Source organism: Terrabacter sp. Soil811 (assembly GCF_001429655.1).
Taxonomy (GTDB): Bacteria; Actinomycetota; Actinomycetes; order Actinomycetales; family Dermatophilaceae; genus Terrabacter.
Window position 1 is genome coordinate 907200 of sequence record NZ_LMSX01000001.1, and the last position, 55893, is coordinate 963092.

55 protein-coding genes and 4 tRNA genes (2 of these 59 running past the window's edge) are annotated in these 55893 nt (G+C 71.3%); 39 read left to right on the forward strand and 20 right to left on the reverse strand.

Annotated features, from left to right (window positions below):
• Positions 1-160: the end of a hypothetical protein gene (locus tag ASH01_RS04225; RefSeq protein WP_235509521.1), read on the forward strand. 692 nt of this gene lie to the left of the window's left edge; only the last 160 of its 852 coding nucleotides appear in the window; its start codon lies off the left edge, out of view; it ends in the stop codon at positions 158-160.
• On the opposite strand, the gene ASH01_RS04230 is transcribed toward ASH01_RS04225, so the two are convergent.
• From ASH01_RS04230 to ASH01_RS04240, 3 genes are read right to left on the reverse strand one after another with little or no spacing between them, the layout of a single operon-like run.
• Entirely contained in the window at positions 153-773 is a 621-nt protein-coding gene (locus ASH01_RS04230) for a LutC/YkgG family protein (protein ID WP_056771699.1), read from the reverse strand. The genes ASH01_RS04225 and ASH01_RS04230 overlap by 8 nt on opposite strands.
• Positions 770-2260 (reverse strand): lactate utilization protein B, encoded by a 1491-nt coding sequence (locus ASH01_RS04235; RefSeq protein WP_056771701.1) that lies wholly within the window; start codon positions 2258-2260, stop codon positions 770-772. The genes ASH01_RS04230 and ASH01_RS04235 overlap by 4 nt, the downstream gene beginning before the upstream one ends.
• On the reverse strand, positions 2257-3009 hold the full coding sequence (locus tag ASH01_RS04240; protein WP_056771704.1) for a (Fe-S)-binding protein: 753 nt from the start codon (positions 3007-3009) through the stop codon (positions 2257-2259). The genes ASH01_RS04235 and ASH01_RS04240 overlap by 4 nt, the downstream gene beginning before the upstream one ends.
• An 84-nt stretch (positions 3010-3093) precedes the next feature.
• Here ASH01_RS04240 and ASH01_RS04245 point away from each other — a divergent pair, with 84 nt between their 5' ends.
• Entirely contained in the window at positions 3094-3408 is a 315-nt protein-coding gene (locus ASH01_RS04245; RefSeq protein ID WP_156415408.1) for a pyridoxamine 5'-phosphate oxidase family protein, read from the forward strand.
• Between the two features lie 125 nt (positions 3409-3533).
• On the forward strand, positions 3534-4322 hold the full coding sequence (locus ASH01_RS04250; RefSeq protein ID WP_056771706.1) for a sigma-70 family RNA polymerase sigma factor: 789 nt from the start codon (positions 3534-3536) through the stop codon (positions 4320-4322).
• A 94-nt stretch (positions 4323-4416) separates the two neighbouring features.
• On the opposite strand, the gene ASH01_RS04255 is transcribed toward ASH01_RS04250, so the two are convergent.
• Complete coding sequence (locus ASH01_RS04255; protein ID WP_056771710.1) at positions 4417-4938, reverse strand: YbhB/YbcL family Raf kinase inhibitor-like protein; 522 nt, start codon at positions 4936-4938, stop codon at positions 4417-4419.
• Between the two features lie 155 nt (positions 4939-5093).
• Between ASH01_RS04255 and ASH01_RS04260 the strand changes: the two genes are divergently transcribed.
• The 4 genes from ASH01_RS04260 to ASH01_RS04275 all read left to right on the forward strand — a co-directional run bounded on the left by ASH01_RS04260 (position 5094) and on the right by ASH01_RS04275 (position 8225).
• The gene (locus ASH01_RS04260) at positions 5094-6011 is read left to right on the forward strand and encodes an LPXTG cell wall anchor domain-containing protein (protein WP_156415410.1); all 918 of its coding nucleotides are present in this window, start codon (positions 5094-5096) and stop codon (positions 6009-6011) included.
• Positions 6012-6133: 122 nt separating this feature from the next.
• Positions 6134-6760, forward strand: coding sequence for a hypothetical protein (locus ASH01_RS04265; protein ID WP_156415412.1), 627 nt, complete (start codon positions 6134-6136; stop codon positions 6758-6760).
• 125 nt (positions 6761-6885) lie between these two features.
• Positions 6886-6958: transfer RNA gene (locus tag ASH01_RS04270), tRNA-Lys, on the forward strand.
• A 73-nt stretch (positions 6959-7031) separates the two neighbouring features.
• The gene (locus ASH01_RS04275) at positions 7032-8225 is read left to right on the forward strand and encodes a thiolase family protein (RefSeq protein WP_056772687.1); all 1194 of its coding nucleotides are present in this window, start codon (positions 7032-7034) and stop codon (positions 8223-8225) included.
• Between the two features lie 205 nt (positions 8226-8430).
• Here the strand turns inward: ASH01_RS04275 and ASH01_RS04280 are convergent, their stop codons facing one another.
• Genes ASH01_RS04280 through ASH01_RS04320 form a run of 9 tightly spaced genes read right to left on the reverse strand, consistent with a single transcriptional unit; the run spans position 8431 to position 17414 of the window.
• Positions 8431-9174, reverse strand: a complete 744-nt coding sequence (locus tag ASH01_RS04280; RefSeq protein WP_082619385.1) for an SDR family NAD(P)-dependent oxidoreductase — start codon at positions 9172-9174, stop codon at positions 8431-8433.
• On the reverse strand, positions 9171-10412 hold the full coding sequence (locus ASH01_RS04285) for a sialidase family protein (protein ID WP_056771719.1): 1242 nt from the start codon (positions 10410-10412) through the stop codon (positions 9171-9173). Before ASH01_RS04285 ends, ASH01_RS04280 begins: the two co-directional genes overlap by 4 nt.
• Positions 10409-11212, reverse strand: coding sequence for an HpcH/HpaI aldolase family protein (locus tag ASH01_RS04290; RefSeq protein WP_235508502.1), 804 nt, complete (start codon positions 11210-11212; stop codon positions 10409-10411). The genes ASH01_RS04285 and ASH01_RS04290 overlap by 4 nt, the downstream gene beginning before the upstream one ends.
• A complete protein-coding gene (locus tag ASH01_RS04295; protein ID WP_056771726.1) occupies positions 11209-12201 on the reverse strand; it encodes an aldo/keto reductase in 993 nt (330 codons plus the stop codon). Before ASH01_RS04295 ends, ASH01_RS04290 begins: the two co-directional genes overlap by 4 nt.
• Positions 12198-13046, reverse strand: coding sequence for an ATP-binding cassette domain-containing protein (locus tag ASH01_RS04300; RefSeq protein WP_082619386.1), 849 nt, complete (start codon positions 13044-13046; stop codon positions 12198-12200). Before ASH01_RS04300 ends, ASH01_RS04295 begins: the two co-directional genes overlap by 4 nt.
• Entirely contained in the window at positions 13039-13878 is an 840-nt protein-coding gene (locus ASH01_RS04305; protein ID WP_056771729.1) for an ABC transporter ATP-binding protein, read from the reverse strand. Before ASH01_RS04305 ends, ASH01_RS04300 begins: the two co-directional genes overlap by 8 nt.
• The gene (locus ASH01_RS04310) at positions 13875-14828 is read right to left on the reverse strand and encodes an ABC transporter permease (RefSeq protein ID WP_056771732.1); all 954 of its coding nucleotides are present in this window, start codon (positions 14826-14828) and stop codon (positions 13875-13877) included. Before ASH01_RS04310 ends, ASH01_RS04305 begins: the two co-directional genes overlap by 4 nt.
• A complete protein-coding gene (locus ASH01_RS04315) occupies positions 14825-15757 on the reverse strand; it encodes an ABC transporter permease (RefSeq protein WP_056771735.1) in 933 nt (310 codons plus the stop codon). The genes ASH01_RS04310 and ASH01_RS04315 overlap by 4 nt, the downstream gene beginning before the upstream one ends.
• A gap of 28 nt (positions 15758-15785) precedes the next feature.
• On the reverse strand, positions 15786-17414 hold the full coding sequence (locus ASH01_RS04320) for an ABC transporter substrate-binding protein (RefSeq protein WP_056771736.1): 1629 nt from the start codon (positions 17412-17414) through the stop codon (positions 15786-15788).
• Between the two features lie 248 nt (positions 17415-17662).
• Here ASH01_RS04320 and ASH01_RS23315 point away from each other — a divergent pair, with 248 nt between their 5' ends.
• From ASH01_RS23315 to ASH01_RS04335, 3 genes are read left to right on the forward strand one after another with little or no spacing between them, the layout of a single operon-like run.
• Positions 17663-19063: a four-carbon acid sugar kinase family protein gene (locus ASH01_RS23315; protein WP_056771739.1), complete on the forward strand. Its 1401-nt coding sequence runs from the start codon at positions 17663-17665 to the stop codon at positions 19061-19063.
• Positions 19060-20067, forward strand: coding sequence for a 4-hydroxythreonine-4-phosphate dehydrogenase PdxA (pdxA, locus tag ASH01_RS23320; RefSeq protein ID WP_056771742.1), 1008 nt, complete (start codon positions 19060-19062; stop codon positions 20065-20067). The genes ASH01_RS23315 and pdxA overlap by 4 nt, the downstream gene beginning before the upstream one ends.
• Before the next feature lie 10 nt (positions 20068-20077).
• Entirely contained in the window at positions 20078-20866 is a 789-nt protein-coding gene (locus tag ASH01_RS04335; RefSeq protein WP_056772691.1) for a DeoR/GlpR family DNA-binding transcription regulator, read from the forward strand.
• Positions 20867-20929: 63 nt separating this feature from the next.
• On the opposite strand, the gene ASH01_RS04340 is transcribed toward ASH01_RS04335, so the two are convergent.
• Complete coding sequence (locus ASH01_RS04340; protein WP_056771746.1) at positions 20930-23335, reverse strand: phosphoketolase family protein; 2406 nt, start codon at positions 23333-23335, stop codon at positions 20930-20932.
• A gap of 191 nt (positions 23336-23526) precedes the next feature.
• The gene (locus tag ASH01_RS04345) at positions 23527-23721 is read right to left on the reverse strand and encodes a CsbD family protein (protein WP_056771749.1); all 195 of its coding nucleotides are present in this window, start codon (positions 23719-23721) and stop codon (positions 23527-23529) included.
• 135 nt (positions 23722-23856) lie between these two features.
• Between ASH01_RS04345 and ASH01_RS04350 the strand changes: the two genes are divergently transcribed.
• The 12 genes from ASH01_RS04350 (at position 23857) to ASH01_RS04405 (ending at position 31823) form a co-directional block, all read left to right on the forward strand.
• The gene (locus ASH01_RS04350; protein WP_200961747.1) at positions 23857-24888 is read left to right on the forward strand and encodes a cation diffusion facilitator family transporter; all 1032 of its coding nucleotides are present in this window, start codon (positions 23857-23859) and stop codon (positions 24886-24888) included.
• Positions 24885-25397, forward strand: coding sequence for a methylated-DNA--[protein]-cysteine S-methyltransferase (locus ASH01_RS04355; RefSeq protein WP_056771752.1), 513 nt, complete (start codon positions 24885-24887; stop codon positions 25395-25397). The genes ASH01_RS04350 and ASH01_RS04355 overlap by 4 nt, the downstream gene beginning before the upstream one ends.
• Positions 25398-25502: 105 nt before the next feature.
• Positions 25503-26003, forward strand: a complete 501-nt coding sequence (locus ASH01_RS04360) for an RNA polymerase sigma factor (protein ID WP_056771755.1) — start codon at positions 25503-25505, stop codon at positions 26001-26003.
• The gene (locus ASH01_RS04365) at positions 25996-26604 is read left to right on the forward strand and encodes a methylated-DNA--[protein]-cysteine S-methyltransferase (protein WP_056771756.1); all 609 of its coding nucleotides are present in this window, start codon (positions 25996-25998) and stop codon (positions 26602-26604) included. Before ASH01_RS04360 ends, ASH01_RS04365 begins: the two co-directional genes overlap by 8 nt.
• A 118-nt stretch (positions 26605-26722) precedes the next feature.
• A complete protein-coding gene (locus tag ASH01_RS04370) occupies positions 26723-27202 on the forward strand; it encodes a nitroreductase/quinone reductase family protein (RefSeq protein WP_056771758.1) in 480 nt (159 codons plus the stop codon).
• Between the two features lie 105 nt (positions 27203-27307).
• Positions 27308-27856, forward strand: a complete 549-nt coding sequence (locus tag ASH01_RS04375) for an NUDIX domain-containing protein (RefSeq protein ID WP_056771761.1) — start codon at positions 27308-27310, stop codon at positions 27854-27856.
• A 171-nt stretch (positions 27857-28027) separates the two neighbouring features.
• Complete coding sequence (locus ASH01_RS04380) at positions 28028-28531, forward strand: SigE family RNA polymerase sigma factor (protein WP_235508504.1); 504 nt, start codon at positions 28028-28030, stop codon at positions 28529-28531.
• Complete coding sequence (locus tag ASH01_RS04385; protein ID WP_056771765.1) at positions 28528-29412, forward strand: hypothetical protein; 885 nt, start codon at positions 28528-28530, stop codon at positions 29410-29412. The genes ASH01_RS04380 and ASH01_RS04385 overlap by 4 nt, the downstream gene beginning before the upstream one ends.
• Positions 29413-29450: 38 nt before the next feature.
• Positions 29451-30497 carry a PHP domain-containing protein gene (locus ASH01_RS04390; RefSeq protein ID WP_056771768.1) on the forward strand — a complete coding sequence of 349 codons (1047 nt, stop codon included), beginning with the start codon at positions 29451-29453 and terminating at the stop codon, positions 30495-30497.
• Positions 30498-30613: 116 nt separating this feature from the next.
• Positions 30614-30686 (forward strand) — tRNA-Glu (locus ASH01_RS04395).
• A 32-nt stretch (positions 30687-30718) separates the two neighbouring features.
• A tRNA-Asp gene (locus ASH01_RS04400) sits at positions 30719-30792 on the forward strand.
• A gap of 74 nt (positions 30793-30866) precedes the next feature.
• Positions 30867-31823: a D-2-hydroxyacid dehydrogenase family protein gene (locus ASH01_RS04405; protein WP_056771770.1), complete on the forward strand. Its 957-nt coding sequence runs from the start codon at positions 30867-30869 to the stop codon at positions 31821-31823.
• Between the two features lie 119 nt (positions 31824-31942).
• On the opposite strand, the gene ASH01_RS04410 is transcribed toward ASH01_RS04405, so the two are convergent.
• Positions 31943-33061: a PucR family transcriptional regulator gene (locus ASH01_RS04410; RefSeq protein WP_327191900.1), complete on the reverse strand. Its 1119-nt coding sequence runs from the start codon at positions 33059-33061 to the stop codon at positions 31943-31945.
• A gap of 171 nt (positions 33062-33232) precedes the next feature.
• On the opposite strand from ASH01_RS04410, the gene ASH01_RS04415 reads away from it, so the two are divergent.
• From ASH01_RS04415 to ASH01_RS04425, 3 genes are read left to right on the forward strand one after another with little or no spacing between them, the layout of a single operon-like run.
• The gene (locus ASH01_RS04415; RefSeq protein WP_056771774.1) at positions 33233-34303 is read left to right on the forward strand and encodes a ferredoxin reductase; all 1071 of its coding nucleotides are present in this window, start codon (positions 33233-33235) and stop codon (positions 34301-34303) included.
• A 13-nt stretch (positions 34304-34316) separates the two neighbouring features.
• Entirely contained in the window at positions 34317-35603 is a 1287-nt protein-coding gene (locus tag ASH01_RS04420) for a fatty acid desaturase family protein (protein ID WP_056771777.1), read from the forward strand.
• Entirely contained in the window at positions 35593-36303 is a 711-nt protein-coding gene (locus ASH01_RS04425; RefSeq protein ID WP_235508505.1) for an HAD family hydrolase, read from the forward strand. The genes ASH01_RS04420 and ASH01_RS04425 overlap by 11 nt, the downstream gene beginning before the upstream one ends.
• 143 nt (positions 36304-36446) lie before the next feature.
• Here ASH01_RS04425 and ASH01_RS04430 read toward each other — a convergent pair whose 3' ends face one another.
• Positions 36447-37883: a GuaB1 family IMP dehydrogenase-related protein gene (locus ASH01_RS04430; protein ID WP_056771780.1), complete on the reverse strand. Its 1437-nt coding sequence runs from the start codon at positions 37881-37883 to the stop codon at positions 36447-36449.
• 200 nt (positions 37884-38083) lie between these two features.
• On the opposite strand from ASH01_RS04430, the gene ASH01_RS04435 reads away from it, so the two are divergent.
• On the forward strand, positions 38084-40222 hold the full coding sequence (locus ASH01_RS04435; RefSeq protein ID WP_056771783.1) for an MMPL family transporter: 2139 nt from the start codon (positions 38084-38086) through the stop codon (positions 40220-40222).
• 100 nt (positions 40223-40322) lie between these two features.
• Here the strand turns inward: ASH01_RS04435 and ASH01_RS04440 are convergent, their stop codons facing one another.
• Positions 40323-40904, reverse strand: a complete 582-nt coding sequence (locus tag ASH01_RS04440; protein WP_056771788.1) for a dihydrofolate reductase family protein — start codon at positions 40902-40904, stop codon at positions 40323-40325.
• A gap of 190 nt (positions 40905-41094) precedes the next feature.
• Here ASH01_RS04440 and ASH01_RS04445 point away from each other — a divergent pair, with 190 nt between their 5' ends.
• Both ASH01_RS04445 and ASH01_RS04450 read left to right on the forward strand, forming a co-directional pair.
• On the forward strand, positions 41095-42117 hold the full coding sequence (locus ASH01_RS04445) for a M12 family metallopeptidase (protein WP_056771791.1): 1023 nt from the start codon (positions 41095-41097) through the stop codon (positions 42115-42117).
• A 159-nt stretch (positions 42118-42276) separates the two neighbouring features.
• A complete protein-coding gene (locus tag ASH01_RS04450; protein WP_043647959.1) occupies positions 42277-42798 on the forward strand; it encodes a hypothetical protein in 522 nt (173 codons plus the stop codon).
• A gap of 39 nt (positions 42799-42837) precedes the next feature.
• Here ASH01_RS04450 and ASH01_RS04455 read toward each other — a convergent pair whose 3' ends face one another.
• Positions 42838-43404: a YceI family protein gene (locus ASH01_RS04455; RefSeq protein ID WP_056771795.1), complete on the reverse strand. Its 567-nt coding sequence runs from the start codon at positions 43402-43404 to the stop codon at positions 42838-42840.
• A gap of 238 nt (positions 43405-43642) precedes the next feature.
• On the opposite strand from ASH01_RS04455, the gene ASH01_RS04460 reads away from it, so the two are divergent.
• A tRNA-Phe gene (locus ASH01_RS04460) sits at positions 43643-43719 on the forward strand.
• A 111-nt stretch (positions 43720-43830) separates the two neighbouring features.
• Positions 43831-44259, forward strand: coding sequence for a pyridoxamine 5'-phosphate oxidase family protein (locus ASH01_RS04465; protein ID WP_056771798.1), 429 nt, complete (start codon positions 43831-43833; stop codon positions 44257-44259).
• A gap of 55 nt (positions 44260-44314) precedes the next feature.
• On the opposite strand, the gene ASH01_RS04470 is transcribed toward ASH01_RS04465, so the two are convergent.
• Entirely contained in the window at positions 44315-45382 is a 1068-nt protein-coding gene (locus ASH01_RS04470) for an SDR family oxidoreductase (RefSeq protein ID WP_056771802.1), read from the reverse strand.
• A 389-nt stretch (positions 45383-45771) separates the two neighbouring features.
• On the opposite strand from ASH01_RS04470, the gene ASH01_RS04475 reads away from it, so the two are divergent.
• The 9 genes from ASH01_RS04475 to ASH01_RS04515 form a co-directional block, all read left to right on the forward strand.
• Positions 45772-46479 (forward strand): helix-turn-helix domain-containing protein, encoded by a 708-nt coding sequence (locus ASH01_RS04475; protein WP_056771805.1) that lies wholly within the window; start codon positions 45772-45774, stop codon positions 46477-46479.
• A gap of 110 nt (positions 46480-46589) precedes the next feature.
• A complete protein-coding gene (locus ASH01_RS04480) occupies positions 46590-47570 on the forward strand; it encodes a zinc-dependent alcohol dehydrogenase (RefSeq protein WP_056771808.1) in 981 nt (326 codons plus the stop codon).
• 14 nt (positions 47571-47584) lie between these two features.
• Positions 47585-48655, forward strand: coding sequence for a zinc-dependent alcohol dehydrogenase (locus ASH01_RS04485; protein WP_235509522.1), 1071 nt, complete (start codon positions 47585-47587; stop codon positions 48653-48655).
• Positions 48648-49535, forward strand: coding sequence for an NAD(P)-dependent oxidoreductase (locus tag ASH01_RS04490; RefSeq protein ID WP_056771811.1), 888 nt, complete (start codon positions 48648-48650; stop codon positions 49533-49535). Before ASH01_RS04485 ends, ASH01_RS04490 begins: the two co-directional genes overlap by 8 nt.
• Before the next feature lie 182 nt (positions 49536-49717).
• Positions 49718-50728: an ABC transporter permease gene (locus tag ASH01_RS04495; RefSeq protein WP_056772700.1), complete on the forward strand. Its 1011-nt coding sequence runs from the start codon at positions 49718-49720 to the stop codon at positions 50726-50728.
• Positions 50729-50783: 55 nt separating this feature from the next.
• Complete coding sequence (locus ASH01_RS04500; RefSeq protein ID WP_056771813.1) at positions 50784-51890, forward strand: substrate-binding domain-containing protein; 1107 nt, start codon at positions 50784-50786, stop codon at positions 51888-51890.
• A complete protein-coding gene (locus ASH01_RS04505) occupies positions 51887-54508 on the forward strand; it encodes an ATP-binding cassette domain-containing protein (RefSeq protein ID WP_082619390.1) in 2622 nt (873 codons plus the stop codon). Before ASH01_RS04500 ends, ASH01_RS04505 begins: the two co-directional genes overlap by 4 nt.
• A gap of 87 nt (positions 54509-54595) precedes the next feature.
• Entirely contained in the window at positions 54596-55672 is a 1077-nt protein-coding gene (locus ASH01_RS04510; RefSeq protein WP_056771816.1) for a 2,3-butanediol dehydrogenase, read from the forward strand.
• Between the two features lie 73 nt (positions 55673-55745).
• Positions 55746-55893: the 5' end (the start) of a M24 family metallopeptidase gene (locus ASH01_RS04515; protein ID WP_235509523.1), read on the forward strand. Its footprint extends 1283 nt past the window's final position; only the first 148 of its 1431 coding nucleotides appear in the window; its start codon is at positions 55746-55748; its stop codon lies beyond the right edge, outside the window.

Here is a 55893-nt window from a genome sequence, read left to right on the forward strand (position 1 = left end):
GGTCACCGACGACCGCCGCGCCCACGCCTCGCGGGCGCCCGTCCACGAGCGCTTCCGCGTCTACGTCGACGGCGAGGGCGTTCTCCGCACCGACCACGAGCTGAGGATGTGGTCGGCCACCGCGGTTCGCCTGCACTACAAGCTGACCCGCGTCAGCTGACACCGTCAGCCGGGAGCATGCCGTCCGCCCCGCTGACGAGGACGACGTGGAGGGTGCGCGGGCCATGGACGCCCTCGACGCGGCTCAGCTCGATGTCGCTCGTCGCCGAGGGCCCGCTGATCCACGTCGTCGGGCGTGACGGGTCGAGTCGCCTGAAGGCGGCCGGGACGTCGTCGACGACCTGGTCGGCGCGGACGACACAGACGTGGAGGTCGGGCACCAGCGTCAGCACCCGCCGCCCCTCCCCCGGCCCGTGCGAGAGGACGATCGTCCCCGTCGTCGCGATCGCGACGGTCGCCGTGGTGACCACGGCCGTCGTCGCGTCGAGGTCCGCCGCGCTGAGGGCCGCGTCCGGGACCGCGCCGGGGACGGCATACGGCATCCCGTCGGGGACGACGACGGTGGCGCCCTCGGGAAGGGCTGCCTCGATGGCGGCGTCGACACCGTCCGGGCCGCACCGCACGACGGTGGCGCGATAGTCGGCCACCCGCTCGGCGAAGAGGTCGACGTCACCGTCGCGCTCGGGCCGGTCGAGCGCCGGGACGTCGACGGGACGCCGCGCCGACGCGATGGCGTCGCGGACCGCACCGAGGATCTCGTCGCGGGCGCTCACCGCGTGCCGCCGTCGGTGCGCTTCCACCAGGCGCGGAACGACTCCGCGGGCGGCGCGGGCAGGTCGCGCGCGTCGGTCCATGCGGCGCCGGGGCCGGGCAGGCGACCGAGGAGCCGTCGGCCACCGGCGCGCCTGTCACGACGAGCGATCCGCGAGATCGCGTCGTGGGCTCGACCGGCCAGGCCCGAGGCACGCTCGGCTGCGGCGAGACGCTCCCCGGACCCGAAGGTTGCGGCGGCCGCGCGCATGGCAAGGGCTTCGGGCTTGGGGACCCCCGACCGGTGGGCGTCGACGACCTGGGCGCGCAGGTCGACGAGGACGCTGGGGATGTCGATCCGCACGGGGCACGCCTCGAAGCACGCACCGCAGAGCGACGAGGCATACGGCAGGGAGTCGGTCTGGTCGTCGTGGCCGACACCCTTGAGGAGCGGGTTGAGGATGGCGCCGATGGGGCCGGGGTAGACGGAGCCGTAGGCATGGCCGCCGGTGCGCTCGTAGACAGGGCACACGTTGAGGCAGGCGGAGCACCGGATGCAGCGCAGCGCCTGGCGGCCGACCTCGTCGGCGAGCGCGCGCGTGCGGCCGTTGTCGAGGAGGACGACGTGGACCTCCTGCGGCCCGTCGCCGGGCGTCACCCCGGACCACGTCGAGGTGTAGGGGTTCATCCGCTCCCCCGTCGACGAGCGCGGCAGCAGGGTGAGGAAGACGTCGAGGTCGGTCCACGTGGGGACGACCTTCTCGATGCCGACGACCGACACGAGCACCTCGGGGAGGGTCAGGCACATGCGGCCGTTGCCCTCGGACTCGACGACGACGAGGGTGCCCGAGTCGGCGACGGCGAAGTTGGCGCCGCTGACGCCGACCTTCGCGCGGAGGAACCTCTCGCGCAGGTGCAGGCGGGCCGCCTCGGCCAGGCGGGCCGGGTCGTCGGTGAGGTCAGCAGGGGCGGCCCGGCCGACGCGGCCCATCTCGCGCTCGAAGACGGCGCGGATCTCGGCTCGGTTGCGGTGGATGGCGGGCACGAGGATGTGGCTCGGGAGGTCGTCGCCCAGCTGGACGATGAGCTCGGCGAGGTCGGTCTCCCACGCCGAGATCCCTTGTGCCGCAAGGTACTCGTTGAGCTCGACCTCCTGCGTCGCCATCGACTTGACCTTGACGACCTCGTCGACCCCGTGGGCCCGGGCGACCTGCGCCACGACCTCGGACGCCTCCTCGGCGGTGCGTGCCCAGTGCACGATGGCGCCTCGTGCGGTGAGGGACTCCTCGAGCCGGACGAGGTGCTCGTCGAGGTGGAGCAGGACGTCGTCCTTGATCGCGGCGGCCCGGAGGCGCAGCGCCTCCCAGTCGTCGACCTCGGCGACGACGGCCGCGCGCTTGGCCCGGATCGTCGTCGTCGCATGGGCGAGGTTGGCCCGCAGCTGCGTGTTGGCGAGGGCGGCGCGAGCGGCGGTCGGGAACGGCGGCATACCGACGAAGGTGCGGCTCATCGGGCGCCCCCGTGCGTCGCGCCCTCCGTCGAGGCGAGCACCTCGGCGAGGTGCATGACGCGGACCCCGGCTCGTTGCCGCGTCAGCAGGCCACCGATGTGCATGAGGCACGAGCTGTCGCCGGCGACGAGGACCTCGGCTCCCGACTCACGCACGTGCCGAGCCTTGTCGGCGCCCATGGCGACGGAGGTGTCGGCGTTCTTGAGCGCGAAGGTGCCTCCGAAGCCGCAGCACTCCTCGGCCCGCGGGAGGTCGAGGAGTCGGAGGCCGCGCACCGCGCGCAGCAACCGCTCGGGGCGGTCACCGACGCCGAGCATCCGCAGCGAGTGGCACGTCGGGTGGTACGTGACGGAGTGCGGGAAGGAGGCGCCGACGTCGTCCACCCCGAGGTCGTCGACGAGGAACTCGGACAGCTCACGCACCCGCGGCGAGATCTCGGCGACGGCGGCCACGAGGCCCTCGTCGCCCGAACGGCGCGCGACGATGGAGTGCTGGTGGCGGGCAGAACCGGCGCAGGACCCGGACGGCGTGACGATCGCGTCGTAGCCCTCGAACGCCCGTACGAAGGTGCGCACGACCGGGACGGCCTCGTCGAGGTAGCCCGTGTTGACCATCGGCTGGCCGCAACAGGTCTGGGCCGCGGGGAACTCGACGTCGACGCCCAGCCGGCGCAGCAGCGTGACGACGGCCTTGCCGGCGTCCGGGAACATCGCGTCGTTGAGGCAGGTCACCATCAACGCCACACGCATACCCACACCCTCGCACAGCGCAGGTGGACGATGAGGTGAGTCGTCCGCGCCACCTGGGCGCGGACCCGGACGGTGGAGGTCGTCATGAGCGTCAAGGTGGAGCTGTCGGAGCTGGGCGAGGCAATGGGGCACCACGACTACGCGTTCCTCGTGTGTCTCGGCGAGGAGCGGCCGCACGTGCTCGGGGTGCGGCCACGTCTCGACGGCGACCGTCTGCTCGTCGACCGCATCGGCTCGACGGCCACGCGCCTCGTCGGCGAGCACCGCGGCGTCACGTTCGTCTTCCCGCCGCGGGAGGCCGGCGACCGGTCGCTCCTCGTCGACGGCACGGTCGCCGAGATCGGGGACGGAGAGCTCGTCGTGACGCCCGAGGGAGCCGTGCTCCACCGCCCCGCCTGAGGGTCTGCCCCGCCCGGTCCGGCCGGGCTGATCTGTTCAGCCCTTGTGCAATGTTGAGACTTTGTCTAAGGTTCCTCACGTCGGTCAAGCAAGCGCCGCCACCCACATCCCTGGATGGAGCAGACATGACCGACCCTTCGCGCGGTCCCCGCAAGGACGCCCGCACCCGTGACCTCATCACCACCGTCCGCACCTCGCACTCCGAGACCGAGAAGGCGCAGGCCCTCGAGACGGTGACCCGGCTGCACATGCCACTGGCCCGGTCCCTCGCCCACCGCTACGCCGGGAAGGGCCTCGACCGGGATGATCTCGAACAGGTCGCATTCCTCGCTCTGCTCAAGGCGATCCAGCGTTTCGACCTCTCCCAGGCGACCGAGTTCGGCGCCTACGCGACGCCCACCATCACCGGTGAGCTGCGCCGCCACTTCCGCGACCACGGCTGGCTCGTCCGGCCCCCGCGCGGCCTGCAGGAGCGGCGCCAGCTCGTCACCGACGCCCGCACGCGCCTCGAGCAGACGCTCGGCCACGAGCCCACCCAGGACGACCTCGCCACGGCTCTCGAGCTGACCCTCGAGCAGGTCAAGGAGGCGCAGGTCGCCTCGACAAACCTTCGGCCGGCCTCGCTCGACGCCACCACGACCGAGGGCGGCCGTCCGGTTCTCGACCTCGTCGACGCCCGCGCGGAGCACCACTCGGACCCGAGCCTTGACGACGGGATCGTCGTTCGGACAGCGCTCAAGCGGCTGCCCCCGCGCGACCAGGAGATCGTCGAGCTGCGCTTCGCCCACGACATGACGCAGGCCGAGATCGCCCAGACCATGGGCCTCAGCGCCATGCAGGTGAGCCGGCTGCTGCGTCGGGTCCTCGCCGAGCTGCGCGGCCACCTCGAGTCGGCAGAGCTCATGAGCGCCTGACGGGCGGACCTCCCGGTCCGGGAGTACGCAGCACGCAGCCCGCACCGCAGACGACGGCGGTGCGGGCTGCGCCGTCGTCCGGCGCCGCTGGGCGTCAGTGCTGGTAGGTGCCGTGGATGACGGCTCGGGCGAGCGTCTTGAAGGCGAGGTTGAACGAGACGACGGCCGGTGACGCCGAGTCGTCGACGCCGAGCGTGGGCTCCGAGACGGCGTGGACGACGAAGAAGTAGCGGTGCGGCATGTCTCCCTCGGGCGGGGCTGCGCCCATGAAGGCCGCCTCACCACCGTCGTTGCGCACGTGGAATGCCTTGCCCGGCAAGGCTGCCGACGCCGCACCCGTGTCGAGCGAGGTGACGTCGGCGGGCACGTCGACCAGCACCCAGTGCCAGAAGCCCGACGGGGTGGGGGCATCGGGGTCGAAGCACGTCACGACGTAGCTCTGCGTCCCTTCCGGCGCACCGCTCCACGACAGCTGCGGGGACGTGTTGCCCTCGGCGGCCACCTGCTCATCCTCGAGGGGCTGCCCGTCGGCGACGTCGGTGCTCGTCACCGTGAAGGAGGGCACCTGCGGCAGCAGGTCGTACGGGTTCGGGGCGACCGGTCGGTCCAGGCTCATGCGGTCCTCCTGCTCAGTCGTTGACGTCTGCACCATACCCACCGAGTCCGTATGCCGTCCCGTTCGGAGCGCGCACCCGTGACCGCCGCGGGCTGGCGCCATCTCACCCCGCGCGGGTGACGCCCGCGCCATAGGTCGTGCGCGGACAATCGGCCATGAGACGCATTCCTGCCCTGGTCAGCGCGTTGGCCACCCTCGTCGTGATCGCGGTTCTCGCCGCGTGCTCCGGCAGCGGGTCGGTGACCCTGCCGACGACGCTGCCGAGCATCAGCCGCTCGGCGCTGCCCTCCGCGAGCGAGCCGGCGGCCAGCGCGCCGGCAGAAGCGCCGACCTCCAGCGCGCCGGCCGTCACGCTCCCGGAGCTGCCGACCCGGACCGTCCCGGCCGAGACCCAGACCGTGACCCAGACGCAGACTCAGACCCAGACCCAGACCCAGACGCAGACGGAGACGAGGACCCAGACGGCCACGGTGACCCGGACCGAGACGGCCACGGTGACCGAGACACCGTCGGAGAGCGAGTCCCCCACGCCGACCCCGACCGAGGCCGCGCCGGCGGCGCCCACCTCGGAGCAGGGGACGACCTGGTGGCCGTGGCTGCTGCTGCTCCTCCTGCTCGGCGCCCTCGCCTGGTTCCTGATCCGGCGGCGCCAGGCACAGGCGGAGCTCCAGGCCTGGGACGACCGACTGGCTGCCGCGGAGAAGGAGGCGTCCTGGGTCGAGGACTCGCTCACCACCCAGGTCCTCGAGCGGCGGAGTGCCGCCGAGGCGCTGCCGATCTGGACGGCCGCCCAGCCCCGACTGCTGGAGATCGACGAAGCCTTCCACACCCTGGCCACGGAGGCGCCGGACGGAGCCCGCGCCGAACGAGCCACCGACATCCGGGGGCTCCTGCGGGGCCTCGTGGAGGCCGTCGGCGCCGACCTCGCGACCGCCCCCACCGCCGACCCCGACCAGTTCCGGGCCCGTCGCGCCAACATCGACTCCGCCAGACGCGAGCTGCGGGCAACCCTCGGCCCCGTCGAGAGTCCGGCCGCCGCAGCGGGACCGGACCGGCCCGACACCGGCGCCTGACGCGCTCCGACGGCGCTGGCGCCACGGAGTCGCGGAGCCGGCCCGGCGTGGAGGTCCCACGTCCGACGCGATCCCTCGTTACGCTGAAGGTCACGAATCGTGACAAAGCAGACAGGGGTCCGATGCGCGAGCAACGAGAAGCGCACAGCACCGACGCGGTGCGACGTGGGCCCACGCACCGGATGACGGGGCCGACGACTCCGCCGTCCGCGGGCGAGGCGGCGCCGCAGGCCGCGTCCGGCTTCCCGGTCTTCGCCGTGCGCGAGTGGGCCTCGCGGTACTACGAGCAGGAGCGGCTCGAGCGGGACGCGGCCTGGGGGCGCCTCGCCTGGCCCTTCGCGGTCGCGCTCGGGCTCGCGGCCGGGGCCGCCGTCGTGGCGTGGCGCTGGCCGGTCGGCGAGTCCGACCTCGGGCTGGGTCTGGCGGTCGTTCTGGCCGCCGCCGCCGTCGGCGTGACGATCGGCGGCCTGCTCCGGGTGAGGGCGATCCGCGCGCGACGCGCCGTGGCCGCGGCCCGACCGGCCACCGTCGAGAGCCTCCCCGAGAGCGCCCGCGCGGTGGTGCTCGACTCCCCGCGCCTGCGCTTCCGTCGGCCTGCCGACGGTCCCGGCTTCGCGGCCCTGCGTGACGACGTCGCCGCCGCCGCGCCCGTCGGGGAGTTCGCGGCCTCCGTGCTCGTGTGGTCCCTCGTGATGCGCGACCACGTCGACGGGACCCTCGAGGACTGGGTGCGCGGCCGCCACACCTGACTCCCGCGCCCGACCACCCGGGCCGGACGATCGCGCCTCGGCGGGTCGCGGGTTCGGCTGGGGTCGGGCGGTCGGGCATACTGACGGCGGGTTCGGAACGGTGCGGACGCGCCGAGTCGGACCACGGGCCTCTAGCTCAGTCGGTAGAGCATCGGACTTTTAATCCGCCGGTCGTCGGTTCGAGCCCGACGGGGCCCACGAGCGTGACGCCACGGCATACGACAGGCGTGCGCCCCCTGTGTGCCGTCCGCTCCGACAGGAAGTCACGACCGTGAACGACGCGTTCGTCTACGACGCCGTACGCACCCCGTTCGGCCGCTTCGGTGGCGCCCTCGCGGCGACCCGCCCCGACGACCTCGGGGCGCTCGTCGTGCGCGCGGTCGTCGACCGGTCCCCCGGCCTCACCGCCGACGCCGGTCTCGTCGACGAGGTCGTCTTCGGCAACGCGAACGGCGCCGGCGAGGAGAACCGCAACGTCGCGCGCATGGCGACCCTGCTCGCCGGCCTGCCGACGAGCGTCCCGGGCACGACGGTCAACCGCCTCTGCGGCTCGAGCCTCGACGCGGCGATCATCGCATCGCGGCAGATCGAGACGGGTGACGCCGACGTCGTGCTCGTCGGCGGCGTCGAGTCCATGACGCGAGCACCGTGGGTCATGCCGAAGACCGAGAAGCCCTATCCCGTGGGCAATCTCGAGCTCTCGTCGACGACGCTCGGCTGGCGCCTCGTCAACCCGAGGATGCCGTCGGAGTGGACGGTGTCGCTCGGTGAGGCCACCGAGCAGCTGCGCGAGCGGCACGGCGTGACCCGTGAGCGCCAGGACGCGTTCGCCGCGCGGTCGCACCGACTCGCGGACGGAGCGTGGACCGAGGGCTTCTACGACGACCTCGTCGTGCCGGTCCCCGGTGTCGAGCTCGCCCGCGACGAGTCGATCCGCGCCGACACGACGGCCGAGCGCCTCGCCGGGCTGCGCACCTCGTTCCGCACCGAGGGTGGCACCGTCACCGCCGGCAACGCCTCGCCGCTCAACGACGGCGCCTCCGCGGTGCTGCTCGGTAGTGCCGGCGCCCAGGAGCGCCTCGGGCTCGCCCCGATCGCACGCATCGCCGGTCGCGGCGCGAGCGCCCTCGACCCGCAGTACTTCGGCTTCGCGCCCGTCGAGGCCGCCGAGCGAGCCCTCTCCCGTGCCGGCATCACGTGGGCCGACGTGTCGGCCGTCGAGCTCAACGAGGCCTTCGCCGCGCAGTCGCTCGCCTGCGTCGACGCCTGGGACATCGACCCCGACATCGTCAACCGGCACGGCGGGGCCATCGCCATCGGCCACCCCCTGGGAGCCTCGGGCGGCCGCATCCTCGGCACACTGGCGCGCGACCTGCAGCGCTCCGGGGGTCGCTGGGGCGTCGCGTGCATCTGCATCGGCGTCGGTCAGGGACTCGCCGTCGTCCTCGAGAACGTCACCGCCTGAGCTCTCGCAGCCCCGGCCGGACCCACCAGCCGGACCCAGCCACGCGGCATATGCCCGGGGCGCGCGATCTGCGGACGCGCGGCGAGTGCGGCCTCTCCCCAGGAGTGCGCCCTCACCTCGGTGGTGCGGGTTGCAGCGCGCACCCCTGCGGGGAACGTGCACGCGTGCGCGACCCGCGGACGTCCGCCCCACGCGCCGGCGCGGCTCACGGCAGGGACGCGCCCCCGCACATGACGATGGTCTGACCCGTCACCATCGCGCCGGTCGGCTCGAGCAGGAAGCGGGTCAGGGCCGCGACCTCCGACGGCTCGACGAGCCGGCCGAGGGGCGGCACGACGGGTGGCACCGACGCCCGGTTGGGGTCGCCGAGCATCGCCGTCCGCGTCGGCCCCGGCGCGACGACGTTGACGGTGATCCGTCGCGGGGCGAGCTCCGACGCCCAGGCACGCGCCATGGCCGCGAGGGCGGCCTTCGTCGCGGCGTACTGGCTCTTGCCGGGGACCCCTGTCATGGTGCGGCTGCCGACGAGGACGACCCGGCCCCCGTCGCCGAGGACGCCGATGAGCCCGCCCACGACGAGCTCGGCGCCGCGCACGTGCACGGCCCACATGCGCTCTCCCTGCTCGGGCCGCAGGTCGCCGACGCCGGCGGAGTACTGCAGACCGGCGGCGTGGACGATGGCGTCCACGCCGCCGATCGCGGTCCCACGCACCGCGCGCACGGCCTCGTCGGCCGAGATCACGTCGGCCAGGTCGCACGGCACCCACGTGGCGGCGTCCGACAGCGCACCGCGCGAGCGGCTGAGCCCGAGGACGTGCCACCCGGCACCGACGAGGTCGTGGGCGATGGCGAGACCGATGCCCGAGCTGGCCCCCGTGACGACCGCGGTGCGTGTCGCGCACCCGTCGGGTGGGGTGGCGGCCGGCTCGGGCCGCGTCGGCGCTGTCACCGGGATGGGCCCCGGCGGAGGCGGTCGACGACGTCGGCGGGCAGGTGCACGTGCTTGATGGCACGCCGGTGGTAGGTGTAGGCCACGTGCAGGTCACCGTCCGGGCCCGGCAGCACCGAGGGATAGGACAGCTCGCGGTTGAGCCCGTCACGTGAGTTGTTGGACATGCAGTAGCCGTCGCCGGTCTCGAGGTCCACCTGCACGGGCCAGCTGCGCCCGTCGTCGGGACTGAGGCCCAGCGTCATGGGCGCCCTCGGTGCCCCCCAGAACGCCGTCCGTCGACCTGCGGCCTCGGCCGCCTCGGGCGCCGGCTCCGCGACGACCGGACCGTCGAGTCCGTCGACGACACCCTCGTCGTCGATCTCGTCATAGAGGGACACCCGGCGTTCGGTGGCGTCGAGCGCCGAGCTCCGGTTGAAGACGAGCGCGACCTCGCCGCCACCGACGGCGACGGCCTGGATCGAGGAGTTGTTGTTGGGCAGCGCGGTCGGGGTCGGCTCGGCCCACGTCAGACCTGCGTCGGTCGACGTCGTCTCCCACACATGGTCGGCCCAGCGGCTCCGGAAGCAGGCCCAGAGCGAACCATCTTGTCGCTGAACGATGTTCATGTGCACGCAGCCGAGCGAGCCGGGCACCGGAGCCTCGGACCAGCTCGCGCCACCGTCGTCGCTCCACCACACGGTCGCCGTGTCCTCGTTGCCGACCCACTTCTCGCCGGGCACGGTGACGCAGTTGAAGACGGGCAGCAGGATGCGGCCGCCGGAGATCACGACGGGCGGTTGGCGCACGAAGACCCCACCGGCCTCGGTCGCCGGGAGCAGCACCGTCGGCTCCTCCCACGTGTCCCCGCCGTCGCGCGACACGCGGCGGCGCACCTCCGACGTGTCCTGGTTCCCGGCGAGCTGCGCAGTGTAGAGCAGCCAGACGTCCCCGTCGGGCGCCGTGAACAGGACCGGGTTCTGCTCCGACCGCGTCGGGTCGTCGCTCAGCGGCACCGGCGGGAGCCAGGTGTCCGCGCCGGATGGCATACGACTGAGGTAGGCGGTGATGTCGCTGACGCCCTCCTGGGTGCCGCCGAACCACACGCACGCGAGGTCGCCGTTCGGCAGCCACGCGAGGTTGGCGGCGTGGCACTGCACCGTCGGGGTGGGGAGGTATGCCGTGTGGCCGCCTCCGTCGCGCGGGCGCAGCACGCCGTCGGTCGGGAGCACCTCGGCGGACGCACTGGAGACGCTCACGACTCTCCCCGCGCCGCCTTGAGGTGGGCCGTCGCGGCCTGCTCGAGGTGGATGAGGTCGGACGAGACGGTGGCGAGGGTGAAGCCCTGGCCGAGGCGCTTGGCGGCGACCTCACCGCTCGGCGTGTGGAAGCCGGCGGCGATGCCGGCAGCCTTGGCAGCGCTTAGGATCCGGTCGACAGCGGCCTCGAAGGCCTCGTCGACGGCGGGGTCGGTCGACGTCGCCCCACCCACGGCGATGCGCAGGTCGGAGGGCCCGATGTAGAGCCCGTCGATCCCCGGTGTCGCCGCGATGGCCTCGACGTTCTCGAGGCCCTGGGGCGTCTCGATCATGGCGAGCACGACGGTCGCCGCGTTGGAGTCTGCGGGGTTCGGGCCGATCCGCAGCTGCGACCGCATCGGGCCGTAGGAGCGGATGCCCAGCGGCGGGTACTTCGCGAACGACACCGCGCGGGCCGCGTCCTCGGCCGTGTTGACGAGGGGCACGATGATGCCGGCTGCGCCTGAGTCGAGGGCCTGCCCGATGAGGAAGGGGTCGTTGGCGCCGACCCGGACCATGCCGACGGACTCGCCGCCCGCATCGATCGCCGTCATGCCGGCGAGGATGCCCTTGTAGTCGAGCAGACCGTGCTGGGCGTCGAAGCAGACGTAGTCGTAGCCGAGACGGGCGAGCCGCTCCGTCGACGCCGGGGAGTCGATGATGACCCAGTAGCCGAGGATCGTCTCGCGGGCCCGGACCCGCCGGGCGTAGTCGAGCACCCGCTCGCGGCTGCGTTCCATCGCGGTGCCCCCGCCGCTCATCGGTTGTACCCCGGCATGGACCCGGCGATCGCCAGGCCCGCCTCGTCGCACGCGGTGATGACGTCGTCGGGGAGCGGACCGGCTTGTGCAGCAGTGATGTTGGCCTCCAACTGGTGTGGTTTGGATCCCCCGAGCAGCACCGACGTCACGACCGGCTTGCTCAGCAGCCAGCGCAGCGACAGCTCGGGGAGGGTGATGCCGGCCTCCGACGCGATGGCGCCGAGGGCCTCGATGACCGCGAACGTCTCGGCGTTCCAGTAGCGGTCCTTGTACATCGCCGCGAGTGCCGACGAGCCGAAGCGCCCCTCGCCCGGCGACTCGGTGAAGGAGTGGCGACCGGTGAGCAGGCCGCCGCCGAGCGGGTTGTAGACGATGGTCGCCAGGCCCTTGCTCGTCGCGAACTCGGAGTACTCCGCCTCGATGCGACGGGCGACGAGGTTGTAGAGCTGCTGGGCCAGGATCGGTCGTGGCGTGCCGAGGGCGTCGCACGCCGCGAAGACGTCGCCGATCTGCCAGGCCGAGAAGTTCGAGACACCGATCGCGCGGACCGTGCCCTCCTTGACGAACTCGCCCAGGGCAGCGACGGTCTCGTCGATCGGCACCGAGCGGTCGGGCTGGTGGAGGTAGTAGACGTCGACGTGGTCGGTGCGCAGCCGGCGCAGGCTGGCCTCGAGCGAGGCCCGCAGGCCTGCGGCCGAGAGGAGCGGGGCGTCACCCGCGTCGCCGGGGTAGATGCCGGCCTTGGTCGCGATCGTCGCGGCGTCACGCCGGCCGACGAGGATCTCGGCGAGCATCTCCTCACTGCGCCCGGCGGCATACCCGTTGGCGGTGTCGATCGAGGTGATGCCGGCGTCGAGCGCGGTGTCGACCATGGTGCGGGCCGTGTCGACGTCGACGGTGTCGCCGAACGTCATGGTCCCGAGGACGAGTCGCGACAGCGGTCGGTCGAGACCCGGCAGGTCGGTGGTCGGGAGGGCTGCGGTCGTCATGAGGCCTTCTCGGTCTCGGCCGTGCGGGAGGCGGCGATGTGGCGGATGAGGTGACGCGGCTTGATGCCGGTCATGAGCCCCGGCTCGAGCGCGGAGCGGCGCAGGCGCTGGGTGTACTCCTCCTGCGGCCGCGAGAGGAGGTCGTCGGTGCGCCCGCTCTCGACGATCCGGCCGGCGCGCATGACGACCGTGTCCTGCGAGATGGCACGGACGACGCCGAGGTTGTGCGAGATGAAGAGGTAGGTCAGGCCCGTCTCGGCCTGGATGTCGGCGAGCAGCTCGAGGACCTGTGCCTGGACGGAGACGTCGAGCGCACTCGTCGCCTCGTCGCAGACGAGCAGCTCCGGACCGGACGCGAGCGCCCGGGCGATGCCGATGCGCTGGCGCTGCCCGCCGGAGAACTCGGGGGGCTTGCGTTCGAGGGCCGTGCGCGGCAGTCCGACCCGCTCGATGAGGGCGGCCGCCTTGTCGCGCTGGGCCTTGCGCGACTTCTCCCCGCGCACCCGGATCGGCTCGGCGACGATCTCCTGCGCCGTCAGGTGGGGGTCGAGCGAGCCGTACGGGTCCTGGAAGACCATCTGCACCCGGTGGCGGATCGGGCGCAGCTGCTTCTCGGAGAGCCGGGCGAGGTCGGTGCCGTCGAGGTCGATGACACCGGAGGTCGGCGTCAGCAGCCGGACGAGCGCCTTGGCGATCGTCGACTTGCCGCAGCCGGACTCCCCCACGATGGCGAGGGTGCCGCCGCGCGGGACGCTGAAGGACACGTCGTCGACGGCGCGGAAGACGTCCTTGCCGGTGCCGTACTCGACGACGAGGTTGCTGACGGTGAGCAGGTCCTCAGCCATGGCTGGCCTCCTTGACGAGCGGCTCGCTGGCGCCCGGGTCCTCCCAGGGGCCGAGCTCGGGGATCGCTCCGAGCAGCTTCTGGGTGTAGGGGTGCTGGGGGTGGTCGACGACGTCGGTCACCGGGCCGCCCTCGACGAAGGCGCCTGCCTTCATGACGTGGACGCGGTCGCTCATGAGCCTCGCCACGCCGAGGTCGTGGGTGATGAGCAGCAGCGCGATGCCCGTCTGCTCCTGCAGCTCGAGGAGCAGGTCGAGGATGCCCGCCTGCACCGTGACGTCGAGCGCGCTCGTCGGCTCGTCGGCGACGATGAGGTCGGCGTCGGTCGAGACCGCCATCGCGATGAGGACGCGCTGGAGCATGCCGCCCGAGAGCTGGTGCGGGTAGGCGTCGAACTGCTTGGCGGGGTTGCGGATGTGCACCTGCTCCATGAGCGACAGGGCCCGCGCCTTCGCCTCCGCCCGGCCGAGGTCGGGATACTTGATCCGGACGGCTTCGGTCATCTGCCGGCCGATGGTGCGGATCGGGTTGAGGGCCGTCATGGGGTCCTGCGGGATGAGCGCCACGGCCCGGCCACGGAGCTTGTCGATGACCTTCCGGCTGCCCGTGACGTCCTGGCCGCCGATGCGGGCCTCGCCCGAGATGACCGCGAGGTCGTCGGGCAGCAGGCGCAGGATCGCCATCGCCGTCGTCGACTTGCCCGAGCCGGACTCGCCGATGATCGTCACCGTCTCGCCCTGGTCGATGTAGAAAGTGACGCCGTCGACGGCGCGCACGACGCTCGTCCCGGTCAGCAGCTCGACCTGCAGGTCCGTGACCTCGAGGACTCTCATGTCTGGTCTCCCTTCGCGCGGCGCACCCGGTCGCGCAGGCCGTCTCCGACGAGGTTGACGCCGACGACGAGGAGCGCGATGGCCACGCCGGGCACGGTGACGAGCCAGGGCTTGCCGGTGACGAAGAGCTCGCGTCCGTCGGAGATGATGCCGCCCCACGTGGGGTACGGCCGCTGGACGCCCGCTCCGAGGAACGACAGGGCGCTCTCGAGCAGCACGGCCTGGGCGAGCAGCAGGAGCACGACGACGAGCACCTGCTGGAGGATGTTGGGGACGACGTGCCGGCTGAGGATCGAGAGCTTCGGCAGCCCGAGCACCCGCGCGGCCGCGACGTACGGCTTCTCCCGCTCGACGAGCACGAGGGCGCGGGTGATGCGCGCCGGCTCGGGCCACTGGGCGAAGGCGATGACGAGCGTGATGACGGGGATCGACGGGCCGAAGAGCGCGACGACGAGGAGCAGCATGAGCAGCAGCGGCAGTGCCATCTGCGCCTCGAGCAGTCGCGAGATGATCGTGTCGACCCAGCCGCCGAAGTAGCCGGCCGCGGCGCCGGCGACGATGCCGAAGAGCCCCGAGACGAAGATCGCGAGGAAGCCGATGACGAGGGAGGTCTGGCCGCCGTGGAGGATGCGCGAGAGGAGGTCGCGTCCGTTGGGGTCGGTGCCGAGCAGGTGGCCCGCGCTGAACGGTGGCAGCGACGACTCGCTCAGCCGACCGACGATCGGGTCGGGCAGCGGGAGGACGTTGGCCAGGACCACGGGGATGACGACGACACCGGCGCAGATCGCCCCGACCCAGATCTTCACGGTGCTGTAGCGGGCCCGGCGGGCCGCCGCCGACCGGCGCAGCAGCACCTTCGTCACGGCCGACTCGCGGCCGAGGATGGAGCCGGGGACCTCGGCGAGGTTCGGCACCTGCGGGTGGCCGGGCAGGTTCGTCGAGGTGGTCATGAGCTGGCCTCTCCGAGTCGGACCCGCGGGTCCATGAGCGGGTAGAGCAGGTCCACAAGCAGCTGCACGGCGAGCGCCAGCAGCACGGTGACGAGGACGGTCGCCTGGATCAGCGGGAAGTCGCGCTGCTTGAGCGCGTTGACGACGAGCTCGCCGACGCCCGGCCAGTTGAAGACGACCTCCACGATGACGACGCCGTTGAGCATCGCCGCGAAGCGGGTGCCCAGCGCGGTCACGACCGGCAGGGCGGCGTTGGCGAAGGCGTAGCGCCAGGTCAGCGCACGCTCGGACACGCCGCGGGACCGGGCGACGGTCAGGTAGGGCGACGCGAGGTTGACGACCATCTCCCGGCGCACGAGCCGGGAGATGAGCGCGATCTGGAGGATCGCGATCGTGAGGGTCGGCAGGATGATCGAGGCGGCCGAGTCGAACCCCGACGGTGCGAACCAGTGGAGGTTCACGGCGAAGAGGATGAGCAGCACGAAACCGATCCAGAAGTCCGGCATCGACTGACCGGCGATGGTGCCGATGTTGGCCCCCAGCTCGGGAGCCGTGTTGTTGCGGCGCGCCATCCACACCCCCAACGGGATCGCGACGACCGACGTGACGACGATCGCCGCGACCGCGAGGGTGATCGTGTAGGGCAGGCGTTCCAGGACGACGTCGAGCGCGGGGCGCTTGAAGAAGAACGACGTGCCGACGTCGCCCTGGAACAGGTGTTGCAGGAACGTCCAGAACTGCACGGGGATCGGCTGGTCGAGCCCGAACTGCTGGCGGATCGCCTCGAGCTGTTCCGAGCTGGGGTTCGGCGGCGCATAGTTGGCCGCGGGGTCGCCCGGGGCCATGCGGAGCAGGACGAACACGGTCGCCACGGCCAGGAAGGCCGTCAGGACCGTCTGGCCGACTCGTTTGAGGACGTACGTGAGCATGGGATCACCTTGGTCTGGTCGGCTGGGATCAGCCGGAGACGGTCACGGCGGCGAGGTCGTAGGAGTTCGTCGCCCGGAGGTTGAGGTTCTGGACGCGCTTGCGCTTGGCGAGGACGTTGTTCGGCGTCCAGGCCCACACGGCGGGCCACTGCGCCCAGATCTTCTCCTGGGCCTGCTTGAGCAGGTCGTTGCGCTTGGCCTCGTCGCTCTCGGCGGCGGCCTGGTCGAGCAGGGCGGTGATCTCGGGGACGACGAAGCCGTGGTAGGTGTCGCGCGTCTTCTCCTTCTCCGCCGTGCCGCCGTACTGGCCCTGCAGGTTGGTCAGCGCGAGCCCGGTCTGGTTGCCGTAGCCGTTGGCGAGGATGTCCCAGTCACCGGCCTCGCCGCGACGCCAGGCGTTGATCTCGCCGCCCTTGGGGATCATCTTCAGCTCGGCGGTGACGCCGACGGCCGCGAACATCTGCGAGATGGCCTCGAGCACGCGCGAGGCACCGGCGAACTCGGAGTCCTCCCAGATGATCCGCACCTTGAGCCCGGACGCGCCGTTGTCGGCGAGCATCTGCTTGGCCTTGGCAGGGTCGTACGTGTATTCACCGGTCTTCGCGAAGCCCGCGAGGGTCGTCGGGACGACACCCTCGGCCGAGTTGACCTGGCCGTTCATGAGCGCCTTGATGAGCGACTCGTGGTCGACGGCGTAGGTGAGCGCCTCGCGCACCTTGGGGTTGGCGAGCGGGCTGCCGGCCGGCTTGCGGAAGTTGTAGAAGAGGTGGATCAGGCGCGTGCCCGGGGTCTCGATGACGTCGATGTCGGCGTTCGTCTTGAGCGACGTCGCGGACTCGGGCGTGATGGTGTCGATGACGTCGGTCTGGCCGGAGGTGATGGCGATGACGCGCGCGCCCTCCTCCTCCTGGTAGCCGACGTTGACCGTCTCGAGCTTGGCCGGCGTGCCCCAGTAGTTGTCGTTGCGCACGAGGCGGTAGGTGCCGGTGCCGGAGTCGGCACTCGCGATGGTGAACGGTCCGGTGCCGAGGCCGGTGCCGAGCTCCTCGGCCTTGTTGTCCTTGGCCGGCGTGATGAGGATGTTGGACATCAGCGAGTTGAGCGAGACGACGGGGCTCTTGGTCGTCAGGGTGAAGGTCGTGTCGTCGACCTTGGTGAAGGTCGGCTGCTCGGGGAACTGCGAGGCGACGTAGCCGGCCTTGACCTCGAAGTAGAGCCTGAGCGCGGTCTCGACGTCCTCGACCGTGACCTTCGACTTGTCGGAGTAGTGGATGTCGTTGCGCAGCTTGACCGTCCACTCGGTGGGCTTGGTCTGCTCGAACGACTCGGCGAGGACGAGCTCGGGGGTCAGCTTGTCGCCGATCTTCGTCAGGGCCTCACGCACGGCGCGCTGCACGGTGACGGCCGCGTCGTACTGGTTCAGCTTGTTGTCGAGGCTGACCAGGTTGCGGTTGAGCACGATGCTCAGTGTGCCCCCCGCAGCCCCTGCCCCGGCAGTGCTCGCGGTGGTGGCGGACTTGGGCCCGGCGCAGGCGGCGAGCGCGGGAGCGAAGAGCGCTCCGGCGCCGGCCAGCGAGGCGAGCTTGAGGATCGAGCGACGCGAGACCTCCCGCGTCGGCTGGTCAGACGTGGGAAGCAGAGCGGGCTGCTGGGGCATCGGGACTCCTCGTTGAGCGGTGGCCTCCCCGTCGGCGGCGCACGCTGCGCCCCTCGGGTTGGACCACCTTCGCACCATTGCGCGATTCGCGCAATACCTGTAGCGTTTTTTGTGAAGGGACGGTTGTTCGTATGCCGTCCGGTGCGCTCCCGGAGCACGCCGCGGCACCCTTCATCCCCATCGGCAGGGTCGCCAATCTCCTTGTCGCACAGCACGAAACGCACAGGAAACACCGTGAGGAGGAGAACGTGAAGGCACTCGCCCTGGGCATCGTCGCCGATGATCTGAGCGGCGCCGCAGAGTGCGCATCCCACGCTCTCATGCGCGTTTCGCGCAGTACAGTCGTTCTCTCGGCCTCGTCGTCGCCCATCGCACCCGCCTCCGGTCTCCGACCCGACGTGCGCACCCCGGGCGGAGCAGACGACCCACTCGCCGTCCTCACCGTCGACACCGACTCGCGCCGTCTCCCCCACGCGGAGGCCGTGCGCGCGGTTCGCGCAGCCGCAGCCCTCGTCACGACGGCACCGGTCGTCGTCAAGAAGGTCGACTCGCTGCTCCGGGGACACGTCGCCGCGGAGGTCGCCGCCCTCGCCGAGGAGCTGCAGCGCACACCGGTCGTGGCCGTCGCCAACCCCGCGCTCGAGCGCGTCGTCGTCGACGGCGTGCTCCACGTCGGCGGCACGCCGCTGCACCACACCGACCTCTGGGCCGTCGAGCCGACCCCGGCGCCGGACCGGGTGGCCGCGGCCCTGCACCCGCTGGCCACCGTGCTCGTCCCGCACACCACCGTGCTGCGCGGCGTCGAGGCGGTCACGGCGGCCCTCGACGAGGCCACCCGCACCGGCTTCGTCGCGGTCTGCGACGCCGTGACGGACGCCGACCTCGATGTCGTCCACGCCGCCGCCGTCAGGGCGAGCGCGGCCCTCGGCTCCGACACGCTGCTCGTCGGCTCCGGAGCCCTGGCCGACGCGGCCGTGCGGGCCCTGCCCCGGGAACCGCGCCATGGCGCACTTCCAGCGACCGACAGCCCCGACTCCGCCCTGGAACTGCGCCAGGGCGAACGTCCAGCCCTGGGCGACGGTGCGGCGGTGCTCTTCGTGCTCGGCTCGCGCGCGCCGGGACTCCCGGCCCAGCTCGAGCGGCTCTCGGCTGCGCGCTCCGCGCACACGGTGCTGCTGCAGCCCGACCGCCTCCTGGCCGACCCGGGGGCCGTATGCGTCCAGCTCGCCGAGCGCGCCCGTGAGGGCGTCGTCGTGGTGGCGCTCGACCCCGCTGCCCCCGCCGACCCGAGCCGGTCGCGTGCCCTGACCGAGTCCCTCGCCGCCGCGGTCTCGCCCGTGCTCGACCACTTCGACGCGGCGTTCCTCTCCGGCGGTGAGACCGCCCGCGCCGTCCTCGACCGCCTCGACGTGCCCGCTCTCGACGTCGTCGCCGAGGTCGAGACCGGCACCGTCGTGAGCCGGCGCCCCGGTGGGCGGCTCGTCGTCACGCGCCCGGGCAGCTTCGGCGACCCGACCTCGCTCGTCCGCGTCGTCGAGCACCTGCTGGGGCCCACCACCGTGCCGCCGCAGGCCCCGCACCACCGCACCTCATCGACCACCACCGCACCCCGCGCCACCCCCGGCGCGACCACCGAGGAGAACTCATGAGCGTCGCCCTTCCCCGCATCGCCGTGACCATGGGAGACGGCGCCGGCATCGGCCCCGAGATCATCGTCAAGGCCTTGGCCGACCCGCACGTGGCGACGATGGCGCGCGTCGTCGTCGTCGGTGACGCGCTGCGTCTCAAGCAGGCCGCCGACATCGCCGGCGTCCCCGTCGACATCGTCACCATCGACGACGTCGAGGAGGCGAGCGAGATCCCCGGGCGCATCAACGTCATCGACCTCGCGCTGCTGCCGGCGGACCTCCCCTTCGGGCAGCTGTCGGCCGTCGCCGGCGACGCCGCCTACCACTACATCCGCGTCGCGTCCGAGCTCGCGATGGCCGGCAAGGTCCAGGCCATCTGCACCGCGCCGCTCAACAAGGAGGCGCTGCACGCCGGCGGCCACGTCTTCCCCGGCCACACCGAGCTGCTCGCCCACCTCACCGGCACGCCCGAGGTCTCGATGATGCTCTCGACCGAGAGGGTCAAGGTCATCCACGTGACGACCCACATCGGCCTCATCGATGCCGTCAACCGCATCGAGCCCGGTCTCGTCGAGCGCGTCATCCGTCGGGGCCACCAGGCCCTCGTCGACGCCGGCAACCCGACCCCGAAGATCGGCGTCTGCGGCATCAATCCGCACGCCGGCGAGAACGGCCTCTTCGGCTACGGCGAGGAGGCCGAGAAGATCGACCCCGCCGTGGAGGTCTGCCGCGCCGACGGCATCGACGTGCACGGCGCCCTACCGGCCGACACGCTCTTCTTCCTCGCCGGTCGCGGCGACTACGACCTCGTCGTCGCGATGTACCACGACCAGGGCCACGGGCCGGTCAAGGTGCTCGGCCTCGAGGCGGGCGTCAACGTGACGATCGGTCTGCCCGTCATCCGCACGTCGGTCGACCACGGCACGGCCTTCGACATCGCCGGCACCGGCATCGCCGACCACCGCTCGATGATCGAGGCGCTGCGCCTCGGCGCGGAGATGGCGCCACGGCCCGTGGACGCCTAAGGTGCCCAGCGTGGCGAAGCACACCGCACAGACGCGTCGGGGCGAGATCGTCCGCCTCGCCACCACCAGTGGGCTCGCGAGCGTGGAGGAGCTCTCCGACCAGCTCGGCGTCACCGCGTCGACGATCCGGCGCGACCTCGCCAAGCTGACCGCCCAGGGCAAGCTGGCCCGCACCTACGGCGGTGTGATGAGCCTGGCCCACCATCCCGAGGCCTCGCTGCGCCAGCGTCTCGGGGAGGCGCACGCGGCGAAGCGCGACATCGCCCGCTGGGCCGCCGACCAGATCGAGCCCGGCGAGACGGTGCTCCTCGACGCCGGGTCGACGATGGGCGCGCTCGCCGACGCCATCACCAAGACGCCCGAGCTGACCGAGCTGACCGTCGTCACGGCCGGCATCAGCGCCATGGGTACGCTCGCCGACAGCGTCGGCATCGACGTCATCGCCCTCGGCGGCCGGCTGCGCCCGCTCAGCCAGGCCTTCGTCGGACCGCTCGCCGAGGCCGCCGTGCAGCGACTGTCCTTCGACCGCGCGTTCATGGGCGCCGACAGCGTGCACGCCGAGCGCGGCATCTGCGAGGCCGACCTCGAGCAGACCCGGCTCAAGGAGCTCATGATGGGTCGCGCCGAGCACACCTACGTCCTCGCGCACGCCGACAAGCTCGGCCAGTCACCGTTCCACGCGTGGGCCGTCATGCCCCGCACGTGGACCCTCGTCACCGATCAGTCCGCCGATCCCGTGGCGTTGCGAGCCTTCCGCGACAACGGCATCGAGGTCGTCATCGCACCCCGACGCGACTGACGAGGCCACGTATGCCGCCCAGCCGGGTGGGCGGCATACGCCCTCTGGGGTCGTGGCGGGCGGTCAGTCCTCGACGACCGTCGTCATGACCCAGTCACGCACCTCTGGCATGTCCTCGAGGTGCTCGACGATGTACTCGTGGTGCCTGTCGAGCTCGGCCTGGCACCAGGCCTTGACCTCGCTCGACCCACGCACCTGGCGACCGGCGTTGTTGATGGCATCCATGACGAGGGAGTAGCGGTCGACGCCGTTGCGCACCACCATGTCGAACGGCGTCGTCGTCGTGCCCTCCTCGCTGAAGCCGCGCACGTGGAAGCGGTCGGCGTCGGGCCGCCCGTGGACGAGCTGGTGGATGGCGCCGTGGTAGCCGTGGAAGGCGAACACGACGTCGACGTGGTCGGTGAAGAGCTCACCGAAGCGCACGTCGTCCATGCCGTGCGGGTGGCTGCGCACGCGCGGCAGGGTCATGAGGTCGACGACGTTGACGACGCGCACGCGCAGCTGGGGCAGCTTCTCCTTGAGGATCTGGGCCGCGGCGACGACCTCCATCGTCACGACGTCGCCCGCGCAGGCGAGCACGACGTCGGGGTCGCGGTCGCCGTCGTCGGTGCCGGCCCAGTCCCAGATGCCCGCCCCGGCCGCGCAGTGGGCGACGGCCTCGTCCATCGTCAGCCACTGCGGCTGCGGCTGCTTGTCGATGACGACGAGGTTGACGTAGTTCTTCGACCGGAAGCAGTGATCGGCCACCGAGAGAAGGCAGTTCGCGTCCGGCGGGAGGTAGATCCGCGACACCTCGCCGCGCGCGTTGAGCACCGTCTGGATGAGGCCGGGGCCCTGGTGCGAGAAGCCGTTGTGGTCGTTGCGCCACGCCGTGGACGTCAGGAGGATGTTGAGGCTCGGCACCTTGGCCCGCCAGTCGAGCTTGTTGGCCTCCTGCAGCCACTTGCTGTGCTGCACCGTCATCGAGGCGCTCACCATCGCGAAGGCCTCGTACGTCGCGAAGAGCCCGTGCCGGCCGGTCAGCGTGTAGCCCTCGAGCCAACCGTGGCACGAGTGCTCCGAGAGCACCTCCATGACCCGCCCGTCGTGCGAGAGCTTCTCGTCCTGCTCGAGCACCCGCTCGGCCGTCATCCGGTCGGACACGTCGAAGACGGCGCCCACCCGGTTGCTGTTCGTCTCGTCGGGGCTGAAGAGCCGGAACGTCGTCGGGTTGCGCACGTAGAGCTCGCGCATCAGCTCGCCGAGGGCCCGCGTCGACTCCTCCCGGGCCGCCGCCGGCGAGGGCACGTCCCGTGCGAAGTCGCGGAAGTCGGGGATGTCGAGCTCGGTGGTGAGGACCCCGCCGTTCGCGTGCGGGGAGGCGCTCATCCGCAGGTCGCCCTCCGGGTTGGTCTGCAGCACAACGTCGGTCGGCCTGCCCGACTCGTCGAAGAGCTCCTCGGGCCGATAGGAGCGCAGCCACGTCTCGAGGACCGCGAGGTGCTCGGGGTTGTCCTTGACACCCGAGAGCGGCACCTGGTGCGAGCGCCACGAGCCCGTGACCGGGATGCCGTCGACCTCCTCCGGCCCGGTCCACCCCTTCGGCGTGCGCAGCACGATGAGTGGCCACCGAGGCCGCTCCCCCATCGTCCAGCCGTCCGCCCGTGCGTCCTGCTGGATGGCGCGGATCCGGCCGTACGCCGTCGCCAGCGTCTCCGCGAAGCGCTCGTGCATGCCCGGCACGTCGTCACCCTCGACCTCGAGCACGTCGTAGCCGTGCCCCTCGAGGAGGCTGCGCACCTCGGCCGGGTCCTTGCGGCCGAGCACCGTCGGCCCGGCGATCTTGTAGCCGTTGAGGTGCAGGACCGGCAGCACCGCACCGTCGCGCCGCGGGTTGAGGAACGAGATGCCCTTCCAGGAGCCCTCGAGCGGGCCCGTCTCGGCCTCCCCGTCACCGACGACGGCGAGCGCCAGCAGGTCGGGGTTGTCCATGACGGCACCGAAGGCGTGGACGAGGACGTAGCCGAGCTCACCACCCTCGTGGATCGAGCCCGGCGTCGTGACGGAGACGTGGCTCGGGATGCCGCCGGGCGCCGAGAACTGGCGGAAGAGGCGGCGCACGCCGTCCTCGTCGCACGTCACCTTGGGGTAGATCTCGGAGTACGTGCCCTCGAGGTAGCCGGCCGCGACGAGCGCGGGACCACCGTGGCCGGGGCCGGTGAGGTAGATCGCCTGCTGACCCGTGTGCCGGATGATGCGCGAGAGGTGCGCGTAGACGAAGGACAGCCCGGGGCTCGTGCCCCAGTGTCCGAGCAGGCGTGGCTTGATGTCGTCCGGCACGAGCGGCCGACGCAGGAGCGCGTTGTCCTGGAGGTAGATCTGCCCGATCGTCAGGTAGTTGTTGGCCCGCCACCACGCGTCCATCGACGCGATCTCGTCGACGGTCGGGGCCGGCACGGTGGCGGTCGTGGGGGTCTGGCTCGTCGTCACGGCAGGGCCTCTCGAGGGGTCGGCGATCGTGCGTCCCCACGAGCCTCACCGACGGGCGCCCTGCTGACAAGGGGTCGAAGGTCCCGCGACCGCGCGACCGGGCGGGACGGCATACGCCCTCGTCGACCGGCGCGGCCGGACAGAGCAGTGGGCCGGCCCCCGTCGGGACCGGCCCACCCCGCTCCGGAAGGTCAGCGGTTGAAGGCGTCCTTGACGTCTTCGCCCGCGTCCTTGAGCTGCTCGCCCCGCTGCTTGAGGTCCGCCGAGGCCTGATCAGTCTTGCCTTCGGCCTCGAGTCGCTCGTTGTCGGTGACCTTTCCGGTGGCTTCCTTGGCCTTGCCCTTCAGGTCTTCACCCATGTTCTTGGCCTTGTCTTCGGTACCCATGTCAGGGCTCCTTTCGCCGTAGATCAGATACCTCTCCCCCTACCCGGTCGCCGTCGATCGCCACCAGATCCGGACCACCGACGTCCAGCGGGGCGTCGCACGTCACAGGGCGTCGGCACCTTTTGCGACACTGGGGTGGTGTCAGCGAACCCGAGTCCCGCGGCGGACCAGCCCGAAGCGTCCACGCCGTCCGGTCGCGCGCCCCAGACCCGCGACCTGAGCCGGTTCGCCTACCTCTCCATCGCGGCCGCGATCGTCACCATCACGCTCAAGGTGATCGCGTGGCGGATCACCGGCTCGGTGGGCCTGCTGTCCGACGCGGCCGAGTCGGTCGTCAACCTCGTCGCCGCCATCGCCGTGCTCATCGCGCTCAAGGTCGCCGCGATGCCGGCCGACAAGAACCACCACTTCGGCCACACCAAGGCCGAGTACTTCTCGGCGGCGGTCGAGGGGATGATGATCTTCGTCGCCGCGCTCGTCATCATGTACACCGCGGTCGAGCGCTTCCTGCACCCGCAGCCGATCGAGAACGTCGGCATCGGCCTCGCCATCTCGGTCGTCGCCTCGGCGGTCAACGGCGCGGTGGCCGTCGTGCTGCTGCGCGCCGGGCGCCGCTACCGCTCGCTGACGCTGACGGCCGACGGCAAGCACCTCATGACCGACGTGTGGACGTCCGCCGGGGTCGTCATCGGTGTCGTGCTCGTCGCCCTCACGGGGATCGCACGTCTCGACCCGGTCATCGCGTTCCTCGTCGGCATCAACATCATCTGGACCGGCTGGAAGCTCATCCGTGAGTCCACCGAGGGCCTCATGGACATCTCGATGCCCAAGGAGGACAACAGCGCGATCGCCGAGATCCTCGCCCGGTTCGTCACGCGCGAGGTCCACTTCCACGCGCTGCGCACCCGCGTCTCGGGCCACCACCGCTTCGCCGAGGTGCACGTGCTCGTGCCCGGCGCGTGGACGGTGCAGCAGGGGCACGACCTCATGGAGGAGGTCGAGGAGGCCGTCCACCGCGAGTTCGGCGAGATCGCCCTGACCTGCCACCTCGAGCCCTCTGAGGACCCGCGTGCCTACGGCGACTACGCGGCCGAGTTCCCCATCCCGACCCACGACGACATCGTCGCGTCCCACGGGGCGGCGACGCGAGGCGACGAGCAGGCATGAGCCGTGCGCACGTCGTCCTCCCCTCGCCCATCGGCGAGCTGACCGTCGTCGCCGAGGACGGCGCCATCACGCACCTGCTCATGAACGCCGAGAAGTACCGCCCTGACGACCCCGATGTCCTCGGCGAGGCCGGTGACCCGGCCGACGAGCCCTTCGCGGCGGCCGCGGTGCAGCTCGCCGCGTACTTCACCGGTGCCCTGACCGAGTTCGACCTGCCGCTCGCCCCGCGCGGCGACGTCTTCCACCAGAAGGTGTGGGCGCTGCTGCGCGAGATCCCCTACGGCGAGACGCGCAGCTACGGCGACCTCGCGCGGGCGCTCGGCGACCGCAACCTCGCCCAGGCCGTCGGCACGGCCAACGGACGCAACCCGATCGCCGTCGTCGTGCCGTGCCACCGCGTCATCGGCGCCGACGGCTCCCTCGTGGGGTATGCCGGCGGGCTGGGTCGCAAGCGCTTCCTCCTCGCGCTCGAGGAACCCCCCGCCGCCGACTCCGGCCGCCTCTTCTGACCCCTCCCCCACTCGAGTGAGCGCCCCGCCCCACTCGAGTGAGCGGGCCGCCCCGTCCGTCACACTGGGACCTCACACTTCCGCGGGCCGGAGCGTCTACAGGGCATGAAGCGACCGTTCGAGCAGGCCGTCACCGAGCACGGGGCCGTCGTGCTGCGCGTCTGCCGCGCCGTGCTCGGCCCGATCGAGGCCGACGACGCGTGGTCCGAGACCTTCCTCTCGGCCCTGCGCGCGTGGCCCGACCTCCCCGACGACGCGAACGTCCGGGCGTGGCTCGTCACCATCGCGCACCGCAAGGCCGTCGACGTCGCCCGAGCGGGCGCCCGTCACGCGGTCCCGGTCGCGGCGGTGCCCGACACCACGGCCCCACGCGTCGACCAGCCGGAGGAGGCCATGCCCGACGGGGACCTCTGGACGGCGGTCGCCGCACTCCCCGAGAAGCAGCGCCTCTGCGTGGCCTACCACCACGTCGCGGGCCTGCCCCACCCCGAGGTCGCCCGCATCGTCGGTGGCACGCCCGCGGCAGCGCGCCGCGCGGCAGCCGACGGCATCGCGCGGCTCCGGTCCACCTACGCCACCGACGGAAGGGTGAGCACCCATGTCTGACAACCCGATCCAGCTCCTCACGGAGGCCGCCTCCGGGGAGGCCGAGCGCCTCACCGTCCTCCACGCAGCCCTCGTCGACCGCGCCTCTGCGGAGTCCGCCGTCGACGTGACCTACCGCCTCGTCGACTCGCCCGTCGGATCGCTCCTGCTCGCCGCGACAGAGCTCGGGGTCGTACGCGTGGCCTTCGAGATCGAGGACCACGACCGGGTCCTCGAGTCGCTCGGGTCGTCGGTCGGCTCGCGGATCCTCCGCGGCGGCGACCGACTCGATCCGCTGGCGCGCGAGCTCGACGACTACTTCACGGGACGACGGCAGGGCTTCGACGTCCCGCTCGACCTGCGGCTGGCACGCGGCTTCCGGCTCACCGTGCTCCGGCACCTGAGCGAGATCCCGTACGGCTCGACCGAGAGCTACGGCGAGGTCGCCGTGGCGTCCGGCAGCCCACGGGCCGTGCGGGCCGTGGGGTCGGCGTGCGCGACGAACCCGTTGCCCATCGTGGTTCCGTGTCACCGCGTCCTCCGGTCGGACGGGTCCCTCGGCGGCTACCTGGGCGGTCTCCAGACGAAGGAGCGCCTCCTCGCCCTCGAGCACGCCGCCTGACCTGCGTCTGCCGTGACCGGGCGCTCACTCGAGTGGGACGGGGCGCTCACTCGAGTGGGTTGGGGGCGGGTTCGGCGATCGGCCTCGGAGTCGGCGTCCGCGGTGTCATGCTGAGGCCGTGACCGACCCGACGAAGCCCGCGGTCGAGGAGGCCCTGGCCCCCGCCGCGATGGTCAAGATCGTCAACCCGGTGCTGCGTGGGCTCCTGTCGTCTCCGCTGCACGGCATCGCGAGCAAGGGCCTGCTCGTGCTGCACGTGACCGGACGGCGTTCTGGCCGCGTCTACGACGTCCCCGTCGGCCGCCACGAGCTCGACGGGCAGCTGATGACCTACGGGGGCGGCGCCTGGCGCGCCAACCTGCGCGGCGGGGCCGACCTCGAGGTGACGATCGACGGGCGTCGACGCCGTGCGCACGCGGTCCTCGAGGAGGACCCCGACCGTGTGGCGGAGATCTTCGACCGGCTCCTCAAGGAGCTCGGACCCAAGCGTGCCAACCGCGTCGCCCTCAAGGTCAACGTCGACCGGCCCCCGACGCTCGACGAGGTGCGCGCGGGCACGGCGGGCCGCGCCATCGTGCTCATCACGCTCCTCGACTGAGGCTCGACCCCACCCGCCGGGACGGGGCGCTCACTCGAGTGGGACGGGGCGCTCACTCGAGGGGAACGGGTGGCACGATCGGGGCATGCGCCTCGGAGACCCGTCGTGAGCTGGCCCGTGCGAGCGACGACGGTCGTCTACGAGAACCCGTGGATCCGGGTCCGGGAGGACGCCGTGACCCGGCCCGACGGCACCGACGGCATCTACGGGGTCGTCGAGCTGCAACGCCCCGCCGTCTTCGTCGTCGCCCTCACCGAGGCCGACGAGGTCGTCCTCGTCACGGTCGACCGGCACACCGTCGGCACCTCCGTCGAGGTGCCCGCCGGCGGCACCGACGGTGAGGACCCGCTCGTGGCCGCCCGGCGGGAGCTCGCCGAGGAGACCGGGCTCGCGGCCCGAGACTGGAGGGAGATCGGCACGATGAACGCCCTCAACGGCGTGTGCCGCGCGCCCGAGGTCGTCTACCTCGCCACCGGGCTCGCGCGGGTCCCCGGCGCCCCCGCCAGCGCGGCCCGCGCCGAGGAGGGCATCCGCGACGTCCGGCGCGTCCCGGTCCGCGAGGTCATCGGTCTCGTCCGGGACGGCGCGATCACCGACGGCGAGACGATCGCCGCGCTCATGCTCGCGCTCGTCGCCCTCGGGCGGGTCTCCTGAACCCTCCCGCGAGCCCGCGACGCCCCGACGACCGGGCCACCCGGCATACGCCATCGCGGTGGATCGAGACCCGAGTGCAACGGTTCGCCGTGCCCCTGTGTCTAGGGGGTGTACGACACTGACAGCCAGACGATCGGCACCACCCATGACGACCGGGACCGGCGGGAGCACATGAGACGGAGGGACGAGGCGGCGTTCCGCAGCTTCGTGGAGGAGCGGCAGACGATGCTGCGCCGACGCGCCTACCTGCTCTGCGGCAACTGGGCCGACGGCGACGAGCTCGTCCAGGAGGCCCTGGCGCGGGTCTACGTCGCCTGGCCTCGCATCGCCACGGGGGCCGAGACCGCCTACACGAGACGCACGATGATGAACCTCTACCTCAACGACCAGCGCAAACGGCGGCGCGAGGTCCTCACCGACGAGGCGCCCGAGCCGGAGACGACCGACCACGACCGCGAGCTCGCGATGACCCTCACCGACCTGCTGCGCGACCTCCCCGAGAAGCAGCGTGCCGTCCTCGTCCTCCGCTTCTGGGAGGACCTCACGGTGCCCCAGATCGCCGAGTGCACGGGCGTGGCCGAGGGCACCATCAAGAGCCAGATCTCGCGCGGGCTCGCCGCCCTGCGCGACCGGCTCGCCGAACCACCACTGACCGGGGCGGGAGCGTTTCCATGAGCGACGACACCACGAGCGGACCCCGCGCTGCGCCGGAGGAAGGCGAGCTGCAGCTGCGAAAGGCGCTGTCCACGATGAACGACCTCGAACCACCCCGCGACGACCTCTTCGCCCAGCGCGCCCTGATGCGCGGACGGGCGCGCACCTCACGCCGGCGCTCGACGCTCCTCGGCGCCGCTGCCGCACTCGTCGTCGTCGGTGCCGTCGGCGGCTCGTGGATGGCACTCAGCCAGGGCGGCGGGTCGGCGAGCACCGCGAGCGCGGGCTCGGCGCCCGAGGTCATGAAGGACGCGACCGGGAGCGCCGGTGCCGACAACGGCGCTCGCGGACCCGGGACCCTCAGCGGCAGCCTGCCTCCGACGGCCGTCGACCTCGTGCCGTCGGCGCCGCCCGCCCGCGACACCACGCGCTGGTTCGGCACCCTCTCGACGCGGCAGACGAACGCCTTCACCGCCGTCGAACCCACCGTGGCCGCGCGCTGGCCCGACGTCTTCTCGGGGGCGTATGCCGCCGACGCCGCCGGTGCCCGCGTGGCCGTCGTCGTCACCCGGCACGACGCGGAGCTCGAGGCCTTCGTAACCGCCGCGATGCCGTCACCGACCGATGTGGAGTTCGTCGTCATGAAGCACACCCTGGCCGAGAAGGAGAAGGTCGCCAAGGAGATCGTCGACCAGCGAATGCTCTGGCGTTCCAAGGGGATCGAGATCATCGCCGTCACCCAGGACGCCCGCACCGACCGGGTGCTCGTGATGGCCGACGAGGGCTCCTCGGCCGGCCTCATCGCGCAGCAGTATGGCGACATCGTCCGGGTCGTCCCGGCGACCCAGACGCCCCCGGGCAAGTCCCCCGACGGGAGCACGCTGCCGCCCCTGCAGCAGTAGCAGGCGCGGCGTCGGCCGCCGCGGTTAGGCTGCTCGACATGGAGCAGCCGACCCCTCCGCAGGCCCCGATCAGCCCGCTCGACGCGCTGCGACGCATCTGCTTCCTCCTCGAGCGCGGCCGCGAGAGCAGCTACCGCGTCGACGCGTTCCGCAAGACCATCGAGGCGATCACGCTCATCAGCGACGATGAGCTGAAGGAGCGCGTCGAGGCCGGAACCCTCAAGCAGATCAAGGGAATCGGCGACTCGAGCGCCGCGATCATCGGCCAGGCGGTGCGCGGCGTCCTGCCGGCCTACCTCGTCTCCGCCGAGGAGAAGCACGGCGCACCGCTGACGACCGGGGGCGCCGAGCTCTACACCGCGCTCCGCGGAGACCTCCACGCGCACTCCAACTGGAGTGATGGCGGCAGCCCGATCGAGGAGATGGTGCTCGCCGCCGTCGAGCTCGGGCAGGAGTGGATGGCGCTGACCGACCACTCGCCGCGCCTCACCGTCGCCAACGGCCTGAGCCGGGCCCGCCTCACCGACCAGCTGAAGCGTGTCGACGCCATCAACGCGAGCCTCGGCGACGCGTTCACGCTCCTTCGGGGCATCGAGGTCGACATCCACCTCGACGGCACGCTCGACCAGGACGACGACATGCTCGACCAGCTCGACGTCGTCACCGCCTCGATCCACTCCAAGCTGCGGCAGCCCTCGTTCGAGATGACGCCCCGCATGGTGGCCGCCGTGCGCAACCCGCACACCAACGTCCTCGCCCACTGCACCGGCCAGCTCGTGACGGGCAACCGCGGCAAGCGCCCGCCGTCGCAGTTCGACGCCGAGAAGGTCTTCCGCGCCTGCCTCGAGCACGACGTGGCCGTCGAGATCAACTCGCGTCCCGAGCGGTGCGACCCGCCCGACGAGCTCATCGAGCTGGCCCGCGACCTCGGCTGCCTCTTCACCATCGATTCCGACGCGCACGCCCCGGGGCAGCTCGACATGAAGTCGCTCGGCTGCGAGCGCGCCGAGCGCCTCGGCATCCCGGCCGAGCGCATCGTCACGACGTGGCCCGTCGACGAGGTCCGGGCGTGGGCCAAGGGCTGATCGGAGAGACTGTCCCGGAGGCGATCCGGCCGCCCCCGGACGGGGGTTCGGAGCCGATTTGGACGGTGCCAGAATCTCCCATATAGTTTCGACGTCCCAACGGATAGGTCGGGCAGGTCCCCATCGTCTAGCGGCCTAGGACTCCGCCCTTTCACGGCGGCAGCACGGGTTCGAATCCCGTTGGGGATACGCAGTACAGTTCGACACGCACCACCCAGTAAGGCCCCGTAGCGCAGTTGGTTAGCGCGCCGCCCTGTCACGGCGGAGGTCGCCGGTTCGAGCCCGGTCGGGGTCGCAAGACACCAGAAGCGCCGCTCTCATCAGAGAGCGGCGCTTCTCGCATGTCCGGCGCCTCGTACGCTGGGGTCCGTGCGGATCGCGGTGCTCGACGACTACCAGGGCGTCGCCCTGTCCAGCGCCGACTGGTCTCCGGTCACGGACCACCCCAGCTCTCCGTGCACCGTCGACGTCTTCCGCGACCACGTCAGCGAGGTCGGCGCCCTCGTCGAGCGACTGGCCGGCTACGACGCCGTCGTCGTCATGCGCGAGCGCACCCCGCTCCCGGCCGCCGTGCTCGCCTCGCTCCCCCGCCTGCGGCTCGTGGTGACGACCGGCCGTCGCAACCCGAGCATCGACGTCGCCGCGGCCACCGCCGCCGGCATCACCGTCTGCGGCACCGAGAGCCTCGCCACCGCCCCTGCCGAGCTGACGTGGGCCCTCGTCCTCGGGCTGGCACGACAGCTCGTCCCCGAGGCCACCGCCGTGCGCGAGGGCGGCTGGCAGACGACGGTCGGCCGCGACCTCGCGGGGCACACGCTCGGTCTGCTCGGGCTCGGCCGCATCGGCACGCAGGTCGCCTCCGTGGGCCGCGCCTTCGGGATGGACGTCGTCGCCTGGAGCCGGAGCCTCACGGCTGAGCGCGCCGAGCAGGCGGGAGTCCGGGCGGCCTCCCTCGACGCCGTGCTCTCCGGGTCCGACGTGGTCTCGATCCACCTCGTCCTCGCCGAGGGCACCCGCGGCCTCGTCGGCGAGCGCGAGCTGGCGCTCCTGCGCCCGGGCGCACTGCTCGTCAACACCTCCCGTGGCCCGATCGTCGACGAGCGAGCCCTGCTCGCGGCCCTCCGGCGCGGTCACCTCGGGGGCGTCGGCCTCGACGTCTTCGACGAGGAGCCTCTCCCCGTCGGCCACCCGCTGCGCACCGCACCGCGCACGCTCCTGACGCCCCACCTCGGCTACGTGACGCGTGACGTCTACGCGACGTTCTGGGCCGGCGTCGTCGAGGACGTGACGGCATACCTCGACGGCTCCCCGATTCGCACGCTCTGACCGCTCGTCGGGCGCGAGGTCGCGCGGCGGCTGCGCCCCGGCGACCCGAGCCGCGCGATCGCGCGCACGACCTGCCCGACGGCGTATGCCGTCCGGCCGGCCCGACCGCGCCCGTGACCTCAGCGGTGGCCGGCGCGCAGCACGAGCTCGAGCTCGAAGCGGACCTCGGGGTCGTCGAGCGCCTCGCCGAAGAGCTCCTTGAGCTGCGCCACGCGGTAGCCGACGGTCTGCTGGTGGACGAACAGCTCGGCCGCGATCGGGGCACGCTGGCCCTGGTGGCGCAGCCAGGACAGGAGCGTCTCGGTGAGGCGCTCGCGCACGGCCGGTCGCAGGCCGTCCAAGGGCGCGAGGCGGGTGCGGGCGAGATCGTCCGTGGCGAGCGGCTCGGCGAGGACGACGAGCTCGGCGAGGTGGTCCTCGACCCACACGGGGGCGCCGTCGGCGTCCGGCCGGTCCGGTCCGGGCGCGACGCCGTGGGCCCCCGCCGCCGTCGCGAGGTGCAGCGACTCACCCGCCTGCTGCCACGGGCGCGCCGGCCCGACGATGGCGCGCCGGCCCCGAAGCGCGCGCTCGAGGTCGCGACGACGCGCCTTGCGGCTGAGGAACGGGAAGACGATGAGGACGTCCGTGCCTCGCTCGGTGACGAGGCCGTCGGGACCGAGCGCACCGCGCAGCCCGTCGACGTGCGGGAAGGGCACGAGGGCGACGACGACGACCTCCGGGAGGGTCCAGCCGACGGCCGCCGCGAGACGTGCCACGCCCCCGTCGCTCGAGTCGCCGCGCAGGATCATCTCGAGCAGCTCGCCGCGCAGCCGCAGCTGCTCACCGGCGCGCTCGGACTGCTCCTGGGCGTAGCCCTGCGCGCTGGCCGCGGACAGCTCGTCGATGTAGGCGAAGAGGGACTCGCCGAGCGAGAGGAGCACGTCGGGCGGCAGCTGCGACACGTCGACGGTGCGCGAGATCGCGCGGAAGGTGACCCGCGCGCCGTAGCGGTAGGCCGCGAGGAGGGACTCGAGGCTCCGCCCGGAGCGCACCTCCCCGCGGCCGAGGTTCTCGTAGACCCACTTGCCGTCCTCGGACAGCGCCTGCAGGCGGGTGCCCGGCAGGTCGAGGAAGCGGTTGAGGGCGACCGTGACACCGCGCCGGACGCCCTGCCCGAAACGGCCCTCCATCGGCATCGCGTAGACCGGGACGTCGCGCGGGATGCCCTCGATGATCGCCTCGACGATGTCGGTCACGACGGGACGTAGCACGGTCGTCACTTCGGCGGGGAGAGACAACCACGGCGGGTCGGACGTGGCGTACGCCACTTCGGTCTCCTGCCTTTTGTCGTCACGCAACAGTTTCCTACCCCAAAGAGTACGCGCCACCCCAAGATCCGGAAGCCTCTCGTCGAGGACCATAGGAGGATGACCCAGATCAGAGCTCTCCGGCGTGTGGCGTCGCTCCTGACGACCCCGCTCGCGCCCGAGGACATCATCAATCTGGTCAACCCGCTGGCCTCGGCCCGGCAGCTGCGCGGGGTCGTCACGAAGGTGGTCCGCGAGACCCCCGACTCGACGACGATCCACTTCCGTCCCGGCCGCGGCTGGAACCCCCACGCCGCCGGCCAGTGGGCCCGCATCGGCGTCGAGATCGACGGCGTGCGCCAGTGGCGCAGCTACTCCCTGTCGGCCGCCGTCGGCCACGACCCCGCCATCACCGTCACCGCGATCGGCTTCGTCTCGACGGCCCTGGCCCGCAGCACCAAGGTCGGCGACATCCTCTTCCTCGACACCCCGCAGGGCGACTTCGTGCTCCCCGAGCACCCGCGCCCGCTCCTCATGCTGACGGCCGGCAGCGGTCTGACGCCCGTCATGTCGATGATCCGCACGCTCGTGCCCCGCCGACCCGACGCCGACGTCGTCCTCGTCCACTCGGCGCGCACCCGCGACGACGCGCTCTTCCACGACGAGCTGCTCGAGCTCGCCGACCAGTTCCCCGGCCTCACGGTCCGCCACTGGTTCACGCGCGAGGAGGGCGGGCGCCGCCTCGACCTGTCGGACGTCACCGACCTCGAGACGCTCTGTCCCGACTGGCGCGAGCGGGCGGCATACGCCTGCGGACCCACGGACTTCCTCGACGCGGCCACCGAGCTGTGGGAGCGCGACGGCGACGACGCGACGCACGCGGGCCTCACGATCGAGCGCTTCGCGCCCGTCCTGCTCGAGGGCTCCGGCGGCGAGGGCGGGCTGCTGACGTTCGAGAAGTCCGACAAGGAAGTGGAGGCGGCCGGCGACGTCCCCCTCCTCGACGCCGGCGAGGACTGCGGCGTCGTCATGCCGAGCGGATGCCGCATGGGCATCTGCCGCAGCTGCCTCGTCCCGCTCGTCGCGGGCAAGGTCCGCGACCTGCGCACCGGCGAGGTCCACGGTGACGAGGGCGAGCTCATCCAGACCTGTGTCAACGCGGCCGCCGGACCCGTCCACCTGGACATCTGAGAAGGGAACCACCATGACAGCCACCACGAACCGACCGACGACGACGCCCCTCGAGGCCGCCGCCACCGGCGTCGCCGAGGGCACCGCCCCGACGACCCGGAACCGGAAGCCGGTCCTCGCGGCGTCCGGCGGACCCGCCAAGCGGCCGAGCGCCGCCGCGCACCTCAGCGACGCCGACGTCGAGCAGCTCGGCAAGGAGCTCGACGCCCTGCGCGACCGCGTCATCGCGACGCGTGGTGCTGCCGACGCCGCCTACATCCGCCGCGTCATCCGCGTCCAGCGCACCCTCGAGGTCGCCGGCCGCGCCACGCTGCTCTTCTCGAAGAAGCGCACGGCGTTCGTCGCCGGCACCGCGATGCTCAGCGTCGCGAAGATCCTCGAGAACATGGAGATCGGCCACAACGTCCTGCACGGCCAGTGGGACTGGATGCGCGACCCCGACATCCACTCCACGACGTGGGAGTGGGACTTCGTCACCCCGGCGGCCGCCTGGAAGCACACGCACAACGACCTGCACCACACGTGGACCAACGTGCTGGGCAAGGACAAGGACGTCGGCTACTCGATCCTGCGCATGGACGAGGACCAGCCGTGGCACCCCGGCAACCTGGGCAACCCGCTCTACAACATGATCCTCGCGCCGTTCTTCGAGTGGGGCATCGCCATCTACGACCTCGAGCTCGAAGCGGTCAAGGACGGCGAGAAGTCCAAGGACGACCTCAAGAAGGACCTCAAGGCCATGGGCCGCAAGGTCGTTCGCCAGTTCACGAAGGACTACGCCGCGACCCCGCTCGCCGCCGTCCCCTTCGGCTCGGGCAAGCAGGCGCTCATCGGCACCTTCACGGCCAACGCCATCCGCAACGTCTGGGCACACTCGGTCATCTTCTGCGGCCACTTCCCCGACGGCGTCGACACGTTCACCGAGGAGGAGATCGAGGGCGAGACCCGCGGCGACTGGTACATCCGCCAGATGCTCGGCTCGGCCAACATCTCGGGCAGCAAGCTCATGCACCTCATGACCGGCAACCTCAGCCACCAGATCGAGCACCACTGCTTCCCCGACCTGCCGAGCAACCGCTACCACGAGGTCGCGGTCGAGGTGCGTGAGATCTGCGAGCGCTACGGCCTGCCGTACACGACCGGCCCGCTGCCCAAGCAGGTCTACCAGGCGTGGGCCAAGGTCTTCCGCCTCGCCCTGCCGAACCGGCCGCGACCGCTGCCGAAGAACGCCGCCCGCGCCGTCAACGCCCCGGTCCCGCCGCGGCGTCCCGCCCTGCCGATGGTGGCCCGTGTCGGCTGAGGCTGCCGTGTCGTCGGCACGACCGGTGCCGACGGCCGCCTTCTTCGACCTCGACCGCACCCTGATCAGAGGTTCTGCCAACTACCCGCTCGCGATCGCCGCCTTCCGCGGCGGTCACGTGCCGTGGAAGGACCTCGTCAAGGACACCCTCAACGCGATCTCCTTCCACCGCAAGGGATCCACCGACGAGGGCTCGGAGGCCCTGCGCGAGCGCATCCTCCGGGCGGTGGCCGGCATCCCGCAGTCCGACATCATCCACCTGACCGACGCGATCACGCCGGGCATCGTGCGCAAGGCGATCCCGGCCTCGATGGGCCTGCTCGCCGAGGCGCGCGCCACCGGCCACGACCGCATCGTCGTGTCAGCCTCCCCCATCGAGCTCGTCAGCCGCATCGCGGCCGCGCTAGGGCTCGAGGGCGCCGTCGCCACGCGCAGCGAGCTCGACGAGGAGGGCCGCTACACCGGGCACCTCACCGGCGAGTTCTGTTACGGCGCAGGCAAGGTCATCGAGATCGAGAAGCTGGCTGCCGAGCGCGGCTACGACCTCGCGCGGTGCGTCGCCTACAGCGACTCGGTCAGCGACCTGCCGATGATGGAGCGCGTCGGCGAGGCCGTCGCGGTCAACCCCGATCGTGAGCTGCGAGAGCTCGCGCGCGAGCGTGGCTGGCGCATCGTCGAGGTCGGCCGCAAGCGCCACTGATCGTGTATGCCGTCGCCTCCCGAGCGGTGACCGCGTGAAGGTCCGCGCTTAAGTGGGGTGATCACCACACCGGACGGCGGATCATCCGGCAGGTCTCGCGCCGATCGTCCGCCGCCGTCGGGCGCCGCCGTCGGGCGCCGGAGTCACCAGGAGGTGTGGAGCGGGCGCCCCTCGGCGAAGCCGGCCGTGCTCTGGAGCCCGACGACGGCCCGCTCGTGGAACTCCTCGAGCGTGCGCGCACCGGCATACGTGCAGCTGCTGCGCAGCCCGGCGACGATCTCGTCGATGACGTCCTCGACGGAGGGGCGCGCGGGGTCGATGTACATCCGCGCCGTGCTGATGCCCTCCTCGAAGAGGGACTTGCGGGCGCGGTCGTAGTCCGTGTCGGTCGCGGTGCGGTTGCGCACGGCCCGGCTGCTCGCCATGCCGAACGACTCCTTGTACTGGCGCCCGTCGTTGTCGGTGTAGAGGTCCCCGGGCGACTCGAGCGTGCCTGCGAACCACGAACCGATCATGACGTTGGACGCGCCTGCCGCGAGCGCGAGGGCGACGTCGCGCGGGTGCCGCACTCCACCGTCAGCCCAGACGTGCTTGCCGAGCTCCCTTGCGGCCGCGGCGCATTCGAGCACGGCCGAGAACTGTGGCCGACCGACCGCGGTCATCATCCGGGTCGTGCACATAGCCCCCGGGCCCACCCCGACCTTGACGACGTCGGCACCCGCCTCGATCAGCTCACGTGTGCCGGCAGCAGACACGACGTTGCCGGCGACGACCGGCACCTGCGGGTCGAGCGCGCGCACCGCACGCAACGCGTCGATCATCTTGTCCTGGTGCCCGTGGGCGGTGTCGATGACGAGGACGTCGGCGCCGGTGTCGAGCACCTCGGCCGCCTTGGCCGCGACGTCACCGTTGATGCCGACCGCGGCGGCCACGCGCAGGCGCTGCCTGTCGTCGACGGCCGGCTGGTAGAGACCGGCTCGGATCGCACCACCCCGGGTCAGGATGCCGACGAGCTCGCCGTGCTCGGAGACGACGGGGGCGACCTTGCGCCGCGCAGCCGAGAGCCGCTCGAAGGCCTCCTGCGGGTCGATGGAGTCGGGCAGCACGACCATGTCCTCGTGCATGACGTCGTGCACCTGCGTGTAGCGGTCGACGCCGGTCAGGTCCTTCTCGGTGACGATGCCCACGGGCTTCGGACCGTCGACGACGACTGCGGCACCGTGGGCCCGCTTGCCGATGAGGACGAGTGCCTCGCCGGCGGTCATGTGCCGCTCGAGGGTGATCGCCGTGTCGTGGACGAGGTGGCGCTGCTTGACCCAGCCGACGACGTCGCGGACCACCTCGACGGGGATGTCCTGCGGGATGACGGCGATGCCGCCACGTCGGGCGACGGTCTCGGCCATGCGCCGACCGGCGATGGCGGTCATGTTGGCGACGACGAGCGGGATCGTCGTGCCCGAGCCGTCGACCGACGACAGGTCGACGTCGAGGCGGCTCGTGACCGACGAGCGGCTGGGCACCATGAAGACGTCGTCGTAGGTGAGGTCGAGCTGGGGCTGGAGACCGTTGAGGAACTGCACGGGAACCCATGGTAGGCGGTTCCGGGGGCGAGCAGCGGTCGGCACCCGGCCCTGACGGGGCCCCGGGGTCAGGGTCCTCCCCCACCTGACCCTGAAGTGGACCCCCAACCAGGCCCCAACCCCTGTTCGCGCGGCTGTCGGCGGCCCTAGCGTTGATGGCGCCGCGACTGCGCGGCAGACTCCGGTAGGGGGCAAATGCCATGAATGACAACAGGATCGGCGATGTCGGGCGGCTTGCGCGAATCCCGTCCTCCCGGGTGACGAAGTGGCTCGTCGTGGGCTTCTGGATCGTCGTGGTCGGCTTCCTCGCCGGCCCGTCGTCGAAGCTGCAGTCGGTCCTCAACAACGAGGCCGCGTCCTGGCTTCCCGCGGACGCCCAGTCGACCCAGGTCGTCGACCAGATCTCGGCATTCCAGAGCACCAACGAGTTCCCCGCCGTCATCGTCTACGAGCGGCCGAGCGGCGTCACGCCGGCCGACCTCGCTGCCGTGACCGCGCAGGTCGTGCGCTTCAACGCCCTCGAGCCGGTCAAGCGCGACTCGGTCGGCCCGATCCCGTCCGCCGACGGCCAGGCGCTCCAGGTCATCGTCCCGGTCGACGCCGGGGAAGCCGGCTGGGACTCCCTCAGCACCACGGCGACGCAGATGCGCGACATCGCCGCCAACGGGCCCGCCGGTCTCTCGATGCACGTCACCGGGCCGGTCGGCTACGGCGCGGACTCGTCGGAGGCGTTCTCCGGCATCGACGGCAAGCTGCTCTACAGCGCGATGGCCGTCGTGATCCTCATCCTGCTCATCACCTACCGAAGCCCGATCCTCTGGCTCCTTCCCGTCGTCTCGGCGGGCACCGCCCTGTTCGTCGCGCAGGGCGTCATCTACTTCCTCGCCGATGGCGACACCCTCACGGTCAACGCACAGAGCTCCGGCATCCTCACGGTCATCGTCTTCGGCGCCGGTACCGACTACGCGCTGCTCCTCGTGGCGCGCTACCGCGAGGAGCTGCGCCGTCACGCCGACCGGCACGAGGCCATGGCGGTTGCCCTGCACCGCGCCGGCCCGGCGATCCTCGCCTCGGGTGCCACGGTCGTCGCCGGCATGCTCTGCCTCCTCTTCGCGTCGATGAGCTCGACGAAGGGACTGGGCCCCGTCGCCGCGATCGGCATCGCCGTCGCCCTGCTCGTCATGCTGACGCTGCTGCCAGCCCTGCTCGTCGTCCTGGGCCGGTGGGTCTTCTGGCCCGTCCGCCCGACCCTGGGCTCCGTCGACGGCACCCGCGACGGGGTCTGGGCCCGCGTCGGCGCCCGGATCGCCCGGGCACCGCGACGCACCTGGGTGGTGACGTCGCTCCTGCTCGCGATCGCGTCGCTCGGGGTGCTCCAGCTCAACGCGGTCGGGCTGCAGAACAAGGACTCCTACTACACGACGCCGCCGTCGGTGATCGGCGAGCAGATCGTCGCGAAGCACTTCCCCGCCGGCGGGGGGTCCCCGGTCCTCGTCCTCGCGAACGAGGCCGCGGCCGCCCAGGTGCGGTCGTCGCTCGAGGCGGTCGACGGCGTCGACACGGTCACCGACCCGGTGACTCGGGACGGCCGCTCGCTCATCCAGGCCACCCTCACCTCGGCCCCGGACTCCGACGCGGCGACCGCGGCGCTCGACCGGATCAGGACGGCCATCGCGGCCGTGCCGGGTGCGAACGCCATCGCGGGAGGTGACACGGCGACCCGCGTCGACACGCTCCGGGCCAGCTCCGACGACAACGAGCGGATCATCCCCGTCATCCTCGGCGTCGTCCTGCTCATCCTCGTGCTCCTGCTACGCGCCCTCACCGCACCACTCGTCCTCATCGGGACGGTCCTGCTCTCCTTCGGAGCGGCAATCGGCCTGTCCGCGTTGGTCTTCCGGCACGTGCTGGGGTTCGCCGGCGCCGACTCCTCGTTCCCGCTCTTCGTCTTCGTCTTCCTCGTCGCCCTCGGCATCGACTACAACATCTTCCTCATGACCCGAGTCCACGAGGAGGCGAAGAAGGTCGGGACGTGGCGCGGGTCGCTCGTGGGGCTCGCTGCGACGGGCGGGGTCATCACGTCGGCGGGGCTCGTGCTGGCCGGCACCTTCGCGGTGCTCGCGACGATGCCGATCGTCGCGTTCGCCGAGATCGGCTTCGCCGTGGCACTCGGCGTCCTGCTCGACACGTTGATCGTCCGCTCGGTCCTCATCACCGCCCTCAACCTCGACATCGGGGCACGGATGTGGTGGCCGAGCCGGCTCGCCCGCACCGATGCCGCGACCACCGCAGCAGCAGAGCGTCCCGAGCCCGCCGCCGAACCGGCTCTTCAGGGTTGAGCGGTCGTCGCCAGCTGGATGTCGGCTGGCGCGTCGGGCACGGGGCAGCGACGCGCAGGCGCAGCCGGAGGCCCGATCCGGTGTCACCCGCTCGGATCGGTCAACGGCGCACCCGGTAGCGCAGGTGCAGCACCCGGTCACCCTGGATCACCACGTCGGGATCCTCCAGCAGGTGCTGGGCGTGGACCGAGCCGAAGTAGCGCTTGCCGGACCCGAGCACGACGGGTACGACGTCCATGCGCACCTCGTCGACGAGGCCCGCGGCGAGCATCTGGCCCCCGACGTCACCAGCGGCGACCTCGACGATGCGGTCACCCGCAAGCTCCTGCGCCTGGGCCATGGCTGCCTCGACGCCGTCGACGAAGTGAAACGGCGCCTCGGGGTCCCAGCCGTCGGGCGGCGGCCGGTGCGTCACGACGACCACGTGGTCGATGCCGCTCGGAGGCTTCCCGTCCCAGCCGTCCGTCAGGTCGAATACGTGGCGGCCGACGAGTGTCACCCCGATCTGGTCCCAGTACGGCCGGATGTAGTCGTAGGACGTCTGCGACACCTGCAGCTCGCCACTCTCGTCCAACGGGACGTCACCGTCGGACAACCAGTCGAACAGCGGTCCGGGCTGGTCGTCCTCGTCCGCGACGAAGCCGTCCGCCGACACCGAGCCGTACATGACCACCGTGCCCACGGCGCTCTCCTCTGCTCTGGGGTGCCCCAAATCATCCATCGTGGGCTGTCGCTCGTGCAGGAGTCAACCGGCCCGCAGCGGCCCACGAGAGCAACCACACGGCATACGCCCGTTCTGCTGTGCGCGAGCGCGCGCGGGAGGACCATGGACGGTGGACGCGACTGCGCCCCGGACCGATTGGGGGAACGCCATGACGGATGCACCGCACGTGTGCTTCGACCGGATCCTTCCCAAGGACCTGATGCGCCCTCACCGGCGCGAGCGTGGCCCGGACGGCGCGGACCGCGCGATCTCACCCATCGGCAAGGCGTGGATGAACGGCACGACGCTCACGGTCCGCTTCCTCGAGGGCACGCCCGCGCAGCAGACCAAGGCCCGTGAGCAGGCCGCGTGGTGGCAGGCCGCCTGCAACATCTCCTTCGACTTCGGCAACCACCCGAACGCCGATCTTCGCGTCTCCTTCGACCCGACCGACGGCGCGTGGTCCTACGTCGGCACCGACAACAAGGGCATCCCGAGCAACGAGGCGACGATGAACCTCGGCTTCCTCGACGGTGGCACCGCGGGGCACGAGTTCGGCCACGCCATCGGGCTCGCCCACGAGCACTCGAACCCGGAGGGTGGCATCCAGTGGAACGAGCCGGTCGTCATCGCGGCCCTCGCGGGCCCCCCGAACCGCTGGGACGAGGCGAAGGTGCGCCACAACGTCTTCATGAAGTACGCCGTCGACCAGATCAAGGGGACGCAGTTCGACCCCGACTCGATCATGCTCTACGCGTTCCCGGCGACGTGGACCCTCAACGGCGTCGCGACGCACGCCAACGACGACCTGTCGTCGCTCGACAAGGCGTTCGTCGCGGGAGCAGCCATGTACCCCAAGGGTGCTCCCGTCGTCACCGACGCTGCGACCCTGACGGTCGACGGCCCGAAGGTCGAGGGCTCGATCGGCGCCGCGGGCGAGGAAGACCTCTACGCCTTCGACGTCGCGAGCGACGGGCTCTACGAGGTGACGACCCGCGGCTCTACCGACGTCTACCTCTCGCTCTTCGGACCGAACAGCGACACCGACCTCGTCGGCGAGGACGACGACAGCGGCTACGGCGTCAACGCGCGCGTGCGCGCCGGGCTGACCCCGGGCCGCTACGTCGCCCAGGTGCGCCACTACCGGCCGAGCGGGACCGGCGCCTACTCGATCCGGGTCCGCCGGCGCTGAGCCGGTTCGCGCCACGGAGCCCGACGGCCCCTTCGGGCCACGCCACGCCCTCCACCGAGGACGTATGCCGTCTGCACGCCACCCGACGGCATACGTCCTCGCGCTCTGCCTCCGGCGTAAGGCGTTGACGATCGCTCGTAATGGAGTAATCCTGATTACATGATTACGAATGAAGCACTGGAGCGGGTGCGCGGCTGGTTCGTCGGCCGCCTGCCCGAGGAGTGGCGCAGCACGCCGCCCGAGATCACTGTCGACCGCGAGGAGATCACCGTCGTCCTCACCGTCACCGACGTCGACCTGCCCGACGGGTCGAGCGACGCCGAGCGTGACGAGGCCCGCGCCGGGCGCGCCAAGGCGTTCCGCGAGGACACCCGCGGTCGTCGCATCGAGATCGCCCGCGAGGCCGAGCACCGCTTCGAGCGCAAGGTGTCGTGGGCCGTCCGCGTCGGCGACCGCACGGAGCTGTTCACCCACGTCGCCGCGCCGGCGATGACCCGGCTGCGTCAGCCGGAGCGACTCGTCCTCGACACGCTCGTCGATGCCGGCGTCGCCAGGTCCCGCGCCGAGGCGCTGGCCTGGTGCGTCAAGCTCGTCGGGCAGCACGAGAGCGACTGGCTCGGCGAGCTGCGCGAGGCGATGTCGCACGTCGCCGACGTGCGCACGAAGGGTCCGGGGGCCTGATCAGCCCTGCTGATCAGCCCTGCTGATCAGGCCTGCTGATCAGGCCTGCTGGTCGGTGCCGCGCTTGACGGCGGAGATCTCGAACTCGAGCGAGATCTTCTCGGAGACGAGGACGCCGCCGGCGTCGAGCGGCATGTTCCACTCGAGGCCGAAGTCGCGACGGTTGATCCGGCGCGAGCCCTCGAAGCCGGCCCGCAGGGCACCCATGGCGTCGGTCTGCACGCCGATGAGCTCGATCGGGATCGTGACGGGCTTGGTGACGTCGCGGATCGTCAGGTTGCCGGAGACCATGTAGGCGTTCTCCTCGACCTCCTCGATCTGCGTGCTCTCGAAGCGGATGTCGGGCCACTTCTCGACGTCGAAGAAGTCGGCGCTGCGCAGGTGGTCGTCACGCTGCTGGTTGCGGGTGTCGACGCTCGAGGCCTTGAGGACGACCTCGGCGTAGGACTTGGCCATGTCGTCGAGGTCGGCGTAGAGGCGGCCGGTCACGTCGTTGAAGGAGCCGCGCACCGTCGTCACCATGGCGTGCCGGGCCGAGAAGCCGATACGGGTGTGGGCCGGGTCGAAGTCCCAGTCCCCGCTCAACGCGGATCCGTGGTCGGTCATGGTCTCTCCCCTGCAGGTCGATGGATGAGTCGCGGCATCCTCTCACGACCCAGGGTGCTTGAATCTTTCACTATCGCCTCGTTCGTTGGCAAGTGCGGAGCACGGAGTCCCGGCCCTGAGCCCCCGCCGGCCGTCCTTCCCATACCCCCCGACGATCCCGCACACGCACGCGATGCGCCAGCCGCGGGCGGTTTGCCTGATGCCCCGAGGGGTCGGCTATAGTTCCACTCGTTGTCGCGGCCAGGTAGCTCAGTTGGTACGAGCGTCCGACTGAAAATCGGAAGGTCGGCGGTTCGACCCCGCCCCTGGCCACCACCCCCGAAACCGCAGGTCACCATCGTGTGACCTGCGGTTTCGTCGTTCCCGGGATGGGCGGAGGCTGGTACCAGACTTCTGGGCACCAGCCGACGATGAGGAGCGCACGCGATGAGGCTCAACGAGGAGACGGCTCGGTCACGCCTGCGCGAGCAGGTCCACGGCGTGCTGTGCACGCTGCACCCCGACCGCGGCCCCGACCCGGTCCCGGTCGTGTATGCCGTGAGCGACGACGGGCACGTCGGCATCCCGATCGACACGGTCAAGCCCAAGACGTTCTCCCGGCTTCAGCGCGAGGCCAACCTGGCGGCCGACCCGCGGGGTTCCCTGCTCATCGAGCGCTGGGAGGACGACGACTGGTCGAGGCTCTGGTGGGTGCGCGCCGAGCTCCGGCACGTCAGCGACCCGCCGTCCTCGCTGACCGACGACCTCGCCGACCGGCTGGCCAGCACCGTGCCGCATTACGCCGACAAGCCCTTCCACCGGCTGCTCGTGTGTCGCATCGTCCGGGTCGCCGGCTGGGCCGCCGGCGAGGCGTGACCACTGCGACCGGCACCCGGACCCGTGTCCGGACCGCGGTTTCGTCGCTCCCGGCTCACAGGGGAGGGATGATCCTTCGCTGTCGCAGCGACTCGAAGAGGTCGAGGAAAGAGTCCGCCGAGTCCTGGTAGTCGAGGAAGCCCAGCTTGCGACTCTTGCCCATGTCGGCGAACGTCTCGACCGTGCGCCCCAGATCAGCATCTGTGTGCCACCACGACGCCAGCTCCGCCACCGGGTGCGGGGCAAGACCATGGCGCGCGACCAGGTCGGCCCACACCTCGTCGGCGTGGGTCATGCGCCCCTCGAGGGGCTGCGGCTGACCGGGGTACTCGGCGGGTTCGACACCGAGGCCCTCCGCGACCCGGCTCCACATCTGGCGCCACCGGAAGACCTCACCGTTGACGGTGTTGAACGCCTGGTCACGCCCGGCGGGGTCGGTCGCCGACCATGCGACGTGCCTGCCCAGTAGGCGAGCGTCGGTGATGTCGGTGACGCCTGCCCACTGCTGTGGACTCCCGGGGAACACGAAGGGCTGCCCCGTCTGGCGACAGATGCTGCCGTAGACGGCAAGCGTGACCCCCATGTTCATCGCGTTGCCGAGCGCGTAGCCGATCATCGTGTGCGGTCGGTGCACCGACCACGTGAAGCCCTGCTGAGCCGCTGCCTCGAAGAGCGCGTCCTCCTGGACGTAGTAGAAGTTCTCGAACGGCAGTCGCCCTTGGCTCTCGCGGAAGGGCGTTTCGGCCGGAGCCTTGGCGTAGGCCTCGAAGGGACCGAGGTAGTGCTTGAGGCCGGTCACGAGGACGGCGTGCTCGAGCGTGGTGGTGCGACCGAGGACCTCGAGAGTGTTGCGCAGCATCGCACCGTTGACTCGGCAGTTCTCGGCCTCCGTCGCCTGCCGTTGCCAGGTGGTGAACACCAGGTGCGAGATCGACCTGCCCGCGACCGCACGCTCGACGGACTCGGGGTCGAGGACGTCAGCGAGGACGTGGTCGACGCCGGGAACGGGCTCGCGCACGGAGCGGGACAGGCCCACCACGTCGAAACCCTTGTCCAGCAGGGCGTGCGCGCAGTTCTGTCCACCGATGCCGGTGATTCCTACGACGAGGGCAGTGGGTGCCATGCGCGCTCCTTCGGGCGATGCTGACGGTGCGGCTGGTGACGTCCGAGCGTCCATGTCCGCGACAGGCCGATGGTGCCGCGATCTGGACAGGGCGTCAAGTGATGATTAACGTTACCTCGAAACAGCTCGCCTGCGTCTGCCCTCGACCGTTCCACCCCGACCACATCCCGGCTCCCGAGGAGGACCCCCATGGCTGGACGCATCCTCACCCGGACCAACGCCGCGCCCACCCTCTCGCGCCACGTCAGGCCCGGCACGTGCCGCCGCGGCGAGCCGGTCCCGAGTCGTGACGCGACGGTGCCCGAGTGAGCGCCCGGCGGATCGGGCAGGACGGGTCGCCTCGCGCTACTGTCGGGGAAAACCGACGCCAGCACAGAGGTGAGCCGAGAGTGGTCGAGCAGGTCGAGAACCTCGGTGGCCGCCTCCGCAAGGTGCGGCTCGCCACCGGGATGTCCCTTCGCGAGGTGTCCCGACAGCTGGGGGTCTCGCCCTCCTTCGTGTCCCAGCTCGAGAACGGCAAGTCGCAGCCGTCGGTGGCCACCCTCTACTCCTTGGCCCAGCTGCTGGGCGTGTCGATCGACGAGCTCTTCGCCGTGGACGGCGGCGCTGCGATCCCACCCTCGGGCACGGGTGACGACGCCGACGGCACCGAGACCCTGGCCGCCGCCTCGCGTCCGGCGAACGCGGAGGGCCTCCCGAGCAGGTCGGAGATCAGCTCCCCTGTCGACGCCGTTCCCCGCACCGGTCGTGCCGAGCGCGTCTCCGTCACCAGGTCCGGCGGCCGATCCCGCCTCGAGATGGACACCGGCGTCGTGTGGGAACGCTTGGCCGACAACACCGGCGGGGACCTCGACTTCATCGAGATCGTGTATCCCCCGCACAGCAACTCGACCAACGACGGCCGGATGCTGCAGCACGCCGGCGCCGAGTTCGGATACCTCCTCGAGGGCGAGCTCGAGATCACGGTGGGCTTCGACGTCTTCACCCTGCATGCGGGGGAGGCCCTCGGCTTCGACTCCTCCCAGCCCCACCTCTTCCGCAACCTGCATTCACAGCCGGCCCGCGGGATCTGGTTCGTGGTCCACCCCACGTCCTGACCGCCGTACTGCTTGACAGGTCGTCGCCGAGCGTTCACTCTGACTGAACTCCCGTCGTTCCACCTGTTCAGCGGTTTGCACCGCTCCGAGCCATCTGCCGAGGACGTCATATGCGCGCGCTGCAGTTCACCGGGCCCGACCAGTTCCACCTCAACGAGGTCCCCGTCCCCGAGCCGGGCCCGGACGAGGTGCTCGTCGCCAGTCGGAGCATCGGGATCTGCCACTCCGACATCGAGCTGCTCGCCGGCCGCTACATCATCCCCTTCGCCTACCCGGTGATCCCCGGCCACGAGTGGTCCGGCGAAGTCGTCCGCGTGGGCCGGGATGTCAAGGGTCTCGGCGTCGGCGACCGGGTCGTCGGCGAGTGCGTCATCGGTGACGACCACTTCGGCTTCAGCATCAGCGGTGCCGCCGCCGAGTTCTTCCTGGCCAAGGAGGCCTGGCTCCACCGCCTGCCCGACAACCTGTCGTGGACCCAGGGCGCCCTGGTCGAGCCGTTCAGCTGCGGCTACTACGCGACGGTCCGCGCCGACAACCTCGACGCGAGCGACACGGTTCTCGTGCTCGGGACCGGACCGATCGGGCTCGGCGTCGTGGCTGCCTCGGTGGGCCGAGGTGCGAAGGTCGTCGTGGCCGAGCCCTCAGCGGACCGGGGGGAGCTCGCGATGCGCCTCGGTGCCGACGAGGTGCTCGACCCCACTGCCGAGGGCTTCGTCGGCGCGGTGCAGGAGGCCACCGACGGCGACGGGGCCTCCGTCGTCTTCGAGGCGAGCGGCAAGCCGGCGGCGATGGCGACGGCCCTCGAGGTCGCTGCGTTCCGCGCCCGGATCGTCTACATCGGGATCGACGTGGGCGGCTCCGCCCCTGCGAAGCTCGGGCTGTTCCAGTCCAAGGAGCTTCAGGCCCGCGGCATCATCGGCTCCCCCGGCGTCTGGCCGCAGACCCTGCGCTTCCTGTCCCGCAGCGGGGTGGACCTCAGCCCACTCGTCACCTCCAGCCACGAGCTGGCGGAATCCGAGAAGGCGATCACCGCCGTTCTGGAGGACCGGTCCCAGGTCAAGGTCCACATCACCTCGTCCGCCCGGCTCTGACGGGTAGGGGACCGATGATGCGCGCAGGAGTGCTCCACGGTCGCTTGGACCTTCGGGTCGAGGACCGACCAGAGCCACGACCCCGCGAGGGTGAGGTCCTCATCCAGGTCGCTCTCAACGGCCTGTGCGGTACCGACGCCACCGAGTACGCGAAGGGACCGATGATGGTCCCGCTCACGGACCGACACACCGGCAGCGGCCACGTGGGGCCCACCGTGCTCGGCCACGAGTTCATCGGGACCGTCGTCGCCGCCGGCCCGGACGCAGGGGACGGGGGCGGCAGACGCTGGACCGGCCGACGGGTGGCCTGCGGCGCGGGAGTCTCGTGCGGCTCCTGTCGGTGGTGCGCGGCCGGTCGCACCAACCTGTGCGAGCGCTACTACACGCTCGGACTGTCGACCCACGGTGGACTCGCCGAGCTCGTCGTCGCTCCCGTCAGCACCCTGGTCACCATCCCGGACGGGTGCGACGATACCGAAGCGGCGCTCGCACAACCCTTCGCGGTCGGCCTGCACGCCATCGACCGCGCCGGGATCGCTGACGGGGACGACGTCGTCGTGCTCGGCGCCGGCGCGATCGGCTCCTTCGTCCTGGCCGGGCTGCGTGGCCACCGGGGCACGGTCACCGTGGTGGACGTCGACCCCGACCGCCTCGACGTGGCGCGACGACTCGGTGCGACGAGCACCGTCGCGGTGAGCCGCGAGACGACGCTCGAGGAGCTACGGGACCTCGTTCCCCGACAGCCCCACGTCGTCATCGAGAGCTCGGGCGCGCCCGGCGCCGCGGCCCGCGCGCTGTCGCTCTGCGCGCGAGGAGGGCGGACGCTGCTGGTGGGCCTCGTCAAGGCCCCGCAGGAGCTCGGCCTCGCGGACATCGTGCTGCGTGAGGTCGACATCGCGACCACCGTCGCCCACATCTGCGCCACGGACATCCCCCGTGCCCTCGCGCTGCTCGAGAGCAGTCCGCTGGCGGGCGTCATCGGCACCACGACGGTGCCCCTCGACCATGTCGTCGCTCGTGGTCTCGACCCGATCGTGGCCGGCTCCGCGGGCGGCAAGATCCTGGTGGACCCTCGCCGTGGCTGACGTCGCGATCCTGGGCACCGGCCGCATGGGGTCGGCGATGGCGCGACGCGTGGCCGCCGCAGGGCACCGGGTGCGGGTGTGGAACCGCACGCTGTCATCCGCCCAGGCCCTGGTGGACTCGCAGACACACGGCGAGCTCGTCCTGGCCACGACCCCCTCGGCGGCCGTGACGGACGCGGACGTCGTGCTGACGATGCTCGCGGACGGCGACGTGACCACGTCGCTGCTGCTCTCGGAGGCCGTGCTGAGCGCCCTGCCCACCCACTGCCTCGTCATCGACCTGGGGACGAGCGGAGTGGCGGCGGCAACGCGTCTGGGTCGCCGGCTCACCGAGGCAGGACATCGCTTCGTCGACGCTCCCGTGTCGGGGAGCGTGCCCGCCGTCACCGCCGGCACCTTGCTGGTCATGGCGTCCGGGCGGCCCGACGACGTCATCGCCGCCCGGGGGATCCTCGAGTCCTTCGCGGCCGAGGTGCTCCGGGTGGGTGACGTCGGCGCAGGCCAGGCGATGAAGCTCGCGGTCAACCTCGTGGTCCACGACCTCAACGCGGCCCTCGCGGAGGCCCTCGTCCTCGCGGAGCGGTCCGGAGTCACTCGGACCGAGGCCTACGACGTGCTCGAACGCAGTGTCGTCGGGGCTCCCTTCGTCCACTACAAGCGCCCGGCTTTCCTCGACCCGCAGACGCCGATCGCGATGAGCCTGGAGCTCGTCGCCAAGGACCTGCGCCTGATCACCGAGCAGGGCAGGACGACCGGCGCGGCGCTGCCGGTGACAGAGGAGACGCTGCAGCGCGTGCAGGGCGCCGTCGACGCCGGGTGGGGCTCGCGAGACATGGCCGACCTGAGTCGTATCCAGTCCGCAGGGGACCCACGCGAGTAGGCGTTTCGCCCGCTTCGGGGTGTCCGTCCCGAGGCGCGCATCACGGTCTTGTCTCGTTGACCAAGACCCGAGCGTGAACCTCTTGTTAACGCCAAATGCTCTATGTACAGTCTCACCCAACACCTTGGTTGCCCGTGATCCGGACGGTCAGCATCGAAACCCTCAGTGTCGAGGAGTGGGTCATGGATCCGAAGAACGAGACGGTCAGCCCGTCGCGCCGCACCCCCCGGGGCCTCTCGCGTGGACTGCTGACCGTGGTCGCGGCGTTGGCCCTTCTCGTCATCGCCGGCTTCATCTTCGCCCCGAGCAGTGTCAGCTCCGGTGCGGTCCAGAGCATGCTGCCGTTCGCAGCCGTGCTCGCCATCGTCGCCCTCGGGCAGACCCTCGTCGTCATGCAGGGCGGCATCGACCTGTCGGTCGCAGGCTCGGTGTCACTCGTCATCGTCATCGTGACCCACCAGGCCTATGGCGACGACTCCAAGGTGCTCCCGGCGGCCCTGCTCGCGCTGGGGGTCTCGCTCCTCACCGGGCTCGGCAACGGCCTGCTCATCGGACGCCTCGGCCTCAACCCCATCGTCGCCACCCTGGGCACCAACGCGCTGCTCTACGCCGCGGTGCTGGCCGTGTCCGGGGGGACCCCCCGCCAGACCACCGACCTGCTCGCCCGGCTCGCCGGTGACAGCACTCTCGGGATCCCACACGCGGTCCTCGTCGCCGTGCTCGCGACCGCCGTCGTCACGGTGGTCGTCAAGAAGACGGCGTCGGGACGTCGCTTCGAGGCGGTCGGGGCCAACGGCTCGGCGGCGTGGGCTGCTGGTCTGCGCGTGCAGGGCTTCAAGGCCGGCGGCTACGTCTTCGCGCAGGTCTTCTACTGGCTGGGCGCCCTGCTCCTGGCCGGCATCCTCAACAAGCCCACGGCATACCAGGGCGACAGCTACCTGCTGGCCTCGGTGGCAGCGGTCGTCCTCGGAGGCACCTCCCTGCTCGGCGGTCGGGGCAACCTCGTCGCCACAGCCGTCGCGGCGCTCTTCCTGATCCAGCTGGACCAGTTCGTGCTGGCCCTCGGCTTCGACTTCGCGGGCAAGACGCTCGTGCAGTCGGCCGCGTTCGCGATCGGTGTCGCGCTCTACACCATCAACTGGTCGCGGCTGCGACGGCGATCCCAACGTCCAGCCAGCACCGTCCCGGCCTGACCCCTCTTGCTTCATCCCTCACCCGGCTCATGACCATCAGAAAGGTCGATCCGCAATGTCCCGACCCAACACAGCCATCCGCGTCCTCGCAGTGTCGAGCGTCGCCGCCCTGGCACTCGCAGCCTGTGGCAGCTCGTCCGACGGCGCCTCTCCCGCCGCCAGCGGAGGCAGCACCGTCTCGGGTGCGCCATCCTGGTGCGGCTCCAAGCAGATCACCCTGGGCCTGACCGACGGGTTCGGCGGCAACAGCTGGCGTCTCGTCACGACGGCCTCCGCCAAGGACGAGATCGCCAAGTGCCCGAGCGTCACGAGCTTCACCTACGCCGACGGTCAGGGCGACACCCAGAAGGCCATCTCCGACATCCAGGGCCTGGTCGCCAAGGGAGTCAACGCGCTCGTCGTGTTCCCGGACGCCGGCAACGCCATGCTCCCTGCTCTGCAGAGCGCCAAGGAGGCCGGCGTCACCACGGTGCCCTACCGGGTCAACCCGGGCGGCGCCGACGGCAAGGACTACGACGTCTGGGTGGGAGCCGACTTCGTCACCGACGGCAAGAACTGGGCCGACTGGCTCACCAAGACCCTGCCGAGCGGGGGCAACATCCTCTTCCTGTCCGGCCCCGCAGGCAACAGCCAGGGCCTCGACGAGCTCAAGGGCATGAAGGAGGTCCTCGACCCGGGGAAGTACACCTTCATCGGGCAGGCGCCGTTCGAGGTCACCAACTGGGATCCCGCCAAGACCCAGCAGGTCCTGAGTGCCGCCATCGCGAAGTACCCGAAGATCGACGCGATCGTGTCCGACTTCGGACCGTCCCTCGTCGGTGCTCTGCCGGAGTTCGAGAAGAGCGGGCGCTCCATCCCTGCCCTGGCGACGTCGGACGGCAACGTCCTCTCGTGCTTCTACGAGGCGCACAAGGCACAGAACCCGGACTTCAAGCTCTTCACCGTGGCCACGGGCAACGACAACGCCCGACTGGCGGTCCAGTGGGCCGTCGCCCTCGCGACCGGTGGCACCCCCCCCGCGTCGAAGCAGTTCAAGGCTCCCGCCTTCGAGGACTCGGTCGGCGGCAAGCCCAGCCCGGTGACGTGCAAGAAGGACCTTCCCGGTGACATCTACCTGTCCGCCCAGATGGCCGGACAGGACCAGGCGAAGCTGCTCAAGTGACTCCGCACGGGGCGGCCGGTGCCGTCACGACCGACGGCCCGGCCGACCCCGTGCCCGTCGATGTCGCCACCGAGACCAAGACCAAGACGCTGAGCGAGACGCCGACCGAAACGCCGACCGAAGGACTGGACGTGACCAGAGACACCGCGGTGATCGCCGAGTCGGCGATGGTCCTCTCCGGCATCAGCAAGAACTACGACGGGGTCGCAGCGCTCACCGACGTCTCCCTGGAGATCCGTCGGGGCGAGGTCCACGCCCTGCTGGGAGAGAACGGCGCGGGCAAGTCGACCCTCATGGGGGTCGCCTCCGGTGAGGTGAGCCCGGACGCCGGCACCATCACCGGCGCGGGCCGGCTCATCGAGCGACTGACACCCGCCCTGGCCACCGAGCTCGGCATCGCGATCGTCCACCAGCACCCAGCGGTGCTGCCCGACCTCACCGTTGCCGAGAACCTCGTGGTCGCCGTGCCCGGTGCCGTCCTCGGAACCGGGGCGGAGCAGATCCGCACGATGCAGCAGATGCTGGCCGATGTCGGCTCGAGCGCCCACCTCGAGGACCGGGTCGGCAACCTCAGCGTCGCCCAGCGCCACCTCCTCGAGCTGGCCAAGGCGCTCGCGGTGGAGCCCAAGCTGCTCATCCTCGACGAGCCCACGGCCCCGCTGGGCGCCGACTCCGTCGACATGCTCTTCGAACGCGTGCGGCGGGCCGCAGCCACCGGCACCGCCGTCGTCTACATCACGCACCGCCTCGCCGAGGTCCGCGAGCTGGCGGACCGCGTCACCGTGCTGCGCGACGGCAAGGTACGCGGCACTGCCGAGGTGGAGGCCATCAGCGACGATGAGCTTCTGTCGCTCATCGTCGGGCGCCAGCTCGAGTCGACCTTCCCGGTCAAGCCACCGCAGGACGAGCTGGGTGACGAGGTCCTCTCCGTGGACGGGATCACGGGTGGCGGCTTCTCCGACGTCTCCTTCACGGCGCGCGCCGGTGAGATCATCGGCGTCTCGGGGATCGTGGGCAACGGCCAGAGCGAGGTGCTGCGGGCGCTCGCCGGGCTCACGGCCTTCTCCGGCTCGGTCACGGTCGGCGGCACGTCGCGGACATCGCGCGACCTGCGCAAGCGCTCGGCCTACCTCCCGGCCGACCGACACGACGAGGGCCTCATGATGACGCTCTCGGTCCGCGAGAACGCAGCCCTGTCCGCCCTGGACCGTCTCCGGGGTCGTGTCCTGCTGAGCCGCGGCCGGGAGGACGCCCTCGTCGGGGCGGAGCTCACCGCTCTCGACGTCAGGACCGCCTCAGCCGAGACCGTCGTCTCGGCCCTGTCCGGAGGGAACCAGCAGAAGGTCGTGCTCGCCCGGGCCCTGCTCTCCCGCCCCGCCATCGTCCTGGCCGACGAGCCGACACAGGGCGTCGACGTCGGCGCGCGCGCGGAGATCTACCGGATCCTGCGCGAGGTCTCCGCCGCGGGCGTGCCGGTCGTCGTCGCGTCCTCCGACGCCAAGGAGCTCGAAGGACTCTGCGACCGCGTCCTGGTCATGTCACGTGGAGCAGTGCTCGACGTCGTCGAGGGCGCTCAGGTCACCGAGGAACGACTCATCCACTCGGCAGTCAGTGCGACGGTGCACCAGGGCGGCGCCAGCCGGACGGTCAGCTCCGTCTCGACCCGGCGGAGCCGCTTCCTCACCGGGGACTATGCCCCGGTCGTCATCCTCGCGCTCGTCATGCTCCTTCTCGGCGCCTTCGTGCTGTCGCAGAACTCGCGATACCTCGCACCCTTCAACCTGACATCGGTCATGACCTCGTGCGCGGCCCTCGGCTTCATCGCCCTCGGGCAGACGATCGTTCTCATGACCGGGGGAATCGACCTCTCCGTCGGACCGCTCGCCGGTTTCCTGGTCGTCGTCGGCTCGTTCTTCCTGACCGCCGAGAAATCGGCCGCGGTCATGGCGCTGGGACTGGTCGTCATGCTGGCGGTCGCCGCCGCCACCGGCGCCGCCAACGGCAGCCTGATCCGCTTCGCCAAGTTCACCCCGGTGGCGGCCACCCTGGCGAGCTACATCGGCATCCAGGGCCTCAGCTACCTCCTCCGGGACTCGCCCGGAGGGAACATCGCGATCTCGGTCACCCGTCTCGTCAAGACCAAGATCGGCCCCGTACCGGTCGTCTTCCTGCTGCTCGTCGTCACGGCCGTGGTGCTCGAGTACGCCCTGCGCAGGCGGGGCCCCGGCCTGCGGCTGCGCGCCATCGGATCCGACGAGGACGCCGCCCGCCGGGTCGGGATCAACGTCAGCCGCACTGCGGTCCTGGCCTACGTCGCCGCCTCCTGCTTCGTCTTCCTCGGCTCCATCGTGCTGCTCGGCCAGCTCGGCATCGGTGACCCGGCTCAGGGCGTGGGCTACACCCTGAGCAGCATCACCGCGGTGGTCCTCGGTGGCACCAGCCTCCTGGGCGGTCGTGGCACGTTCATCGGCACGCTGCTCGGCGCCGGGCTCATCGTCCAGGTCTTCAACGCCATGGTCTTCCTCGACCTGTCGCAGACGTGGCAGTACTTCTTCCAGGGCGCCCTCATCGTGGCTGCCGCCGTCATCTACAGCCAAGTGCGCCGAGTCAGGGCCTGACAGCGCTCGACGCCATCACCAGACCTTCGAATCACCCTGCGGGCCAGGGCGGTCCGTCATCCAACGACAACCACCGAGGAGACTCAAGTGCGCGCAGCACGCTTCCACGGACAGTCCGACATCCGCATCGAGGACGTCGGATCCCCCGAGATCAAGGCGCCCGACGAGGTCCTCGTCGAGGTCCTCTGGTGCGGCATCTGCGGCACCGACCTGCACGAGTACCTCGTGGGCCCCATCGTCACCCCGACCACGCCGCACCCCCTGACCGGGGTGACCCTCCCCCAGACGCTCGGGCACGAGTTCTCCGCGCGGGTCGTGGAGGTTGGCGCGCAGGTCACCGACGTGGCCGTGGGCGACCGGGTGAGCATCATGCCTGCGATCGTCTGCGGCCGATGCACCTTCTGCCGGCAGGGACTCGGTCACCTGTGCGTCCGGTTCGCCTGCACCGGGCTCTCCGCCGAGACCGGGGGCCTCGCCCAGTACGCCGTGCTCAAGGAGTACCAGGTCTCGACCCTCCCCGACGAGGTGTCGGACGTGGAGGGTGCCGTCGTCGAGCCGGCCAGCGTGGCGGCATACGGCATCGACAGGGTCGGGATCCGTGGTGGCGACATCGTGCTCGTCACCGGCGCCGGCCCCATCGGCGTGCTGTCGGCCCTCTACGCCGATGCCCTCGGCGCTGCGACCGTCGTGATCGCCGAACCCAATCCCAACCGCGCAGCGCTCGCGGCCTCCCTCGACGTCGGTCCGGTCCTCGACCCGACCTCGGACGGGTTCGCCGAGTCGATCGCACAGCTCACCCGAGGCGCCGGCGTCGACGTGGTCGCCGAGTGCTCGGGCAGCACCCCGGGCCTGACCACGGCGATGAACAGTGTGCGCACGCGTGGCTCGATCGTGCAGACCGGCCTGCACACCAAGCCGGCCACCATCGACGCGATGCGGCTGTCGGAGAAGGACATCAGCTACGTCGGCAGCTGGTGCTACCTCATCACCGACTGGCCCCGCATCATCCGGCTCATCGCCTCGGGGAAGTACCCCGTCGCCAAGGCCGTCACGGCCCAGATCGAGCTGGAGCGGGTCGTCCCGGACGGCTTCGACGTCCTCGTGAACCCGTCGGGCGACCAGCTCAAGATCCTCGTGTCACCGACCGGCGCGACGCCGGCCTGACCGGGGCCACGACCCTGCGCCACCGGCCGCGACCGACCAGCTGCCGATCCATCCACGTTCTCGAGGAGTAGTCATGGTGTCACCGACGTACGGCACGAACGCGGTCGACTGGGAGAGTCGCCTGGACCTGGACCGGCTGCGCCGCGAGCGCCTGGCCCGGCTCAAGGCGGAGCTCGACCGGTCGGACCTCGGCGCCCTGCTGACCTTCGACTTCCACAACA

What these genes read in the sequence shown, in the direction of transcription:
- ASH01_RS04470 (WP_056771802.1), bottom strand. Translation starts at nt 45,382, where the DNA reads ATGGCACCCACTGCCCTCGTCGTAGGAATCACCGGCATCGGTGGACAG.
- ASH01_RS04345 (WP_056771749.1), bottom strand. Translation starts at nt 23,721, where the DNA reads ATGGGTACCGAAGACAAGGCCAAGAACATGGGTGAAGACCTGAAGGGC.
- ASH01_RS04485 (WP_235509522.1), top strand. Translation starts at nt 47,585, where the DNA reads ATGATGCGCGCAGGAGTGCTCCACGGTCGCTTGGACCTTCGGGTCGAG.
- ASH01_RS04250 (WP_056771706.1), top strand. Translation starts at nt 3,534, where the DNA reads ATGACCGACCCTTCGCGCGGTCCCCGCAAGGACGCCCGCACCCGTGAC.
- ASH01_RS04415 (WP_056771774.1), top strand. Translation starts at nt 33,233, where the DNA reads ATGACCCAGATCAGAGCTCTCCGGCGTGTGGCGTCGCTCCTGACGACC.
- ASH01_RS04310 (WP_056771732.1), bottom strand. Translation starts at nt 14,828, where the DNA reads ATGACCACCTCGACGAACCTGCCCGGCCACCCGCAGGTGCCGAACCTC.
- ASH01_RS04260 (WP_156415410.1), top strand. Translation starts at nt 5,094, where the DNA reads ATGAGACGCATTCCTGCCCTGGTCAGCGCGTTGGCCACCCTCGTCGTG.
- ASH01_RS04240 (WP_056771704.1), bottom strand. Translation starts at nt 3,009, where the DNA reads ATGCGTGTGGCGTTGATGGTGACCTGCCTCAACGACGCGATGTTCCCG.
- ASH01_RS04455 (WP_056771795.1), bottom strand. Translation starts at nt 43,404, where the DNA reads ATGACCGACCACGGATCCGCGTTGAGCGGGGACTGGGACTTCGACCCG.
- ASH01_RS04305 (WP_056771729.1), bottom strand. Translation starts at nt 13,878, where the DNA reads ATGAGAGTCCTCGAGGTCACGGACCTGCAGGTCGAGCTGCTGACCGGG.
- ASH01_RS04315 (WP_056771735.1), bottom strand. Translation starts at nt 15,757, where the DNA reads ATGCTCACGTACGTCCTCAAACGAGTCGGCCAGACGGTCCTGACGGCC.
- ASH01_RS04320 (WP_056771736.1), bottom strand. Translation starts at nt 17,414, where the DNA reads ATGCCCCAGCAGCCCGCTCTGCTTCCCACGTCTGACCAGCCGACGCGG.
- ASH01_RS04450 (WP_043647959.1), top strand. Translation starts at nt 42,277, where the DNA reads ATGATTACGAATGAAGCACTGGAGCGGGTGCGCGGCTGGTTCGTCGGC.
- ASH01_RS04295 (WP_056771726.1), bottom strand. Translation starts at nt 12,201, where the DNA reads ATGACGACCGCAGCCCTCCCGACCACCGACCTGCCGGGTCTCGACCGA.
- ASH01_RS04445 (WP_056771791.1), top strand. Translation starts at nt 41,095, where the DNA reads ATGACGGATGCACCGCACGTGTGCTTCGACCGGATCCTTCCCAAGGAC.
- ASH01_RS04355 (WP_056771752.1), top strand. Translation starts at nt 24,885, where the DNA reads ATGAGCCGTGCGCACGTCGTCCTCCCCTCGCCCATCGGCGAGCTGACC.
- ASH01_RS04245 (WP_156415408.1), top strand. Translation starts at nt 3,094, where the DNA reads ATGAGCGTCAAGGTGGAGCTGTCGGAGCTGGGCGAGGCAATGGGGCAC.
- pdxA (WP_056771742.1), top strand. Translation starts at nt 19,060, where the DNA reads ATGAGCGTCGCCCTTCCCCGCATCGCCGTGACCATGGGAGACGGCGCC.
- ASH01_RS04420 (WP_056771777.1), top strand. Translation starts at nt 34,317, where the DNA reads ATGACAGCCACCACGAACCGACCGACGACGACGCCCCTCGAGGCCGCC.
- ASH01_RS04390 (WP_056771768.1), top strand. Translation starts at nt 29,451, where the DNA reads ATGGAGCAGCCGACCCCTCCGCAGGCCCCGATCAGCCCGCTCGACGCG.
- ASH01_RS04495 (WP_056772700.1), top strand. Translation starts at nt 49,718, where the DNA reads ATGGATCCGAAGAACGAGACGGTCAGCCCGTCGCGCCGCACCCCCCGG.
- ASH01_RS04435 (WP_056771783.1), top strand. Translation starts at nt 38,084, where the DNA reads ATGAATGACAACAGGATCGGCGATGTCGGGCGGCTTGCGCGAATCCCG.
- ASH01_RS04465 (WP_056771798.1), top strand. Translation starts at nt 43,831, where the DNA reads ATGAGGCTCAACGAGGAGACGGCTCGGTCACGCCTGCGCGAGCAGGTC.
- ASH01_RS04500 (WP_056771813.1), top strand. Translation starts at nt 50,784, where the DNA reads ATGTCCCGACCCAACACAGCCATCCGCGTCCTCGCAGTGTCGAGCGTC.
- ASH01_RS04265 (WP_156415412.1), top strand. Translation starts at nt 6,134, where the DNA reads ATGCGCGAGCAACGAGAAGCGCACAGCACCGACGCGGTGCGACGTGGG.
- ASH01_RS04360 (WP_056771755.1), top strand. Translation starts at nt 25,503, where the DNA reads ATGAAGCGACCGTTCGAGCAGGCCGTCACCGAGCACGGGGCCGTCGTG.
- ASH01_RS04380 (WP_235508504.1), top strand. Translation starts at nt 28,028, where the DNA reads ATGAGACGGAGGGACGAGGCGGCGTTCCGCAGCTTCGTGGAGGAGCGG.
- ASH01_RS04290 (WP_235508502.1), bottom strand. Translation starts at nt 11,212, where the DNA reads ATGAGCGGCGGGGGCACCGCGATGGAACGCAGCCGCGAGCGGGTGCTC.
- ASH01_RS04255 (WP_056771710.1), bottom strand. Translation starts at nt 4,938, where the DNA reads ATGAGCCTGGACCGACCGGTCGCCCCGAACCCGTACGACCTGCTGCCG.
- ASH01_RS04365 (WP_056771756.1), top strand. Translation starts at nt 25,996, where the DNA reads ATGTCTGACAACCCGATCCAGCTCCTCACGGAGGCCGCCTCCGGGGAG.
- ASH01_RS04385 (WP_056771765.1), top strand. Translation starts at nt 28,528, where the DNA reads ATGAGCGACGACACCACGAGCGGACCCCGCGCTGCGCCGGAGGAAGGC.
- ASH01_RS04300 (WP_082619386.1), bottom strand. Translation starts at nt 13,046, where the DNA reads ATGGCTGAGGACCTGCTCACCGTCAGCAACCTCGTCGTCGAGTACGGC.
- ASH01_RS04480 (WP_056771808.1), top strand. Translation starts at nt 46,590, where the DNA reads ATGCGCGCGCTGCAGTTCACCGGGCCCGACCAGTTCCACCTCAACGAG.
- ASH01_RS04235 (WP_056771701.1), bottom strand. Translation starts at nt 2,260, where the DNA reads ATGAGCCGCACCTTCGTCGGTATGCCGCCGTTCCCGACCGCCGCTCGC.